Source organism: Arthrobacter sp. P1_B4, from assembly GCF_056406555.1.
Genome location: NZ_JBFTZW010000002.1, coordinates 170626 through 218707 on the forward strand (window position 1 = coordinate 170626; position 48082 = coordinate 218707).

Consider the following 48082-nt stretch of genomic DNA (forward strand, 5'->3'; position numbering starts at 1 on the left):
ATCGGCGCCCCGGTGGTCCTGGAGGACCTCTCGCACCTCGTCCTCGCATACTCGGCCCGGCCGCTGCGGACCACCGAACTGCTGGAGGACTGGGAGCGGCGGTCGCGGACCACACCGTCGCCGCCCGAGACGAGCCGCGCCGGGCCCGAGGCCTGGCTGCAGACGCCGGTTGGCGTGCGCGGGAACGTCTGGGGGCGGCTGGTGGTGCCGGTCGCCCTCGACGACGACGGCGCGGCGGCCATGGTGCTGGAACGTGCGGCCCAGACCCTGGCGATCAACCGGCTCGCCGAACGGGACCGGCGAGAGCTGAGCCACCAGGCGCAGGCGGGGCTTCTCAACGCCCTGCGTCAGCCCCGCGGGCTGGGCGAGGACGAGGCGGAGGCCCGTGCCGCGGCGCTGGGACTCAGGCGGTCGCCGTTCTACCTGCCGGTTGTGTTCCGGAGCGGCGGACCAGCCTATGGCCCCTCAGCTGGGGCAGCGGGAGGCGGCATCGATCCACTGGCCGGGCAACAGGAGGAACGTGCCCTGCTGGAGCAGCTCGCCAGGGCCCTCAAAGCCGTGTCAGGCAGCGCTTTGACCGCGAGCATCCGGTCCGGATCGGTGGGCATGATCCTGGCCATTCCTGCGAAGCAATTGGAGGATCCGACCCTCCAGCGTCTCGCCGATGCCCTCGCGGGCAGCGACATGCGGCCCGTGCCACCCTTCGGCGGAGACCGCCCCGGCAGTCCGGCGGAGGCGTCATGGAGCATCGGCGTGGGGCACCTGAGGGGTTCCTTGCTCGAAGCGGCGGCGGGCATTGACGAAGCAGCCCACGTCGCCGAAACCGCGGCGACGCTGCGGGGTGGCCGGAAGCCGTTCTACCGGGCGACGGATGTCCGGCTTCGCGGGCTGCTGGCCCTGCTCCGCAAGGATCCGCGGGTGCAGCAGTTCGCGGAGTCAGAACTGGAGGGTGTCCTGCAGACTGAGGCCCGGGACGGCGGCGGGCACCTGGAGCTGCTGGGCCGGTACCTCGAATCCGGGGGCAACAAAGCGGCGATGGCCCGCAGCGGCTTCCTGAGCCGTCCTACGCTCTATGCGCGGCTGGCCAAACTGGAGGAGCTCCTCGGCGTGGACCTCGACGACCCAGAATCCCGGACCTCGCTGCACGTCGCACTTCTCCTGCACCGGCTCCGGGGCCTGTGAGCGCGGATCCGCGCAGAATGCGAGCATTGACGAATGGCGAAGCCCTTTACCTTGACCCAGCTGCGGTATTTCGCGGTGGTGGCCGAGCTCGAAAACATGACGTCGGCCGCCGAAAGGCTGCTCGTGACCCAGTCCACCCTGTCCACGGCCATGGCCCAGCTAGAAGCAAGCTTGTCGACTCAGCTGTTTGTCCGGCTCAGGACCCGCGGCCTGCGGCTGACGCCGTCCGGCCGGCAGCTTGCCCAGGACATCAAGGTGCTGCTGGAGCATGCGGATTCGCTGTACGAGTCGGCCCGGGGGCTTGCGACAAGCCTGGTCGGAGAGCTCAAGGTGGGCGTGTTTTCGCCGCTGGCACCCTTCAGGCTTCCCGCAATCCTGCAGACCTTCGAAGTTCAGCATCCGGGGGTCGAGGTCTCCTTTCTGGAGGCCGATCTGGCGAGCCTGCAGACCGCCCTCCTCGAAGGGCAGTGCGATGTCGCGCTGATGTATGGTCTCGGCCTGGGCCGGGGCTTTACACACACGGTCCTCGAGCGGGTGCCCCCTCATGTGCTGGTCCATGCTGAACACCCTGCGGCGTCCCGGCCTGAGCGGAGCATCGCGCTGAAGGATCTGGACGGCGAACCCGCGGTGGTGCTGGATCTCCCGCACAGCCGGGACTACTACGAGCAGCTGTACGCGATCGCGGGCGTCGTTCCGAACGTCCGGCACCGCTTTGCCGGGTATGAAACGGTGCGCTCGTTTGTGGCGAAGGGGCACGGGTACGCAGTGCTGAACCAGCGGCTCCACAGCGACCTGACGTATTCCGGCGGCAGGGTGGTGGCCCTGACCCTGACGGACGACTTCCCGCCGATCGAGGTGATGCTGGTCCGCCCCGAGGGGGTGCAACCCACCCGTCGGGCACTGGCCTTTGAGGAGACCTGCATCCGTCTCTACGGTGCCGCCCGGCAGTAGCACGGGGAATTCCGCCGGCTTCTCGGCGACGATGACTGCGAAAATCCGAAAATCCGCAGTGATTGGCATCGGTAAAATCTATCGATTCGGCCAAAACAATCAATTGGACAGATGTGAACCGGATCACACACAGTTGGTCCAGTGCGGTGGTGCCGGCGGGAGTCCAATGGCAAATCCCGCGCAATGACGGCCCTTGGCCGAGTCCCGAAGCGCGACAACCATGTTGATCAAAGGAGATTCAATGGTTCCGATTCACGCCCCAGGTGTCCGACTTATGTCCGGGCCGTGCCTTGCCGGCAACACGGCGGCAACATCAGCAGATTTCATTTCCCGGGTCCGTAACACGGCAGGGAACTTCGGAAACACGGCGCCTCTAGCGTGGCTGTCATGACGATCAACGACATCACGGACCAGCCGGCGTCCGCTTCCCAGACCACAGCGTCTGCCCCGGCCCTGGACAAGGACACTTCGCGGTCCGGCCCCTTTGGCATCACCAAGATGCAGAAGCGGGTCCTCGCAGGGGGCAGCATCGGGCAGTTCATTGAATTCTACGATTTCACCCTCTACGGCCTCACCGCGGTCATCTTCTCCCAACTGTTCTTCCCCGGCAGCGACCCGGTCACGGCCATGCTTGCGACGTTCGCCACCTTCGGCGTCGCCTTCGTAGTCCGTCCCGTCGGCGGCCTGTTCTTCGGCGCGCTTGGCGACCGGATCGGCCGCCGCCGGGTCCTGACCATCACGCTCGTCGCCATCGGCGGGGCCACCGCCCTGATGGGGCTGCTGCCGACCTACGGCCAGATCGGCGCCTGGGCACCCGTTTTGCTGGTCCTCTGCCGGCTGATCCAGGGCTTCTCCGCCGGCGGCGAATCGGTGGGAGCGCCATCGTTTGTCTTCGAGCATGCCCCGGTCAGCCGCCGCGGGTTCTGGCTCAATATCACCATCGCCGCCACTGCGCTGCCCTCTGTCGTCGCCGGTTCGATGATCCTCGTCCTGAGCCAGTCAATGCCCAACGAGGCCTTCATGGCGTGGGGCTGGCGCCTGCCGTTCCTGCTCGCCCTGCCGCTCGCCCTCTTCGGCGTTTGGATCCGCAGCCGGACGGTGGAAAGCGATGCATTCAATGAGGCCAAGGCTGCCCGGACCAAGGAATTCAGCCCGGTCCGCGAAGCCTTCCGCGAAAACCGGCTCCGCATGGTCCAGGTCATCTTTGTCATGGGCCTCACCGCAATGGGCTTCTACTTCCTCTCGGCCTATTTCGTCTCGTATGTCCAGACCACGGGCCACTTGAGCCGTGAGCAGTCCCTCCTGGTCAACGCCGCCGCCCTCGCCCTCTACGCCGTCCTGCTTCCTCTCGGCGGCCGGCTCGGCGACCGCTTCGGCCGCAAACCAATGCTGATTGCCGGTTCGGCCGCGCTGGCCCTGCTTTCAGTGCCGAGTTTCATGCTGGTGACCAGCGGAAGCCTCCCTCTCGCCCTCCTGGGCCAGTCCCTCTTCGTGGTGGCGCTCTGCATTTACGGCGGAGGCTGCTACACCTTCTTCGTTGAAATCTTCACCACCCGCACCCGCTTCACGTCGGCGGCAATCAGCTACAACGGCGCCTACGCCCTCTTCGGCGGCACTGCACCGTTCATCGGGACCGCCCTCGTCGGCGGCACCGGGGTGCCTCACGCGCCCGGCTTCTACATGGGCGCGGCCGCCGCCGTCGTGCTCCTTCTGGTGCTCTTCACCAAGGTTCCCGAGACGCGCGGCCGCATGGGCTAAGCCGCCGCCCCACCATCTCAACCGCAACTTACAAAGGATTTCCCATGACCTCAGCAGCTTTCCTCGAAGACTTCCACCACGTGGCCACCATCGGCGCCACCCGCGACAACGGCGTCGACCGCCAGGCGGCGACCCCGGAGGATGCGCAGACACGCCACTGGTTCGCCGGGTGGGTGCGCGACGCCGGATGGGAACTCCGGGTGGACGGGATCGGCAACATGTTCGGACTTCTGGAGTGGACGCGGGGGGCGCCCTATGTGCTGATCGGATCCCACCTGGACAGCCAGCCGCTAGGCGGCCGGTTCGACGGCGCGTACGGCGTCGTAGCCGCCCTGCACGCGGCCGGGCGGCTGGACGCCGAGGTTGCGGAGGGCGGCGCCGCGCCGCGGTTCAACCTGGCGGTGGTGAATTGGTTCAACGAGGAAGGCGGCCGGTTCGCGCCGAGCATCATGGGAAGTTCGGTGTTTGCGGGACTCCTGCAGCGGGAACAAATGCTGGATGTGGCGGACCTGCAAGGCATCACGGTCCGTGAGGCGCTGGACGGCATCGGGTACCTCGGCACGTCTGAGGGGCCCGAGGCGGCCGGCTACGCCGAGATCCACATCGAGCAGGGCCGGGTCCTGGAACGCGAGGGCATCTCCATCGGTCTGGTCGACAGCAGCTGGTACACCCAGAAACTGGACATCGAAGTGCTGGGCGAACAGTCGCATACCGGAGCGACGGCCATGGCCGACCGGCACGACGCCCTGGTGGCAGCCTCCAAGATCATCCTTATGGTGCACGACGTCACTGCGGAGTTTGCCGAGGAGGCCCTCGTCTCATCGGTGGGGCAGCTGACCCTCGAACCGAACTCGCCCATTGTGGTGGCCCGAAGGGTCCACCTCGTCGCGGACCTCCGCTCCGGCGATCCGGACATCGTCAAGGCGGCCCGCGCCAAGCTCATCGAGGACATCGACGTGCTGGCACGCGAGCACGACATCAAAGTCAATGTGAAGGACTTCGACATCCGTCCGATCCGCCGCTTCCCCGAAGGCGGACTTGAACTCGCGGACAGGGTGGCTGCAGACCTGGGCCTTTCCGCGCGGCGGATCCAGACCATGGCCGGCCACGATTCCGTCGCCATGAACACGGTGGCGCCGACAGTCATGCTCTTCATTCCCAGCGTGGACGGCGTCTCGCACTGCGAACGGGAATTCAGCACCGACGAGGACATGGTTGACGGGGTGGACATGCTCACCGGTGTGGCCCGGGAGCTTGTTGCCGGCGCCCTCGCCGAAGCCTCCTCCCAGCCGGCAGCGGCCCTGGCATGACCGAGCTGCACTACCTCGACGCCGGCACGGCACTGGGGCTCTTCCGCTCCCGGGAGCTCTCGCCCGTGGAGCTCATGGAAGCGGTGATCGCCAGGACCGAGGCCGTCAACGGCGGAATCAACGCCCTGACGGAAACCCTGTTCGCAGAGGCGCTGTCTGCAGCACGGCAGGCCGCTGTCCGGTATGCGCGGGGCAGGGACCTCACGCCCTTGCTGGGGCTGCCGGTGGCCGCCAAGGAAAAGCACGGGCTCAGGGGACGCACCCTTTCGCAGGGGCTCGTAGCCCGCAAGGGGGAGTTGGCGCACGCGGACCATCCCGTCGTCGACCGAATCCGGCGTGCCGGCGGCATCATCCATGCCCGCACCACCACGCCCGAATACAGCTGCGCAACCGTCACCCACAGTCCCCTGTGGGGAGTCACACGCAATCCCTGGAACCGGCAGTATTCCCCGGGCGGCTCCTCCGGCGGTTCCGGGGCGGCACTGGCCGCCGGGCTGGCGCCGCTCGCCACCGCCTCCGACATTGCCGGGTCAACCCGCCTGCCGGCGTCGTTCACCGGGACCGTCGGCTACAAGGCACCCTACGGAAGGATTCCCGGCCTGGCCCCCCTCTCCGCGGACCACTACCGCGGCGACGGACCGATGGCACGGACCGTGGCGGACGCCGCCTTGCTGGCGAACGTCATGGCGGGCCGTCATCCGGGCGACCACACCTCGCTCGCCGGGAGTCCGGCGTTGTCCGGCCCGCCGGGTGCTGACGCCCGCTCGGCAGTGGCCGGCACGCGCATTGCGCTGTGCATCCGGCTGGGGAACTATCCCGTCGCTGCCGATGTTGAGGCAAATACGCGCGGCGTGGCCGCGGCCCTGCGTGATGCCGGTGCCGTGGTGGAAGAGATCGAGTTGCCCTGGACCACCGAGGACATCAGCCGGACAATGTTCACACATTTCGGCTACCTCCTCGGTCCGGCAATGGAGGACGAGACCGCAGACTCTCCCGAACTGCTGGCCCCGTACACACGGCGGTTCATGGCGGACGCGCGAAAAGCCGCCGCGGAAAACCGGTTCATCGACGGCATCCGGGCGGAAACCCGAATCCAGGCCGAGCTTGCCGCGGCGATGTCCGGCTTCGACGCCCTTCTCTGCCCGGCCTCGGCCGTGGCCGCCCTGGATGCAGACGGCATGTACCTTGACGGGATCGACGCCGGGGGCGAGCGGCTCGGGCACTACTGGCAGGGGCATATGACGGCGCCCTTCAACATCAGCAACCGCTGCCCCGTCCTTGCCGTGCCGAGCGGCATGGCCGACTGCGGCATCCCTACGGGTGTGCAGATCGTGGGCCATCCATTCGATGACGCCACAGTCTTCACCGTGGGCGCCGCCGTGGAGGCGGTGCGGCCCTGGGCCGGGCGCCGTCCGGAGCTCCTGGTGAACAGCTAGGCCCCCGGCCCCGGCCGGGCCGCCTGGCCGTGGGAAGATTGAACACGTGGCTCATATTGACGTATCCGGCATCGACTACTTCCTCTCCGACGGCACCCAGCTGCTCAACGGGGTGACGTTCAAGGTCCCGGACGGCACCAAGACGGCGCTGATCGGGCCCAACGGGACCGGCAAGACCACGCTGTTCCGCATCATTTCCGGCGACCTCGTCGCGGATGAAGGCGTGATCGGCCGCTCCGGCAACATGGGCATCATGCGCCAGTTCGTGGGCCAGGTCCGGGATGACTCCACGGTCCGCGACCTCCTGGTCTCCGCCGCCCCGCCCGCGCTGGCCACCGCCGCGCGTACCGTCGACGAGGCAGAGCTCGCCATGCTGGAGCACGACGACGAGCCCACCCAGATGGCCTATGCCCAGGCGATCGTGGATTGGGGAGACGCCGGCGGCTACGACGTCGAAACTGTCTGGGACGAGGTCTGCATGGCCGCCCTCGGCCTGCCGTTCGACCGGGCACAGCACCGCCCGGCGTCGAGCCTCTCCGGCGGTGAGCAGAAGCGGCTGGTCCTCGAGGCCCTCTTCGCCGGCCCCGACGAACTGCTGCTCCTGGACGAGCCGGACAACTACCTCGACGTCCCGGGCAAGCGCTGGCTCGAGGCCAAGCTGAACGAGTCAAAGAAGACCGTGTTCTTCATCAGCCACGACCGTGAACTGCTCAACAACGCCGCCGGCCGCATCGTCACGCTGGAACCGGGCATCAACGGCGCCGGCGCGTGGATCCACGGCGGCGGCTTCGGCTCCTACGTCGAGGCCCGGGCCGACCGGAACGCGCGCTTCGAAGAGCTGCGCAAACGCTGGGACGAGGAGCACGTCAAGCTCAAGGAACTCGTCAACATGTACAAGAACAAGGCCGCGTTCCGTTCCGACATGGCCAACCGCTATCACGCGGCGCAGACCCGGCTCGCGAAGTTCCTCGAGGCCGGCCCGCCCGAGGCCCTGCCGATCGAACAGAACGTGCAGATGCGGCTCAAGGGCGGTCGCACCGCCAAGCGGGCCGTCGTGGCGGAGAAACTGGAACTGACCGGCCTGATGAAGCCGTTCTCCACCGAGATCTGGTTCGGCGACCGGGTGGGCGTCCTCGGCTCCAACGGTTCGGGCAAGAGCCACTTCCTGCGCCTGCTCGCCACCGGCGGCACGGATCCGGAGCGGGAGCACCTGCCGGTGTCCGACGTCGAGATCGCGGAGGTGCCGCACGAGGGCACCGTGAAACTCGGCGCCAGGATCCGGCCCGGCTTCTTCGCCCAGACCCATGTCCGGCCCGACCTACTGGGCAAGACCCTGCTCGAAATCCTGCACCGGGGCGACGAGCACCGCTCGGGCATGGGCCGCGAAGCCGCCGCCGGGGCGCTGGACGGCTACGGGCTGGCGGGGCAGTCCGAGCAGAAGTACGAATCCCTCTCCGGCGGCCAGCAGGCCCGGTTCCAGATCCTGCTGCTGCAGCTCTCCGGCGCCACGCTGCTGCTGCTCGACGAGCCCACGGACAACCTGGACCTGCACTCGGCCGAGGCCCTGGAACGGGCGATCGACCACTTCGAAGGCACCGTCCTGGCGGTCACCCACGACCGCTGGTTCGCCCGCACCTTCGACCGCTTCCTGGTCTTCGGCTCCGACGGCAGGGTCTACGAGTCCGCCGAACCGGTCTGGGACGAAAAGCGCGTCGAGCGTGCCCGCTAACCCAAGCAGCGCGGGGTCACTTGGCGCCGGTCCCGAGGGGATTATGGGCGCCACGTGACCCCGCGCAGCCGTGCATTTGCGCAATAAATGATTAAATGATCACAAACCGCTAGCATTTGAGCATGAATACTGATGAGCGGCACCGCCTGATCGGCGGACTGCTGCGCGACCGGGAGCACGTGACGGTGGACGAGCTCATCGCCGCCTGCGGCGCCTCCGGTGCGACCGTCCGACGCGACCTCGACATCCTGGCCCTGCACGGCGTGCTGCGACGGGTCCACGGCGGAGCCAGGAGCCTGGTTTTCGGCGGTGAAAACCCGGAATACGGCCAACGCGAGCTGGAGGACCACACCGCCAAGGTGCGGATCGCTGCCGGGGTGGCGGCCATGCTTCCGGACCGCGGACACGTCTGGCTGGACAGCGGCACCACCGCCACGGAGATCGCCCGCCAGTTGCGCCAGCGTGAGATGACGATCATGCCGATGTCGCTGCGGGCCGTCACCGCGCTGTCCCCGGACGATGCTCCGGCCGGGCGCCGCCCCGAGCTCCTGATGCCCGGCGGCAGCCTCGTCCCCGGTGAACTTTCCTTCCGCGGTCCCATGACGGAATCCAACATCCGCTCGCTGCGCTTCGACGCCGCCGTCGTCACGCCCTGCGCCCTGAATCTCAAGGACGGGCTGTTGGCCCACGACCTCGACGACGCTGCCGTAAAGCGCGCCGGCCTGGAATCCGCGGCCCGGGTGATTGTCGCCTGTGCCGGAGCCAAATGGAACGCCAGCGCCGTAGCCCTCGTCGCCTCCCTGGACGCCGTGGACGCCATCGTGACCGACCGGCCGTTCAGCCCTGAAGAACTTGACCAACTCGCCCAACATTCGGTGGAAGCAGTGATCGTATGACCAGTACCGCAACCGTTCCGCAGCTGAAGGCTGCCACCGGGGCGACGTTCCTTGTCTTCGGGATCAATGGATTGGTCTTCGCCAGTTGGGCAGCCCGGATCCCCGCGGTGACGGAGATCCTGCACATCACCGCGGGCCAGATGGGAACCCTGTTGCTGTGCTTGGCGGTCGGTTCGCTGATCGCCCTGCCGACGGCCGGGTTCGTCGTCGGCCGGATCGGCACCGCCAACACCGTCCGCGGCGCCGGACTGGTGGCAGCGGCGGCCGGCGTCGGCGTGGCGCTGTCCCTGATGGCGGCCTCCGTCCCGGGGACGGCGATGGCCCTGTTCTTCTTCGGCATCGGCGTCGGCTTGTGGGATGTTTCGCAGAACATTGAAGGTGCCGACGTCGAACACCGGCTCGGGCGAACCATCATGCCGCAGTTCCACGCAGCCTTCAGCGGCGGCGCGTTCGTCGGCGCCCTGATCGGGGCCGGACTGTCCACCCTGGGGGTCGGGCTCCCGGAGCACCTGCTGGTCATCGCCGCCGTCGTCGCCGTACTGACCACGGTGGCCCCCCGGTATTTCCTGCCCCATCTGCCTGCCGAGGCACCCGCTCCAGGGGACGCGGAGCACGGCAAGGGCGGTTCGGCCTGGCGGGACGGCCGCACCCTGCTGATCGGCGTCGTCGTCCTCGGCGCCACCCTGACTGAAGGCGCCGGCAACGACTGGATTGCCAAGGCCTCGGTTGACGGCCTGGGCGCTGAACAATCCACGGGGGCGCTCCTGTTCGCCGCCTTCGTGCTGGCCATGACGGCCATGCGCTTCTTTGGTGGCCGCGCGATCGATGTCTACGGCCGCGTGGCCGTGCTGCGCGCCAGCATGGCAGCGGCAACGGCGGGCCTCTGCCTCTTCGTGTTCGCCGGCACCATCTGGCTGGCCGCGGCCGGTGCCGTGCTGTGGGGCGTGGGGGCCGCCCTCGCGTTCCCGATCGGGATGTCCGCCGCGGCGGACGACCCCAGGAAGGCGGCCGCCCGGGTGTCCGTCGTGTCCACGCTGGGGTACATTGCATTCCTCGCCGGGCCGCCCCTGTTGGGCTACCTGGGCGATGTGACCGGTATCAGGACCGCCCTGCTGGCGATCGGGATTCCGATTGTGGTGGCGCTGGTCCTGGCCGGAGCCGCGAAGCCGCTGCCCGCGAGGTAGCAGTATGGTGGTCCAATGCGAACCATGCTGAGGAAGGCCCCCGGCCGCCTGTCGAAACTCGACCGCAAACTGGTGGGCGCCGTCTCCAATCTGCCGGGAGGAGGCCATGACGACTTCTTCCGCCGTCTGTCCGCCGCCGCCAACAAGGGCAAACTCTGGTTCGGCGTTGCCGGAGCCATGGCCCTGGTGCCCGGCAAGACGCGCCGGGCAGCAGTGCACGGACTCATCGCGCAAGGCGCCGCCTCGGCGGTGACCAACGTCGTGTTCAAGACCCTCCTGCCCCGGGCCCGCCCCCTGCCCGAACACCTTCCGGTCTTCCGCTTCGTGAACCCGCAGCCGACGAGTTCGTCGATGCCGTCGGGACACTCCGCCTCCGCGGTGGCTTTCGCACTCGGGGTCGGCATGGTCCGCCCGGCCCTCGGTGCGGCGCTTGCCCCCCTCGCGGCCGGAGTGGCCTACTCCCGGGTCCACACCGGGGCCCACTGGCCCTCGGATGTGCTGTTCGGGTCCGCGATCGGCGCCGGCGCGGCCATGGTGACGCGGAAGTGGTGGCCCGTCCGGCCACCGTTCCCGGAAACCCGCCGCGGCGCTGCCCCGGCCGCGGAACTCCCGGACGGCCAGGGGCTCGGCATCGCGGTCAACACCCTCGGCGGGTCCTATGCTGACGAGACTGCCGACGCCCTGCAAAAAGTATTCCCTAAGGCGTATATAAAGGAAATCGGGCCCGATGAGTCCGTCGACGCGGGCATCGCCCAGGTCGCGACCCGGCCGGGCATTGCGGCCCTGGGCGTCTGGGGCGGCGACGGGACCGTGGGCGCCGCGGCGGCCGCCGCCGTCGAACGTTCCCTCCCGCTGCTGGTGCTCCCCGGCGGCACGCTGAACCATTTCGCCCGCGACGCCGGAACCCCCACCCTGGCGGACGCCGTGCAGGCGGCGTCGCGCGGCGAGGCCGCCGTCGCCGACGTCGGCCACGTGAGTGTCGAGCGCGGGCTCCCCGACAGCCCGGAGCACCTCGAGCTGATCATGCTCAACACGGCCAGCATCGGCCTCTACCCGAACCTGGTCCGCCGGCGGGAGCAGCTCCAGCCGGCACTGGGCAAACCCCTGGCCGGAGTGGTGGCCATGCTCCGGACCTTCGCGGCCGGCACCCCCACCACGCTGATCGTCAACGGGGTGCGGCACCGGCTCTGGATCCTGTACATCGGCCGCGGCCGCTATTACCCCCGCGACCACGCGCCGCTGGTTCGCCCGGTACTCGCGGACGGCGTCCTGGATCTGCGGATGATCACCGCCGATGAGCCATTCGCCCGCTTGCGGCTGCTCTGGGCCGTGCTCACGGGCACCGTGGCCACGTCCGGGATTACCCATCTGAGCGAAACGGACCGGATCACGGTGGAACCCGGGAACGGGCCCATGGTCCTCGCCGTCGACGGAGAGGTCATGCCCGGGGTGCGGCGGGTGGAATTCACGGTCCGCCCCGGCGCGCTGACCTACTATTCGCCCCTCGGCTGAACCCTGTCGCCCGACCCCGTCGTCCAAACCCCTGTCATCCTCCCGGACTACCCTGATTAGCCCCTGAATCATCCCTGAGACCGGCGAAATACGCAGCTTGCCTCGGTAGCGTGGTGTGCAGACGGGCCCGTGACTGCGGTGCCCCGGATCATCTCCCGCTACGCAAAGGAACGCTTCCATGATCGAAGCACGAGGCCTGACCAAGGTTTACGGCGACAAGACCGCCGTCGCCGGCGTCAACTTCACCGTCGAAGCCGGCCGGGTCACCGGCTTCCTGGGTCCGAACGGGGCCGGAAAATCCACCACTATGCGCATGATCATGGGGCTGGACCGGCCGACGTCGGGCTCGGTGACGGTCAACGGGTCCCCGCTGACCGGGCACGCCGCACCGCTGCGCGACGTCGGCGCCCTGCTCGATGCCAAGGCAGTCCACACGAGCCGCTCCGCCTACAACCACCTGCTGGCCATGGCGGCGACCCACAGCATCCCGAAGAAGCGGGTCCACGAAGTCATTGAGATGACCGGACTGGCCGAGGTGGCCAGGAAGAAGGTCGGCGGCTTCTCGCTCGGCATGGGCCAGCGGCTGGGCATCGCCGCCGCCCTCCTGGGCGACCCGCAGACCGTCATCCTGGACGAGCCCGTCAACGGCCTTGACCCGGAGGGCGTGGTGTGGGTCCGCAACCTGGTGAAGTACCTGGCCTCCGAGGGCCGCACGGTCTTCCTCTCCAGCCACCTCATGAGCGAGATGGCCGTCACGGCGGACCACCTGATCGTGATCGGCCGCGGGAGGATCATTGCGGACGCCCCGATCCAGGAGATCATCACCGGCAAGGGCCAGGGCCGGACGCGGGTCCGCACCGACCAGCCGGACCGGCTCATGCAGCTGCTGGCCGGGACCGGGGTCTCGGTGGAGGTCCAAGAGCGCGAACTCCTCGAAGTCACAGGCCTGGACCCGCGCCAGATCGCCACTGCGGCGCTGGAGAACCACGTCATGATCTACGAACTCACCCCGCTGCAGGCCAGCCTCGAGGAGGCCTACATGGAACTGACCAAGGATGAAGTCGAATACCACTCGCTGATCACCACGGGCGCCGTTCCCGTCGAAGCCGGAGGCAACTAAGCCATGAGCTCCACAACCGTTGAATCCACGCCCTCGCGCCGCGGCGCCGACGCACAGCGGTCCGGGAACGGCAGCAGTTCCGGTCCCGGCCCCAGCTTCCTGCGGGTCCTCAACTCCGAATTCATCAAGTTCCGCACCCTGCTCTCCACTTTGATCCTGCTTGGCTCCACAGTGGTGGTCATGGTGGGGTTCGGGGCGCTTTCGGCCTGGGGGACGGGCCAGTTCTCCGAGGCCGCGGCCCGGGACCCGGAGGTCGGCGCCAGGCTCGCGGCCCAGGGCGGCGACATCGCCGTCAGCGTGCCCACCTCCGGCATCGCGTTCGCCCAGCTGATCCTGGGCTCCCTCGGCGTGCTGCTGATGAGCTCCGAGTTCACCACGGGCATGGCCCGGTCCACGTTCGCGGCGGTGCCCAAACGCATCCCCGCCTTCGCGGCCAAGCTCGTGGTGGTGGTGGTGACCTCCTTCGTCGTCACCGCCGCATCCACCCTGGCCGCCGGATTCGTATCCGTGCCGATCCTGGACAACTACGGCCTGGGCCTGGACCTGGGCAGCCCGCAGTCGGTCAAGCTGCTCCTTGTCAACAGCGTTTACGTGGCGGCGGTCGCGGCCATCGGCATGGCGCTGGGCACGCTGATCCGCAACTCGGCGGGCGGCATCATGAGCCTGGTGGGCCTGTTCTTCGTGGCACCCATCGCCTTCCAGCTCATTCCGGGCGACTTCTTCGTGGAGGCCCGCAAGTACCTGCCCGGCAACACCGTGGATCCGCTGACCGCGGTGGAGCACCTCCCGGACACCCTCGAAGCCTGGCAGGCCGCCCTGGTGCTGGGCGCCTGGGTTGTCATCCCGGTGCTCCTGGCCGCCGTCCTGCTCAAGAGGCGGGACGTCTAGGCCGGCGCCACGGGCCCCAGAGTCTAGGCTCAGAGCATGATCGATGCGGTACCTGTCAGGGACGCGCCGGCCGGACCGGCCGACGCGTCCCTTGCTGAACTCACGGCCCGCCGCCGCGGCCGGCTCCGGCGCTACCTGCTGGCCAATCCTCGGGTCATGGACGTCCTGGTGGTGCTCTGCTATCTGGTCCTGGTCACGCCCACGGCGGTCGAATCGGTCATCCACGGCGACTGGCCGGTGGCCGTTTTGCTCGCCGCGGCCGCGCCGGTCCTGCTCTTCCGGCGGGCGTATCCGGTGCGGGTGGCGGCGGTTGTGGGGGCCCTGGAACTGGCGGTCACCTTCCTGCATCCCTGGGGGTCCAACGTCTCCGCCGGGCTCTGGTTTTCGCTGTACGCCGTCGCCGTCGTCCGCACCCGGCGGTTCGCCCTCGCCGCCCTGGCCCTGACCACCGCCCCGCTGCTGCTCCTGTACTTCCTGCTGGCCGTCGGCCCGCTGGACGGCCGGCTCCCGGACATGGCCGTCCGCACACCGGAGAATTTCCAGCTGCTGACGGGCATCGCGGCGGGCATCGGCATCGCGCTCTCGAATGTGATCGCCACGGGGATCGGGATCTCGGTGCGGCAGCGGCGCGAGCACGAGCACGAGATCGCGGCCTGGGCCGCCCGGGCCCAGCAGCTGGGCTCGGTCACGGAACGGAACCGGATCGCGCGCGAAATGCACGACGTCGTGGCGCACTCGCTGACGGTCATGATCAGCCTGTCGGACGGCGCCTCCGTCGTGGTCAAGAAGGATCCGGAGCGCGCCGCCGGCGTCCTGGCCGAACTCTCCCGGACCGGACGCACCGCGCTGGCCGACATGCGGCGCGTCCTTGGCGTGCTGCGCGAGGACGCCGCCACGGGACATGCCCCGCGCGAGCCGCTGGTGGCCGGGGGCAGCCTGGCCAAACTGCTCGAGGGCTTCCGCACCGCGGGACTGCCGCTGCACTACACGCACACCGGCCCGTCCCTGCCCGACGATGCGGCGTTTCAGCTGACCGTCTACAGAATTGTGCAGGAGTCGCTGACCAACGTGCTGCGCTACGGCCGCGCGCTCAGCCGGGTGGAGGTCAGCATTGTCCGGAACGGCTCCCGCGTCACCATTGAAGTGCTCGACGACGGCAGGGGCACCGTTGACCCGGGGGCTCCCGGGACCGGCGCGCAGGCGAAGCCTGACGCACTGGACTCCTTCGGCACCGGGCATGGAATCGCCGGGATGCGGGAGCGGGCCAGGATCTACGCTGGCACCGTGTACGCCGGGCGCGCCGGTGACCGCGGCTGGCGCGTGCACGCGGAACTGAACTGCAACGGCGAGAATGCCATGGAATCAAGGGGGAACAATGTCCGACAACACGCCGGTACGCGTCCTGCTGGTGGATGACCAGCCGCTGCTTCGGATGGGTTTCCGCCTCATCCTGGAGGGTGAAGACGATTTGTGCATCGTGGGCGAGGCGTCCAACGGCGCCGAAGCGGTCCGCCACGTCTGGGAGCTCGCGCCCGACGTCGTCCTGATGGATGTGCGGATGCCGGTGCTGGACGGGATCGAGGCCACCCGGGCGATCGCCGCCTCGGGCTCCGACGCCAAAATCATCATCCTGACCACCTTTGACCTCGATGAATACGCCTTTGCAGCACTGCGGGCAGGGGCCTCTGCGTTCCTGCTCAAGGACGTGGCGCCGGCAGAACTGGTCAGCGCGGTGCGGGTGGTGGCCAGCGGCGACGCCGTGGTGGCACCCCGTGTTACGCAGCGGCTGCTGGAGACCTATGTCCGTGGTGCCGGCGGCATGGATCCTGCAGGGACAGGCGGCGCCGCCGGCCAGCACGCCGGGGCGGACGAGGGCGGCCAGCAGGCCGGCAGCCCCGCACGCCCGGCGCGGGATCCGTTGCTGGAGGACCTGACACCCCGCGAAAACGAGATGCTCGGGGCGATGGCGGAGGGACTCTCCAACGCCGAAATCGCGCACCGGTACTTCCTGTCCGAGGCCACCGTCAAGACGCATGTGCGCCGGATCCTGACCAAGCTCCACCTCCGCGACCGCGTCCAGGCCGTGGTGTACGCATATGAGACCGGCCTCGTGGTGCCCAGCAACGCGGACTACTGACGGCCGCCCCCCGGCCGCCGCAAGGCAGGTTACCGGCAGGTAGTACCTGAAGCAGTGGTTTCAGGCACATTGCCGAATTGCCCGTGAGGCAACTTTGGTTGACTCCCTGGCCCTCGCGTTGGGTGATGGCCCGGTCTGACGCGCCGTCATTTGTGGGACTGCACAAGACGGACGGTCCGCCGCGCGGTCTAGTGTGAAACGACATTGTGGTCCGCCGCACAGCATGGATTCGATTCCGTGCCGGCAACGAGCGGGCCTGAACCCCCCACGAAGGACGGCGCTTCCATGCCCGCTGACCAGCAGCTTTCAAAATCCCTGAAACCCAGGCATCTGTCCATGATTGCCATCGCCGGCGTGATCGGCGCCGGACTGTTTGTCGGTTCGGGTGCGGCGATCCAGCAGGCCGGCCCCGGCATCCTGGTTGCCTATGCCGCGGCGGGACTCGTCGTCATCCTCGTCATGCGGATGCTGGGCGAGATGGCCGCGGCCAACCCGGAAACCGGCTCATTTTCCACCTACGCGGACAAGGCCCTGGGCCGCTGGGCCGGGTTCAGCATCGGCTGGCTCTACGCATGGTTCTGGATCATTGTCCTCGGCATCGAGGCAACGGCTGGGGCAGCGATCATGCACCGCTGGGTCCCCGGCATTGACCAGTGGGTGTGGGCGCTTGCCCTGATGGTGCTGCTGACGCTGACCAACCTCGGGTCCGTTAAGTCGTTCGGCGAATTCGAGTTCTGGTTCGCTTCCATCAAGGTCGCGGCAATCGTGCTCTTCCTGCTCTTCGGCGTCGCCGCCATCCTGGGCCTCATCCCCGGCGTTCCGGCGCCCGGCCTGGACAACCTGATCGGCAACGGCGGGTTCATGCCCAACGGCCCCGGCGCCGTCCTGGCCGGCATCCTCGTGGTGGTGTTCTCGTTCTTCGGCGCGGAAATTGCCACCATCGCCGCCGGCGAATCCGAGAACCCGGTCGATGCGGTCAAGAAGGCCGTGAAGTCCACCGTCTGGCGCATCCTCGTGTTCTACATCGGCTCCATCGCCATTGTGGTCACCCTGCTGCCCTGGAACTCCGCTTCCGTCGCCAAGAGCCCCTACGTCGCCGTCATTGAGCTGTTCGGCATCCCCGGCGCCGGAACCATCATGGACATTGTGGTCCTAACCTCGGTGCTCTCCTGCCTGAACTCCGGGCTCTACACCGCCAGCCGCATGCTGTTCTCGCTGTCCCGCCGCGGCGACGCCCCCAAGTCGTGGATGCGGATTTCCAAGCGCGGCGTGCCCGCTGCCGCGGTACTGGCCTCCACCGTGGTCGGCTTCGTCACCGTCGGACTGAACTACGTCGCCCCGGACACGGTCTTCCTGTTCCTGGTCAACACCTCCGGCGCCATCGCGCTGTTCGTGTGGCTCGTCATCGCGACCTCCCAGCTGATCCTGCGCCGCCGCATGGGCGCCGCCGCCAAGGACCTCCAGCTGAAAATGTGGCTCTTCCCGTACCTGACCTGGGTGTCGATCGTGAGCATCGTGGCCCTGCTGATCGGCATGGTGATCCTGGAATCCACACGGGAATCGCTGCTGCTCTCGCTGGCTCTCGCCGCCGTCGTCGTGGGGATCGGGGTCATCCGCTACCGCAGGAACGGTGCCAAGGCCGCTGTTCCCGCAACAGGTGCCGGCGAGGCTCCTGCCGACGCCACCCCGGTTGACGCCGAGCCTGGCGCTGAAGACGCCACGGTGGGCGCCCGCCCGGTGTCGTAGCCCCGGAAAGCCCCCGCGGCGGTCCCGAACCGCCGGACATGCCCTCCCCCTGCGCCCACCACTGGACATAGCGCCATCATGTCCACTGCCCGGCGCGAGGGGAGGGCATATCCATGCGTGCCGGGGGGACATGCCCAGTCCCCGGGCCGAGGGGAGGGCATGTGCCTGCGTGCCGGAGCACAGCCGCGTCACAGGAAGGGACTAGCCAGCCCATAGCGCTGCCGGGTTCGATGGGGTCATGACAAAAATGCCGCAGCCCCCGCACGAGCCGCACCCCAACCACGACCGCGGCCTGGAATTCGATCTCCACCCTCGTCAGCCGCCGATCGCTGGGCATGTTCCTCGGCGCGGGAACGGCGGCAGCCCTTGCGGCCTGCAGCCCGGGCGGCACCAGCGGCACCAGTGGCAGTTCGACGTCGGCCGCGGGGACCCCGGCGGCAACAGTCCCTGCGCCCTCGGCCGCGGCGACGTCGGCCTCGGCCACTCCGACGCTGACCCGGGCGATCGCCGAGTGCGGGGTCGAAATCCCGCAGGAAACCGCCGGCCCCTACCCCGGTGACGGTTCCAACGGACCCAACGTCCTCGAGGCATCCGGCGTGGTCCGTCACGACATCACATCCAGCTTCGGGACCTCCACCAGCACAGCCGAGGGCGTACCGCTGACCCTCACGCTGACCCTTCTCGACAACGCCAACGGCTGCACCCCGCTGGCCGGTGCCGCGGTGTACGCCTGGCACTGTGACCGCGAGGGCAAATACTCCATGTACGATTCCGGGCTTCAGAACGAGAACTACCTCCGCGGCGTCCAGGAGGCCGACGCGAACGGCCAGGTGACGTTCAAGACCATCTACCCCGGCGCCTACAACGGCCGCTGGCCGCATATCCACTTCGAAGTGTTCGAGTCCATGAACAATGCGACGGCGGCCGGCCAGGTCCTGGCGGTGTCACAGATCGCGCTGACCGAGGCCGCGTGCAAGCAGGTTTACGCGTCGGCCGGGTACGAATCCAGCGCGCAGAACTTCCCCCGCACCACGCTGAAGTCCGACAACGTGTTCGGCAACGACGGCGGCATCTACCAGCTGGCCACCATCAGCGGCTCGGTGGCCGCGGGCTACGCCGCCGGTCTCAACGTCACCGTCTAGGCGCGGCGTCGCCCGGCACCCCGGCCCCCGGGGCCCGTGCGTGCCGGGCTAGACTCGGAGCCATGCCCACACCGAGCACTGCCGCAGAGCACATCCAGGACCTCGGCGCGTACGTCAGCGCGTCGCCGTCGAGCTTCCACGCCGTCCACGAGGCCGCGCGCCGGCTGGACACGGCGGGCTTCACCGGTCTGGACGAACTGCAGCCCTGGCCGGAGCCCGCGGCCGCCGCCGCCGCCGGCAAGTTCTACGTGATCCGCGACGGCGCCCTCATCGCCTGGGTGGTGCCGGCAGGCGCCGGACCGACCACCGGTTTCAACATCCTTGGCGCGCACACGGACTCGCCCTCCTTCAAACTCAAGCCGAAGCCCACCACCGGCAAGTTCGGCTGGCTGCAGGCCGGCGTCGAGGTCTATGGCGGACCCCTCCTGAACTCCTGGCTGGACCGCGAACTCCAGCTCGCCGGCCGGCTCGTCATGCGCGACGGCACGCAGCACCTCACGGCCACCGGCCCGCTGCTGCGCTTCCCGCAGCTCGCCATCCACCTGGACCGGGCCGTCAATGAGGGCCTGGCCCTGGACAAGCAGCAGCACATGAATCCGGTCTTTGGCCTGGGCGACCCAGCCGGCGAGGACCTGCTCGGACTCCTCGCGGACCGCGTTGCCGATGCCGAGGTGGATCCGGCGCAGATCGGCGGGTACGACGTCGTCATCGCAGACACCCAGGCCCCGGCGGTGTTCGGCGCCAGGGGCGAATTCTTCGCCTCCGGCCGGCTCGACAACCTCTCCGCGACGCACGCCGGGCTCACGGCGCTGGTGGCGCACGCCGGCACGCCCGTGCCGGACGGTGCGCCGATTGCCGTGTTGGCCGCCTTCGACCACGAGGAAATCGGCTCGGCGTCCCGCTCCGGGGCGTGCGGACCCATCCTCGAAGATGTCCTCGTGCGGATCTCGGACGGACTCGGCGCCTCTGCAAGCCAACGGCGGCAGGCCTTCGCGGCGTCGTTCTGCGTCTCCGCGGACGCCGGCCACGCCGTGCACCCGAACTATCCCGAGCGGCACGATCCCGCCAACCGGCCGGTCCTCAACGGTGGCCCGCTGCTGAAGATCAATGCCAACCAGCGCTATGCCACCGACGCCGCCGGCGCCGCCCTCTGGGCCCGGCTGTGCACCGACGCCGGTATTCCTTACCAGGAATTCGTCTCCAACAACGTGATGCCGTGCGGGTCGACGATCGGCCCGCTGACCGCCACCCGGCTGGGAATCCGGACGGTCGACGTCGGCGTCGCCCTGCTGTCGATGCACTCGGCACGCGAGCTCTGCGGCGTCGAGGACCCGCACCGGCTGGCCGCGGTGACCCGGACGTTCTTCCGGACGGCGGCCTGACGCTTGCGGCGCCCTACGCGGCGACGCCGACTACGAGGTTGATGGTGGTTGCCAGAATGATGGTCCCAAAGAGGTACGAGAGCAGGCTGTGCTTGAGGGCCTCGGCCCGGATGCCATGGTTCTGCAGCGCGGTGTCCGATACCTGGTATGTCATGCCCAGACTTGTGGCTAAGTAGGCGAAATCTGTGTACTGCGGCGGGCTGCTCTGGTTGAAGTCGATGCCGCCCACCCGGGAGCCTGCCCTCGTGCCCGTGCCGTAGTACAGCTCCGCGTACCGCAGTGTGAACAGCGTCTGGACCAGGGTCCAGGACAGCGCCACCGAGACTACCGCGAGCAGCCCGCCGGCAATCCTGGAGAGGGTGTCAGTGTTGTTGTGCGAATCCACGATGACCGCTCCCGCCGCCGCCAGGCTGGCGGCGTTGGCGGCCAGGATAAGCAGGTCCGTCGTGCTCCGGGCCGGGTCTTCCGTTGTGGCGTGCAACCGGGTGTCCGCAGGGTCGAGGCGGCCGATAACCAGCCAGACCCAGACGACGTAGGTCAAGGCGGCGGCGCACCAGCCAATCGTGGGAGCCTGCACCCAGTGCCCTGACATTCCTGCCGCCCCGGCGGCGAGCAGCCCCAACAGCACCATGGCGGCGAAGCGGAGACGGCTGCGGCGGAGCGGCGGCGGCACGGCTGACGAGGGGTTGGTGTGCATTTTCAGATCATGGCACAGCCGATGCGCCCCCCGACTGACCGCTGGCCGTGTGGCGGTTATCCACATGCCCGCCGGCGCTCTTCCCGGCCAGGCCGCGGGGCCGTACGGTGGAGGCACGGAATCGCGGATTCCGGCCCGCATGCACTAAGCTATTGAAGTCTGTGCTGCGCCCTGCCTCCGTTCCGGCGGCCGGGCATTGCATGACACCGCAAATGAACCTCCTGTTACGGAAATGCCGTAACCGCTTAGCCCAAAGGAGGTGGGTTCACATATGCGTCCTTACGAATTGATGGTAATCATCGACCCCGAGGTCGAAGAGCGTGCCGTTGAGCCGTCGCTTCAGAAGTTCCTGAACGTCATCACCAACGATGGTGGAACCATCGAAAAGGTTGACATCTGGGGCCGTCGTCGCCTGGCTTACGAAATCCAGAAGAAGTCCGAAGGTATCTACGCCGTGGTGAACTTCACCGCCGAGCCGGCTACCGCCAAGGAACTTGACCGCCAGCTGAGTCTCAACGAGACCATCATGCGCACCAAGATCACCCGCCCCGAAGAGCAGAAAGTTGTTGCTGAGTAATTCAGCAGCCAACCTTCAATCTTTATCCCCGCAGGAACGCACAAGGAGGCAGTAGATGGCAGGCGAAACCACTATCACGGTTATCGGTAACCTCACCAATGACCCCGAACTCAGGTTCACACCGTCCGGTTCGGCCGTAGCGAATTTCACCATCGCTTCTACTCCCCGCACCTTCGACCGGCAGTCCAATGAGTGGAAGGACGGGGAAACCCTGTTCCTCCGCGCGTCGGTCTGGCGCGAAGCAGCCGAAAACGTCGCCGAGTCCCTGACAAAGGGCATGCGCGTTATCGTCTCCGGCCGCTTGAAGAGCCGTTCCTACGAAACAAAAGAAGGCGAGAAGCGCACCGTTATCGAGCTTGAGGTCGACGAAATCGGCCCGAGCCTGCGCTACGCCAACGCCAAGGTCAACCGCACCCAGCGCTCCGGCGGTCAGGGTGGTCAGGGTGGCTTCGGCGGCGGCAACAGCGGCGGTGGATTCGGTGGCGGCCAGGGTGCAAACCAGGGCGGCAACACCGGTGGGACCTGGGGCGGCAACCAGCCCGCCGCGCAGGAAGACCCGTGGGCCACGCCCGGGGTCAGCAATGCGGGCGGCGGCTGGGGCAACGGCCCGGATTCCGAACCTCCCTTCTAAACAACATCTAAGGTCCGGCAACGAAAACCGACTGGCCGCCGCAAGGCGGCCTGGTGCAAACTGCGCCGGATCACCACCATCCCGTGGATCAATATCCACGGGCTCCATCGAATAGGAGCTCCACGATGGCTAAGGCTGAACTCCGTAAGCCCAAACCAAAGTCCAACCCCTTGAAGGCCGCTGACATCACTGTCATCGACTACAAGGACGTAGCATTGCTGCGCAAGTTCATCTCCGACCGCGGAAAGATCCGCGCCCGTCGCGTCACTGGCGTCACGGTGCAGGAACAGCGCAAGATCGCCCAGGCAATCAAGAACGCCCGCGAAGTTGCTCTGCTGCCTTACTCCGGCGCTGGCCGCGGCTAAGGAAGGGATTAACTAAAATGGCAAAGCTCATTCTGACCCACGAAGTAACCRGTCTCGGTGCTGCTGGCGACGTTGTCGAGGTCAAGGACGGTTACGCACGTAACTACCTGCTGCCCCGCAACTTCGCCCTGACCTGGTCCAAGGGTGGCGAGAAGCAGGTTGAGTCCATCAAGGCTGCCCGCGTTGCCCGCGAGCACGCTTCCCTGGAAGATGCTCAGAAGCAGGCTGCTGCACTCTCCGCCAAGCCGGTCAAGCTGGTCGTCAAGGCTGGCGCAACCGGACGCCTGTTCGGCACCGTCAAGCAGGGCGACGTGGCCGACGCTGTTGAGGCCGCAGGCCTGGGCCGCATCGACAAGCGCAAGGTTGAACTGCCGGCACACATCAAGTCGACCGGTTCCTACCAGGCAAACGTCCGTCTGCACGACGACGTTTCCGCTGTGATCGAACTCGACGTAGTCGCAGGCAAGTAGCCCTCACCGGCTGCAGTCCTGAACTGCTGGAAGGCCCCCGCCTCCGGACCTCTCTGAGGACCGAAGGCGGGGGCCTTCCGCTTTAACCCGGTCCATGTTGGACGGCGTCATGGGCCGCAGGTGACCCCGCGTTGCTTTGGCGGGGCGGATCCCCTTAGTCGTGGCGCAGCGCCGTGGTGACATGCCAGTAGCCGAGCCGGACCAGTTCGGTGAGCACGGCCTCGTCGACGTCGTCGAGCTTGTTGACGTACAGGCAGCCGGTGCCGAGCTTGTGCCTGCCCAGCCGGCCGAGGAGTTCGGCGGCCTCCGGCCCATAGGTCAGGCCGTAGAGCGACAGGCTGGAGTTCCTGGGCGAGAAGCCGACCTCCGCGGCATCGCCCTCCCTGCCGCTCGCGTATTTGTAGTGGTAGCGGCCGAAGCCCACAATCGTCGGACCCCACATTTGCGCCGGTTCGCCCGTTATTTCGGACATCAGCGCCAGCAGGCGGAATCCGTCGGCGCGCCGGACCGGATGCTCGACGGCGGCCAGGAACTCCTGAACCGACGCGCCGGTTGCCTGCGTTATGTTTTCAGCCATGAGGGCAGTCTTGCAGAGCGCGGGATTCCTGTCAGGCGGGGAGGGTGGCCGGGAATAAATCCCCTTGCCCGGAGCTTCTAGAGGTAGATGCAAACGCATGTAGTCGCGTTGCTGACCAGGATTCAACTTAGGAGCACTCCGTGGAAACCCGCCGTATCACCGTTATCTCCGCCGGACTCGGCGTCCCCTCCTCAAGCCGCCTGCTCGCGGACCAGCTGGCGGCCTCGGTCGAGCGGCAGCTTGCCGCGGCCGGCTACGCCGTGGACATCGAGGTCTTGGAGTTGCGGGACCTCGCCGTGGACATCGCCAACAACTTTGTCACCGGGTATGCGGCTCCGCGGCTCGCCGAAGTAATCGCCGGCGTCGAGGCCTCTGATGGCCTGATCGCCGTCAGCCCCGTGTTCAGCGCGTCCTACAGCGGGCTTTTCAAGTCCTTCATCGACGTGCTCGATCCCAAGGCGCTCGAAGGCAAGGCCGTGCTGATCGGGGCCACCGCCGGCACGGACCGGCACCAGATGGTGCTGGACTTCGCGATGCGGCCGCTGTTCACCTACCTGCGCACCCGGATCGCCGCCACCGCGGTTTTCGCCGGGCCGCAGGACTGGGGAAACAACGACGACGGCGGCTCGCCGCTGTCGGTGCGTGTGGACAGGGCAGCGGGGGAGTTTGTCGCCCTGCTGCAGGACTCAGGGCCGCAGCAGAAGCCGGCCGCGCTGGAGTCCCTGCCGTTTGAGCAGCTGCTGGCCGGGATCGCTGCCCAGCGGTAGGTCTGCCCGGCGCCGGGCTTCCGGGCCCGCAGCGCCGTCCGAACCTTTTCGGCCGCCCGCTCGTTGTCCGGGACATGAAGTGTCCCGTGGATTCTATTGACCTGATCATGAGTGAACGCAGCGGCGTGGAGATCGACTATTGCCCCCAATGCCGCGGGGTGTGGCTGGACCGGGGAGAGCTGGACAAGATCATCGACCGTGCGGCGGAGTCGTTGGGCCCGAAAGCCGGCGTCCCCGCCGCACCAGTCCCGCCGGCAGCGGTCCCACCTGCGTTTCCACCTGCTGAGTTTTCACCTGCGGCGGCTGGCCATATTCCGCCGCCGCTGTACAACCTCGACCCGCGCCGGGACGACCGGCGTCCGGATGACCGCCGCTATGACGAGCGCCGGTACGATGACCGCCGCGACCGTCCGCGTCCCGACCAGTCGAGGTATGAGCAGCCGCGGTACGATGACCGCCGCCGTCCGAAGAAGAAGGAAGGCTGGCTGGGGGACTTGTTCGACTTCTAGCCCTGCCGGGTCGCCGGCCGTGCGGGTGGCCCCGGAGCGGGCGTGGGCCAGCGGGGTTCAGTCGCCGAGCAGTGCGATGAATTCCCGGGCCTGTTTCATGGAAATATCCGAGTGGCGGGTCAGGGCGGTCGCTGCGGCCTCGGTGTCGCCGCTCTTGGCCAGGGTGCGGATCCTCCCGTAGATCTCATCATTGAGCATGTTGCTGCTCACCTCGCGGGTGACATCGCCCTTGCTGGCGATCGCGCGGTAACGGTACGAGAACCGCTGCGGCACGTCGTCGTCGTCCGGAATGGCCGCCGGCGCCGGCTCAGGGGCGCGGAAGGGCTGGGGGTGGGCTGCCAGCGCCGCGACGGCGTCGCGGGACGCCCGGAGGCCCTCGCCTGTGGCCTCGAGGTAGACCTTGATGGCGGCCATGGCCTGCCCCTGCGCGATCAGCGCGTAGAGCTGCCGGTGCTGCTCCTCGGTGAGCCTGGCGGCCGCCGTCCGGGCCAGCTCCGCGGAGTTGGGGTCCGGCTGCGGCGCTGGTACCGGCCTGGTGCGTTCGCCGCGGCGGCTCCACGCCCGTACCGCCAGCAGTACGGCGGCGGCCACGAGCACCAGGATCAGTACGGGAATGAGCAGGGAGTCCATGTGCTAGAGCCGATCTACGTAATTCTTTGCGGTCTTCAGGTCCGAGCGGGTCGATTGCCGCAGCAGCCGGACGGCCTTCGTCTTGTGGCCGTCGTGGGCCAGTGACTGGAGCTGCAAGAGGAGCTGTGGGTTCAGGTGTCCAATGGCGGACAACGCATCCTGGTGGCCGGAGCTGTCCCGGCCCAACAGGGCGGAGCGGGCGTGGTCGGCCTGCTGCGACTGCTGCTGGGAGTTCTGGCTGGGGCGCGTGGTCGCTTCAATCCGGGCGCGGGAGGCCTCGGCAGCCCGGACCTGCGCCGCGTAGTGGGCCTGGGACTTGAGCGCCAGTTCCTGCTGGTAGCGCTCGGCCTCTGAGATGCCGTGGTTCCGCGGCTTCAACGCCGTGACCGCCGCCCAGAGCACCGTCGCGAGGATAAGGGCAGGCAACATGACTATCAGTACATCGCCCATGATTAGAGCTTATGCCAGATTGCGGTTATCCACAGCATGTTCCGCACCTTGCGTACAGTGCGCCGCTGCTGGCGTCAATTCGGCTCGGCGGGAATGAATCCGGTCACAAAATGCGCGTATCGGGCTGCAAATGTGGCCTCCTCTGCCGCATCGTATCCCCAGCCCCAAGGTGCAGGCTGTGGATGAAGCTTGGCGGAAATTGTTTTGTGTCCACAAGATAAATGCAACATTTCCGCAGGTCAAGCGCTGATTACAGGCTTAACATTTTTTCTATCCACAGCTCTACCCACAGAGTGTGCACAAGCATCAGGCACTAGTGCACAGGTTATCCACAGGGCAGCGGGGCGGCCGGGTTGGTGCCTGCCCCGGCGGCGGATAACGTAGCAGGATATCGGGCGAGGGAAGCGGAAAACCTGCGGTCGCCGGATGGTGCCCGCCAGGACACCGACTCCGGGATCCGGTGCCCTGCGGCCGCACCAGCACTGTGGATAACGGCGGTCGCTGGGCCGGCGCGAACTGTCGGAGCTGACTGGTAAGAATAGAGCGGCCGGCATGTGCCGGGTTTTGCAGCCCGCATCACAGCAGTTCGGCGCTTGGCCTTAAGGCACTGGTACGAGGGCATTGGGCATAAGGCGCAGTGCTTACGCGCCGCGGCGAACGGACATCCGCCGCGGCACACAATGAAGGACGGCAGTTTTGTCAGTTACGCATCTGGACTCAGTCGAGGGTACGCGGGGAGCCGAGGGCAGCCGCAAGCCTCCGCAGGACATCCCCGCGGAGCAGTCAGTCCTGGGCGGCATGATGCTGTCCAAGGACGCCATCGCCGACGTCGTCGAGATCCTGCGTGGCCAGGACTTCTACCGTCCGGCGCACGAAACCATCTACGAGGCCATCATCGACCTCTATGGCCGCGGCGAGCCCGCGGACGCCGTCACCGTCTCGGACGAGCTGACCAAGCGCGGCGAAATCAACAGGATCGGCGGACCCGCCTACCTGCACGAACTCATCCAGACCGTCCCCACGGCGGCCAACGCCGGTTACTACGCTGAAATCGTGGGCGAACGCGCGGTGCTGCGCCGCCTGGTCAACGCCGGCACCAAGATCGTCCAGCTCGGCTACGGACAGGACGGCGAGGTAGAAGACCTGGTCAACCAGGCCCAGGCCGAGGTCTACGCCGTCGCCGAACGCCGGACCGCCGAGGACTATGTGGTCCTCAAGGACGTCATGGAATCCACCGTGGACGAGATCGAGGCCTCCGGCCACCGCGGCGAGGGCATGGTGGGTGTCCCCACCGGCTTCTACGAGCTCGATGAACTCACCCACGGCCTGCATCCCGGCCAGATGATCGTCATCGCCGCCCGCCCGGCCGTCGGCAAGTCCACGTTCGCTCTGGACTTCGCCCGCTCGGCCGCCATCAAGAACAACCTCGCGACCGTCATGTTTTCCCTCGAAATGGGCCGCAACGAGATCGCCATGCGCCTGCTGTCCGCCGAGGCCACGATCGGCCTCCAGGACCTCCGCAAGGGCACCATCAAGGACGAGCAGTGGTCCAAGATTGCCACCACCATGGGCCGGATGAACGATGCGCCGCTGTTCATCGATGACAGCCCCAACATGTCGCTGATGGAGATCCGGGCCAAGTGCCGGCGCCTGAAGCAGCAGCATGACCTCAAACTGGTGATCCTGGACTACCTGCAGCTCATGAGCTCGGGCAAGAAAGTGGAATCCCGCCAGCAGGAAGTCTCCGAGTTCTCCCGTGCCCTGAAGCTCCTGGCCAAAGAACTCCAGGTGCCGGTGATTGCGCTGTCGCAGCTGAACCGTGGCTCCGAGCAGCGCCAGGACAAACGCCCCATGGTCTCGGACCTGCGCGAATCCGGCTCCATCGAGCAGGATGCCGACATGGTGATCCTGCTGCACCGCGAAGACGTCTATGACAAGGAGTCCCCGCGCGCCGGCGAGGCGGACATCCTGATCGCCAAGCACCGTAACGGCCCCACAAAAGACATTGTGGTGGCCTTCCAGGGCCACTACTCGCGGTTTGCCAACATGGCCGCCGACGCCGGCGGTGGCGGCGGCTTCTAGCCCCGCCCGGCCCTAGCGGTCGCCGGCCGCGAGCAGGTGGTTGGGCAGCCGGTTCCCCGGGGCCCGGCCGCGGATTTCCAGCAGTTCGCGGGCGTGGGCGTGGAGCCGGATATCTTCCGCTGACACCGGCACCCACTGCGGGATCGGGACCGAGGTGCCGGTCTCGTCGCGGGCGACCATGACCGTCAGGCAGTATGTGGTCAGGTTCAGCTCTCGCCCCTTGGGGTCTCCGGACCGGACGTGGACGGCGATGTGCATGCCCTTGGTGCCGGTGTAGACCAGCCGGGCCTCCACCTCTACGACGTGGCCGATCAGCAGCGGCCGGTAGAACCGCACACCGCCGGAGAATACGGCCACGGTGTCCTTGCCGCAGTAGCGGGAGGCGCAGACGTACGCAGCCTCGTCGATCCACTTCATGACGATGCCGCCGTGCACCTTGCCGCCCCAGTTCACGTCCGTGGGCGCGGCCATGAACCGCAGCACCACGCGCTCGGCCGTGCCGGCGTCGGTATATTCCTGTCCGCTCATGGCCTCCACGATGTCCTCGCGGACCTTGATCCGGGCCAGCGCGTGGTCCCGCTGTTCGATTTCATCCGGCGTCTCAGGGACGAACTGCGGCACCGGTATGGGCTTGCCGTCCGCGCCCACGGCGACGAAGATCACGATGCACTGGCTGCGCATGGTGGCGGGCCCGCCCTTCGGATCGCCCGAGGACACCACGGTGCGGATATGCATCGAGGACCGCCCGGTGTACACGATCGTGGCCTCGACCTCCACCATGTCGCCGCTGTTGACCGGGTCCGCGAAGTGGATGTTCCCCACGTAGGCCGTCACGCAGTAGGACTTTGCCCAGCCGACGGCGGCGGCATAGGCCGCCTTGTCCACCCACTCGAGCACGGTGCCGGCGTCGACCGAGCCGCTGTGGCCGACATCGGTGGGCGCCGCCAGGAAGCGCAGGGTCACGGAATTGGGCGCATTCTCGCTCATAATGTGAGTTTACTGATTGGCCCGGCAGGCGCCGCCGGCCGGCGACACAATGGCTGTCCGGCACGCCATAACCAGGCCATGACCCTGGAGACACACGACGGCGGGCGGCCACCAAAAGGTGACCGCCCGTCGTCGCGCGCTCCAGGCCGTGAGCTAGGCCGTGGATGCCTTAGGCCAGGACGCGGAGCTTCGAGTCGGCGCGGCCGAAGAGGGCGCGGTCGGCGGAGAACTTGCCCGCACCGACGAGGGCCACGGCTGCGGCGGCGGCCGCCAGGATCAGGACGAGTTCATAGCCGCCGGTTGCGACGAAGACGCCGGCGGAGGCGTGGACCATGAACAGGGCGCCGAGCATGTCCAGTGCGAGAAGGACCGCAAACACGCGGGTGAGCACGCCCAGGATCAGCGCGGCACCGCCGACGAGCTCGAGGGTCGCGACGACGGGAGCCACCGCCTGGGCTGCCGGAACACCCATCTGGGTGAAGGCGGCCTGGGTGCCCGCGATCGTGAATTCGTTGAACTTCTGCCAGCCGTGGGCGGCGAAAAGGAAGCCGGCGATGACGCGCAGGATAGTTCGGGCGGAGGTGGTCAGGGCGGGCTGGTTCATGGGAAATACCGTTTCGTAAGTAGGGGGCGTCGCGGCTCTCAGCCGCCGCGGCTTCGGTTGCGTTCAAGTCCCAGTCTCCCGGATATTTAGTTGAAATGTCAACTAAATGACGCGCGGGGTCGATTCAGTGGCCCGGCTAGGGTTAACGCGTGCAACCTTCCCCGCCGCTGTCCACCGCCCCGCCGCCGACTACCGGGCAGCGCCGGGAAATCCTGCGCCTGGCAGTGCCGGCCTTCGGCGCCCTGATCGCCGAGCCGCTGTTCCTGCTCGCGGATTCGGCCATTGTGGGCCATCTCGGCGTAGCCGAACTGGCCGGCGTCGGGCTGGCATCGGCGGTCCTGCACACGGCAGTCGGACTGATGGTGTTCCTCGCGTACTCCACCACCCCGGCAGTGGCGCGGGCCATCGGCAACGGCCAGCTGGCCAAAGCCCTCGCCGCCGGGCGTGACGGCATCTGGTTGGCGCTGCTGCTCGGGCTCGTCCTTGCGGTCGCCGGGTTCCTGGCCGCGGGGCCGCTCCTGGACCTGATGGGCGCCGACGGCGAGGTGCATGCCTTTGCCGTGGACTACCTGCGCGGGTCCATGCCCGGCCTCGTGGCGATGCTGCTCATCTTCGCGGGCACCGGGGTGCTGCGCGGGCTCCAGGACACCCGGACCCCGCTGATCGTCGCCGCCGCGGGTTTCACGCTGAACATCGCGCTGAACCTGGTCCTCGTCTACGGGTTGGGCTGGTCCGTGACCGGCTCGGCCGTGGGCACGAGCATCGCGCAGTTGGCCATGGCGGCCGTCTATGTGCTGATCGTCCGGCGCAATGCCCGCAACAACGGGGTGTCCCTGCGGCCGGACTGGCGTGGCATCAGGGCCCTGACCGGGGTGGGTTCCTGGCTGATGCTGCGCACGCTCAGCCTGCGGATCGCGATTCTCGCCACGGTGGTGGTGGTCACCGCCCAGGGGCCGGTCAATCTCGCCGCGCATCAGCTGGCCATGACCATCTTCACGTTCTTCGCTTTCGCCCTCGATGCCCTCGCGATCGCGGCCCAGGCCTTGATCGGCAAGGAACTCGGCGCTGCCCGGCCGGTGGCGGCACGCGCGCTGACGCGCACCATGACCCGGTGGGGGGTCGGATTCGGTGTCCTGACCGGAATCCTTCTGGCAGCCGCGGCACCGTGGGCGGGCGCCCTCTTCACGCCCGACGCCGAAGTCCGGGCGGCACTGACCCTCGCCCTGTGGGTGCTCGCCGCCGGGCAGCCGCTGGCCGGGTACGTCTTCGTCCTGGACGGCGTCCTCATCGGCGCGGGCGACGCCCGTTACCTGGCGATCGCCGGCGTCGTCAACCTCGCTGCCTACCTGCCGCTGCTGTTGGCCGTGCTGTATTCCGGCGCCGGTGCCGGCGCGGGATTGCTCTGGCTGTGGGCCGCGTTCTCGATCGGCTACATGGCGGCGCGGGCGCTGACGCTGGGCCTCCGGGCCCGGACGGACCGGTGGATGGTGCTCGGCGCGCGGTGAGTGCGGGCAGGCACCGCCGGCAGGCGTGCGAAGCGGCGGCTTCGCACTAAACTGGACGGGTGACTCTTCCCGCAGCGCCTGACGCGACCCCTGCCATCCGCGCCGCGGCCGACCTCTTCAAGCCCGTGCTTGTCAGGGCGGCCGTCGCGCTCGTGTTTGGCGCGGTCACCGTGTTCTGGGCGGCGCCGGCAGAATCGGGCATGGGCTGGGCCGGCGGCCTCTACCTGCTGGCCACCGGTGTGGTGATGATCTGGACCGTGCCCAAGACCGGATTCCCCCCGCGGGAAGGCGCTGGCAGGGTCCTCTCCGCCGGCGGGGCAGCCTTGGCCGGAGCCGGCGCGGCCGTGGCCCTGATCCCCGCCCCGCTCGTCTTCGGAACCATCGCGGCCCTGGGCCTGGGCGTGGCCGGCGCCGCGGAGCTGTTCGCGGGCATTCGTGGCCGCGGCCGGTCCGTGCTGGCCCGTGACTGGATCGCCTCCGGCGTGATCGGACTGGGCACTGCGATCGCGCTGCCGTTCTTCATCGGCCTCGGCCCGCACGCCCTCCTCGGCGTTGCCGGCGGCGGGGCCATCATCAGCGGAGTCCTGTGGATGCTGTCCGGACTGACCCTGCGCCATGATGCTCCGGGCGATTCCGCGGAGGCCGTAAACTAGTACCGACAGGTTCTACCCGGCGTAGAACAATTGCGGTAACAAGACAGCCACGCTATTTGCGCGGGCTGCAGGAGGAAAACACGTTGGCACAGCAGAAACCTGGAGCGCCCCGCAGCCTGCGGACCTCGGTCAAGGGACCGCTCATGTTCTCCGCGTTCTGGGCCGTGGTGGTTTTCTTCGGCGTCCTGATCTTCGCCTCGGGCGGCAGCGCCCGCTCGCCCCGGTTCGATCTGGCGCTCATCGGCGCCGGCATCGCCTTTATTGTGATCCTGGTGGTGGCCGCCATGCTGGCCATGAGCCACAAGGAGAATCCCGCTGACCTGGGGAAGGGTTCCGGCGTCAACCTCAGTTCCAAGCGCACGCCCTCCGGCCATGGCGGCCCGTCAGCGCAGCCCCGGCCCGAGGCCGGCCCCGGCGATTCCCGGGACGGCGGCCCGCAGGCCTAGCAACGAGGCCTAGCAGCGTGGCCTCACGGTGAGGCCCGACAGGCCGGCCGGACAGCGGAGACCGACACCGCGGGGCCCTCCGCCGGCACCTTCGGCGTCAGGACGCGGCTTTACGGGCCCGGTACGCGGCCACGTGCGCGCGGTTGGCGCAGTTTCCCGTGTCGCAGTAGCGCTTCGAACGGTTGCGGCTCAGGTCCAGCACGACGGCGTCGCAGTCGTCCGCGGCGCACACCAGCAGGCGGTCCATTTCCTTGCTGCGGATCACGTCCACGATCGCCATGGCCGCCTCCGTGCTCATCCGGTCCGCCAGCGGCGCCTCCGGGGTGGTGGCGTGCAGGTGCCAGTCCCAGGGTTCGTGCTTGACCAGCTGGGGCAGCGCCCGGGCCTCCCGGAGCAGCCGGTTCACGGTCTCCGCGGCTGCCGACTCCTCGGCCTGCCAGAGCTCGGCGAGCTCGCCGCGGAGCCGCCGCACGCTGGCCAGCTCCGCCCCGTCCCGGGTGCGGGAACCGGTGAAGCCCTCGGCCTCCAGGAAGGTATCCAGATCCCTGACCGTGGCCAAATGTTCCTCGCCGTTGGCCGCGGTGTTGATGAGGTTGACCACAGAACGCAGGGCAACTTCCGTGTCAGGGGCAAAAACCATCTTGACTCCTTACCTTGCCGGGGCGTAATGTCATGAGCATAACCCTACTTTACTCCTGACAGGAGAATGCCCGTGTCTGCCCCCCAGCGCCCCGTCGCCACGCCGGTTCGAGACCTTGCCGCCCAGCGGTCTGCCTCCGAACCGGGCGGCACCCCGCAGGGAAGCAAACTCGACGGCAAACGGGGAGGCAAGCAGGCCGCCAGGCAGAGCACCACACGGGCCGCCGCACCATCCGGGTTCATGGCATCGGGCCTGGGCGTCGCCCTGTTTTCGTCCGCGGTGTTCGGGCTCTCCGGATCATTCGCCAAGGCGCTCCTGGAAACGGGCTGGACTCCCGGGGCGGCCGTCACGGCCCGGCTTACCGGTGCGGCCCTGATTCTGGCCGTCTTCGCCATTCCTTCATTGCGCGGGCGTTGGCACCAGCTCCGGGACAACTGGCTGACAGTGCTGCTGTTCGGATTCATCGGCGTCGCCGCCTGCCAGCTGTTCTATTTCAACGCCGTATCCCGGCTCTCGGTCGGCGTCGCCCTGCTGCTGGAGTACCTGGCGCCGGTGCTGATCGTCCTCTGGCTGTGGGCCGCCAGCCGGAAACGGCCGCGGCCACTGACCATTGCCGGCACTCTCCTGTCCCTCGGCGGGCTGATCCTGGTCCTTGACCTCACCGGAGCCGTCAAGGTCGACCTCATCGGGGTGCTGTGGGGGATCGCGGCCGCGGTGTGCCTGGCCATCTATTTCTTCATCACGGCCAAGGAAAACGACACCCTGCCGCCCATCCTGCTGGCCTCCGGCGGGCTCATGGTGGGCGCCGTCGTCATGTGGCTTGCCGCGGCAACCGGGCTGCTGCCGATGGCCTTCAGCACGGCCGACACCCGCCTGGGGCCCTGGGTCACCCCGTGGTGGGTGGCGCTGGGCGGCCTCGTGGTCCTGGCGACGGTGGTGGCGTACGTGTCCGGAATTGTCGCCGCGCGGGCACTCGGGTCGAAAGTCGCGTCCTTTGTCTCGCTCACCGAGGTGCTGTTCGCCGTCATCTGGGCGTGGCTGCTGCTCGGCGAACTGCCCGGACCCATCCAGCTCCTCGGCGGGCTGCTGATCGTCGGCGGGGTGGTGCTGGTCCGGCTGGACGAGCTCCGGGCCCCGTCCGGCACCGGCGCGGCAGCGCTGGACCACGCGAACGACTGCGAGCCCGTGCCGTAGGCGGTTGTCCGTAAAGTCTCGTGGGTCCTCATCCCAGAGATCAAAAAGCCCCGCCAGGTCATGATGATCCTTCAAGTGCCAGGCTTCTTCGGGGTAGACCGGTGTGGCGTCCAGGAAGACAACGTGGCGCCCGTTGTCGAGCTGCAGCGGTGGAATGAAATCGTCCGTTCTTTCGAGCATCAGCCATGACCTGAAGGGCAGACCGCCCTTAGCATGGAGATATGTGCCGAAATATCCGGACCCTCCACAATTTTGAACCCCACGCCACCACCGCGGAGGTGGAGGCCGCCGCGTTGCAATACGTGCGCAAGATCAGCGGCAGCACCAAGCCGTCCAAGGCCAACGAGGAGGCCTTCAACCGGGCCGTGCATGAGATTGCCCATGCGACGCAGCACCTCCTCGACGCCCTGGTGACCCACGCCCCGGCAAAGGACCGCGGGGAGGAAGCGGCCAAAGCCAAAGCCAGGGCCGCCATCCGCTACGGCGCGGCCTGAGGCGGGGGCGCCCGGGCTAAGGCCGGATTACTTCCCGAAGCTGCGCAGCCGCAGCGAGTTGGCCACCACCAGCACGGAGCTGGCGGCCATGGCGGCGCCGGCGATCATCGGGTTGAGCAGGCCCAGGGCTGCCACCGGGATGCCCACGGCGTTGTAGAAGAAGGCCCAGAAGAGGTTCGTCTTGATGGTGCCGAGCGTCCGGCGGGAAAGCTCGATCGCCTGCGCCACCTGTCCGAGGTCGTTGCCCATCACCGTCAGATCGGCTGCCTCGATGGCGACGTCGGTGCCGGAGCCCATGGCGATGCCCAGGTCTGCTTGCGCCAGCGCCGCGGCGTCGTTGACGCCGTCCCCTGCCATGGCCACAGTGGCGCCGGCTGCTTGCAGCTTCTGCACGGCCTCAACCTTGCCCGCCGGGAGCACACCAGCAAAGACGTCGTCCGGGCTGATCCCGACGGCGGCCGCCACCTGGGCAGCCACAGCGGCGTTGTCGCCGGTCAGCAGGATCGGCCGGAGCCCAAGCTCCCGGAGCCGGGCAACTGCGGCCGCGGAGCCGGGCTTAACGGTGTCCCGCAGGCTGATGATTCCGGCGATTTCACCGTCCACGGCAACCCAGACGGCCGTAGCGCCGGAGTCCTCGGCAGCACCCAGCGCCTCGCGCTGAGCCGGGGCCGGAGCGATGCCGGACTCCAACAGCCAGCCGGTGCGCCCCGCGACCACGCGCCGGCCGTCGACCGTGCCATCGACGCCGCCGCCGGGTGCGGAGCGGAAGCCGGCGACGGCGGGGAGGCCGGCGCCGTCGTTGTTCACACGCCCCGCCGCCAATGCCGCAGCGGCGATGGCCCGGGCGATCGGGTGCTCGGAGGCGTTTTCCACTGCCCCCGCCAGGCGCAGCACCTCGGCTTCGCTGTGCGGCCCGAAACTTTGGACGCCGTCCACGGCAAGGCGGCCGGTGGTGACGGTCCCGGTCTTGTCCAGCAGGATCGTGTCCACCGTCCGGGTGTCCTCGAGGACTTGCGGACCCTTGATCAGGATCCCCAGCTGGGCGCCCCGCCCGGTCCCGGTCAGCAGTCCGACGGGGGTGGCCAGCCCGAGGGCGCAGGGGCAGGCAATGACCAGCACGGCGACGGCGGCGGTGAAGGCGGCCCGGACCTCGTCGGAGCTGACGGCCGGTGCGGCCGCAATCAGCCAGGCCCCGAAGGTGAGGGCGGCGATGACCAGGACGACCGGTACGAAGACGGCGCTGATGCGGTCGGCGAGCCGGGCGATGGGTGCCTTTCCGGTCTGCGCCGCGGAGACGAGCCTGCCCATCTGGGCCAGGGTGGTCTCGGACCCGACGCGGGTGGCGCGGACCAGGAGCCGGCCTGAGGTATTGATGGTGGCCCCGGTGACCTGGCTGTCCGGGCCGACTTCCACGGGCACGGATTCGCCCGTCACGAGGGAGGCGTCCACCGCAGAGGTACCGTCGATGACGACGCCGTCGGCGGCGATTTTCTCGCCGGGGCGGACCATGATCACGTCTCCGAGGGCCAGTTGGTCGGCCGGGATCTTGTGCTCGGTGCCGCCGCGCAGGACAGTAGCGTCTTTTGCCCCCAGGTCCAGGAGGGCCTTGAGGGCGTCGCCCGCCTTCCGTTTGGCGTTGGCCTCGAGGTAGCGGCCGAGCAGCAGGAACGTGGTGACCACGGATGCGACCTCGAAGTACAGGCCGCCGGAGCCCATGCCCTCCGCTGCGGGATGTTCGGTCATGCCCGGGTCGGCAAGGAGTTGCCCAACCGAGAACGAGTAGGCGGCAATCACGCCGATGGATACCAGGGTGTCCATGGTCGAGGCCAGATGCCGCGCGTTGATGGCCGCGGCGCGGTGGAACGGCCACGCCGCCCAGGCAACCACCGGCAGGGCCAGGATCGCGGCCACCCAGCCCCAGTTCGGGAACTGGAATGCCGGGATCATCGAGATTGCGAAGACCGGGACGGTGAGTACGGCCGCCACAACCAGCCGCGGGCGAAGCGAGGGTGCGGCTGTGCCGGCCGGAAATTCGGTGCCGGCCAGGAGTCCTGCGTCCTCCACCGGCGTGCCCGGGTACCTGGCGGACCGGACCGTGGCCTTGTAGCCCGCAGCCGCGACAATGGCGGTGATCTGGTCGTCGGTGATGTCCGCCGGGACGCTGACTCGGGCGGACTCGAGGGGCAGGTTGACGCTGGCCTCGACGCCGTCGAGCTTTCCGAGCCTGCGCTCGACCCGGTTGACGCAGGAAGCGCACGTCATGCCCTCGATATCGAGGTCGATGACACGGCTCCCGGCCTGGTCCAACAACTGCTCGCTGCTCACGGCGCCCTTCTTTTCCCGCTCGATTGGTTTTCTGCCGTTCCGGTGTCTGCGCCCGCCCGGCGCTGTTGTCACTCAGGCTTCGCTGGCGACCACGAGGTAGCCGGCTTCGGCGATTGCCTCGCCGATTTCGGAGGAGGACAGTGCTTCGCTGGAGGTGATCGTGACGGTGGAGATGCCGCCGGCGTTGAGGTCGACGTCGATCTTTTCGACGCCGGAGAGCGCCTCAAGTTCTTCGCTGACAGAGGACACGCAGTGGCCGCAGGTCATGCCGGAAACGTTGACGGTGGTGGAAACGGGGGCCATGGGATGCTCCTTGTCGCTGGGCCGGGTGTGGTTCCCCGGCCCGGTGGTGTGGTGGGTGGTACGGGTACTAGCGGAGCAGGCGTCCGATGGCATCGGTGGCCTCCTTGACTTTGACATCGATGGCCTCCGCCCGAAGCTCCGGATCCGGCTCGGCGGCGGCGCCGACAACGCAGTGGCCGATGTGCTCTTCGACAAGCCCGAGGCTCACAGCATGCAGGGCCTTGGTGACGGCGGCGACCTGGGTGAGGATATCGATGCAGTATTTGTCCTCGTCAACCATCCGGGCGATGCCGCGGACCTGCCCTTCGATCCGCTTGAGACGGCGAAGGTAGGCGTCCTTGTTGGACGTGTAGCCGTGTTCAGGGGGCGGGGCGTCAAGGGGAACAGTGTCCAGACGCGCCATGCCGGGGACTTCTGACTCGCTCATGCCCTCAACATATACCCCCCAGGGGTATGTTTCAAGCCCGCGGCGCGGCCGGCGCAGCATGTGGAATGTTTGCGCAAAACAAAGAGCTCCGGAGTGCGTTATTGGGGGATACGCACTCCGGAGCAGCTTTGGGGTAGGCCGTTCCTCCGGCCTACAGATCGAGCTTACTCGCCGGTAGTGGGGTAACACCAGCGCTCTGAATAAGTACTTTCGCTTTACTTTCTTCCGGCCGGAGCGAGGGCCGGAACGATCAGGATCGGACGTTCCTGATGGTGGCTGAGCCATGCCGCCACGGAGCCGTTCAGCGCGGCGGAGATGCGGTGGCCGATGCCGCGTTCGGGGGTCCCCACCACGATCATGGATGCGTTGGTGTCCGCGGCCAGCCTGCCGATCGCCCGGGCGGGATCCCCGGCCAGGGTGCGCAGCGTCCAGTCGATGCCCAGGGGAACGCAGAGTGCCTCAACAACGGAACGCAGCTCCTGGGCGGTGGCCCGGATCCGGGCGTCGTCCGCGTCCGGATGCAGGGACAGGCGGTGCGCGGACCGCGCCGGATCCCACTCCACGAGGTAGCTGGCCTCGTCCACATAGGCGCAGATCAAGGGCGCGGCGAGGGACTTCGCGAGGGATGCCGCCGTCTGCAGCACTTCCGGATACTGTCCCGGAACCACACCCACCACGAGGGGCGCCGGGCCGTGGGCGGAGTCGTCAGGCATACTTCATTCTGGCGCCGGGGTGCGGCCCTGAACAGGGGCTTACTTCCCGTCTGCCGGCCCGGGGCGGTGCGGGCGCCGTTTGCCGCAGCCTCCCTTGAACAGCCCGGGGGTGGGGCCTACGGTTGAAGAACACAGGAGGAGGTGGCCGCCGTGGAGATCTACATGTGGTGGTTGGATCTGGATTTGGCGAGCAAAGAATGGCTTCGGGAAAACCTGCGGACCATCGAACTGCCCGAGGCCGTGCAGCGGGGAATCGCGGATGCCGGCGGGCCCGGTCCGGCTGAACCGTCCGCCGCCGGCGCGGCCGTATTGACTGCCGCGGACTGGGACTTTATCGAGACGCAGTCGGAGTTCGTCGACTGAAAGATGCCACCGGCGCGGCAGCGCAGGCCGGCGGGCGCCGGGAGAAAACCGTTGCGGCCTTCCGGCGGGGATGGTTGCATGGACCCCATGGCTACTGCAGAGAGTTACGTCCTGGCGATCGGGACCAAGAAAGGCCTTTGGCTGGCGACCAGCCAGGACCGGAAGGACTGGTCGCTGTCCGGCCCGCATTTTCTGATGAGTGAGGTGCCCAGCATCGCCATCGATACCCGCGATGACAGGACCCGGATCCTGGTGGGGGTCCGCTCCGAGCACTGGGGTCCCACGGTTTTCCACTCAGATGATCTCGGCGGATCCTGGACCGAACCCGAAAACGGCGCCATCACGTTCCCCGACGGCACCGACGCCGCCCTGGAACGGATCTGGCAGATCTATCCCGACGCCGGCTCCCGCCCGGGCGTCGTGTGGGCGGGCTGCGAACCGATCTCGGTCTGGAAATCCACCGACGGCGGCGAGCACTTCGAGCTCAACCGCGGCCTCTGGGACCATCCGCACCGCAGCGAATGGGGCGCAGGCTATGGCGGCGCTGCGGCGCACTCAATCGTCGTCGACCCCACGGGCGAGAAAGTCCACGTCGCCATGAGCACCGGAGGGGTCTACCGCTCGCTCGACGGCGGCGCCTCCTGGGAGCCGCGCAACAAGGGAATTTCCGCGTACTTCATGCCGGATCCCAACCCGGAATTCGGCCAGTGCGTCCACAAGATCGCGGCCGACGCCGCCGTCGACGGCCGCCTGTACGCGCAAAACCATCACGGCGTGTACCGCAGCGACGACGACGCCGAATCGTGGGAGTCGATCGCCGAAGGGCTGCCGGCGGACTTCGGTTTTGTGATGCTGACGCATCCGCGCCGGGCCGGTACCGCCTGGGTGGTCCCGCTGAAGGCTGACGGCGAACGTATCCCTCCGGAAGGGAAGCTGGCCGTGCACCGGACCGATGACGCCGGCGCCAGCTGGAAACGGCTCGATGCCGGGCTGCCGGAAGCCGAGTACAACGCAGTGCTCCGTGATGCTGCCAGCGTCGACGGCGCGGAGCCTGCGGGCGTCTACTTCGGGACGCGCGGCGGCAGTGTCTACGCCAGCGCTGACGAGGGAGAACACTTTACCGAGGTCGCCTCGCACCTGCCGGACGTGCTGTGCGTGCGGGCAGCCGTGGTCTCCACTGCCCTGCTCCCGGCGCAGGCGTGAAGGGGTAAAAAGCGCATGAACAGCGGCGACGCCATGCCGGCAGACTCGGTGATCAGCGTGGTCCTGCCCAGCGTCCTCCAACCGCTCGCCGGCGGGCAGTCCATCCTGACTGCGCCCGCCGAGGCAGCGGTGACGGTGGAGTGGGTGCTGGATACGGTGACCGGGGGCTATCCGGCGCTGTCGCGGCGGTTGCGGGACGAGACCGGAACTGTTCGCCGTTACGTGAATATATACGTCAACGGGAATGAAATCCGGCGGCTGCAGGGTCTGGTGACTGCCGTGGCGCCGGGCCAGGAAGTCCTCATCATCCAGTCGGTGGCCGGAGGCTGACGCCTCAGGCGACCCGCCAGACGCTGCATTCGTCGGCGTTGATGGCCTTGCGCATGCCTGTGTGGCGGTCCATGATCCAGACGACGCCGATTCCGGGGGCCGTTTCCTGAACGCTGCCGCGGCGGATCACGACGTCATCGTAGTTCGGGCCCACCCGCAGGCGGGCCTCGATCTCATCGCCGCGGTGCAGCTGGTCGAGCGCGCGGACGCGGGTTACATGGGCTTTCGCTTCCTTCAACATGGCGGGGCCTCCTGGACTGGAGTCGGTGCCTGCTCTTGCCGGCACTTCCAGTCTCCTGCGCCAATGTTGCGTCCGCGTTTCGGCACGGTAAGGGGCCGGTTAGATTTCGGGGGCGCAACGGATACCGGCCCCCATCAGGGCTGCGGTGCGCCCTCAGGGGAGCTGGCGTTCGCCCGGGCGCTCGACCCGGAGCCACCGGTACCCGTAGCGGTCCAGCGGGACTTCGAAGGCGCCGTCGTCGGAGAGCGGGATGTCCTCGCCGCCGAGCAGATCCCGGAGCACGGCCCCGGCGTAGGACCGCCCCGCCGCGTCCTTCCCGTCCGGACCCCCCGGGCCGCCTTCCTCGCCCTCCGGCGGGACCACCGAGGCCGTCACAGACGCCGGCTCGGCGCCAAAATTGTGGGCGACCACCACCGTGGAGCCGTCCCACGTGCAGCGGTGCAGCAACACCGCCGGTGAGGCCTGCTTGATGAGGGCAAACCTGCCCCAGCCGAGCTCGGGACATTCCCGGTACCGCTGGATCAGCGTCGCGATGAAGTTCCACAGCGAATCGGGATCCCGTTTTGCGGCCGCGGCGTTGATGCGCGCCGGCCCGAACGGTCCGTCCACGGGCTGGGCGACGAGGTCCCCCGGCGGGGCGGTCGAGAAGCCGCCATTTTCGGTGTGGTCCCACTGCATGGGAGAGCGGACGGCCGAGCGGCCCTTCGCGCGCAGGTCTTCGCCCATCCCGATTTCTTCGCCGTAGAAGAGCACCGGGGTGCCCGGCAGCGAGAACATCAGGGAGTACACCATGCGGATCCTGGCCGGGTCGCCGCCGAGCATGGTGGGCAGCCGCCGCCGCAGTCCGCGGCCGTACATCTGCATATCGGGATCCGGGCCGAAGGCCGCGAAGACCTCCTCGCGTTCGGCATCGCTGAGCTTGTCCAGGGTGAGTTCATCGTGGTTCCGGACGAACATGGCCCATTGGTTGTCGGGATTGATCTTCGGACGGCTGCCGAGCGTCCGGGCCAGCGGCCGGGCGTCCTGTCGGGCCAGTGACAGGTACATGTTCTGCATGGAGAGGAAATCAAACTGCATGTTCAGCTCGTTGCCGGCCGGGCCGTCGAAGTACTTCAGCTGCTCTTTGTATGGAAGGTTGACCTCGCCCAGCAACACCGCACTGCCATGGCGGCGGTTGAGGAAGCTGCGCAGGGCGCTCAGGTACTGGTGCGGGTCGATTTTCGCGGCTTCATCCTTGGGCTCGCCGATCAGCTCCAGGAAGAAGGGCACCGCGTCCAGCCGGAACCCGTCCAGGCCTAGCTGAAGCCAGAATCCCATCGACTTCGCAATCTCGTCCCGCACCTTGGCATTCATCACGTTCAGGTCCGGCTGGTGTTTGGCGAACATGTGCAGATACCACTCACCGGTGGCCTTGTCCTGGGTCCAGATGGACGTTTCCTCGCCGGGAAACACCACCTGGTCCGAGGTGTCCGGCGGCGTGTCCTTCCGCCAGACGTAGTAGTCGCGGTAGGGGTTGTCCACGGACTTGCGCGCCTGGACGAACCACGGGTGCCGGTCGGAGGTGTGGTTGATGACAAAGTCCGCGATCACCCGGATGCCGCGGTCGTGGGCGGTGCGGATGAATTCCACCAGGTCCCCCAGGCTTCCGAGCCGGGGATCCACGCCGTACATGTCGGTGACGTCGTAGCCGTCGTCGCGGTCCGGGGAAGGGTAGAAGGGCATGAGCCAGATGCACGTGATGCCGAGCGCGGCAAGATAGTCCACCCGCTGGATCAGTCCGCCGAAATCTCCGGTGCCGTCGCCGTCGCCGTCGAAGAACGTCTCCGGATCCAGGCAGTAAATCACCGCGTTCTTCCACCAGAGGTCCGAGGTCTCGGCGATTCTCACAGCGCACCGTCCGTTCCGAACGGAGCCGGTCCCGCCGCCGGGCGGAGCTGGGGGAGGACGTGCTCGGCGAAGGCCTCGATAAACGGCGTCTGCTCCTGGCCGACAAAGTGCAGGTACAGCTCATCGAACCCGAGGTCCAGATAGGAGGCCAGCCATTGGGCGTGCCGCCCGGCATCGGCGGAGACGTTGACGGCCGCCCGCACCTGGTCCTCCTGGACACCGGCGCTGACACCGTCGAAATGGGCCGCCGTGGGCAGGTCCCAGGGAATCGGCGGAGCAAAGACGTTGGTGCGCCACTGGTCCTCGGCGATCGCGACGGCCTCTGCCTCTGTCGGCGCCCAGGACAGGTGGACCTGGAGGGCTGCCGGCCCGCGGCCACCGGCGTTCCGGTACGCCGCCACCATGTCCTTCAGCTTTCCCGCCGGCTGGTTGACGGTGACGAGTCCGTCGGCCCAGTCCGCTGCACGGCGCGCTGTTTCCACGCTCACCGCCGGGGCAATGATCGGCGGTTTGGTCTCCGGAACATCCCAGATCCGGGCTTGCTCCACCGTGACGAGGCCGTGGTGCGTGACCACGTCGCCGGCGTGGAGCCGGCGGATGATGTCTACGCATTCCTCCAGCCGGCGCTGACGCGTTTCCTTCGGCGGCCAGGCCTGGCCGGTGATGTGCTCGTTCATATACTCGCCGCTGCCCGGGGCCATCCAGAAGCGGCCGGGAAACATGTCCGCCAGGGTGGCGGAGGCGTGCGCGATGATCGCGGGGTGGTACCGCTGCCCGGGCGCCGTCACCACCCCGAAGCGCAGACCGGTGGTAGCCAGCGCGGCCCCGAGCCAGGACCAGGCGAACCCGGAGTGGCCCTGCCGGGCGGACCACGGCTCAATATGGTCCGAACACATGGCGGCATCGAAGCCTGCCTGCTCGGCCAGTTGAACGTCCTGCAGGAGGCGGCGGGGGCTGATCTGTTCATGCGAGGCGTGGAACCCGATGGTAGCCATCACCCATGTTTACCGCCGGGGCCGGGCCGTGTCGAGGAGCCCCCAGTTGAGGAGCCCCTAGCGAGAAGCCACGGCGTGGGGGTGGCGGTGCCGGGTCCGCGGCGCAAGAATGGGCGCTATGCACCTGCCGTTGATGCCTCCCATTGCGCCCATGCTGGCCAAAGCACTCCCCGCGCTGCCGTCGCCGGACGCCGGAACGGGCTGGCTCTTTGAGCCGAAATGGGACGGTTTCCGCTCCATCATCTTCCGTGACGGCGACGAGGTGGAGATCGGCAGCCGGAACGGCAAGCCGATGACGCGCTATTTCCCCGAGCTTGTCGAGGCGCTGAAGTCGGAGCTGCCGGAACGCTGCGTGGTGGACGGCGAGATCATCCTGGTGGCGGCCTCCGGGGACCGGCTGGACTTCGACGCGCTCCAGCAGCGCATCCATCCGGCCGCCAGCCGGGTGAAGCTGCTCGCGGAACAGACCCCGGCGCGCTTCGTGGCGTTCGACCTGCTGGCCCTCGGCGACGAGGATCTCACGGGCAAACCCTTCTCCGAGCGCCGCCGGCAGCTGGAGCGCGCACTGGCAGCCAGCGCGGCGCCGGTCCACCTCACAGCCGCGACCTCCGACCGGGACACGGCGCAGCGCTGGTTCCGGCAGTTCGAGGGCGCCGGACTGGACGGGATTGTGGCCAAGACGCTGGAGGGCAGCTACCAGCCGGACAAGCGCGCGATGGTCAAGGTCAAGCACGAACGGACGGCGGACTGCGTGCTGGCCGGATATCGCGTGCACACCTCCGGTCCGGACCGGATCGGCTCACTGCTCCTGGGGCTCTACGACGACGCCGGGGTGCTGGCGAACGTCGGCGTGGTGGGAGCCTTCCCGATGGCCCGGCGCGCGGAGCTGTTTGCCGAGCTGCAGGAGCTGGTCACCGGTTTTGACGACCACCCCTGGGCCTGGGCCCGGCAGGAGGAGGGGGCGCGCACTCCGCGGAAGGCCGAGGGAAGCCGGTGGAGCGGCGGCAAGGACCTGTCCTTCACCCCGCTGCGGCCCGAGCGCGTGGTGGAAGTGAAGTATGACCATATGGAGGGCGAAAGGTTCCGGCACACAGCCCAGTTCCTGCGCTGGCGTCCGGACCGTGATCCGCGCTCCTGCACCTATGACCAGCTGGAGGAACCGGTGAAGTTCGATCTCGCCGCGGTACTGGGCGCCGCCCGCTAACCGGGTAGCCCGCTCACCCGCTCAACGCATTAACGACGGCGGCCCGCCCCCCGAAGGCGGTTTCTAGGGGTCGTTGCAACACCTGCTGGTTAGGTGGTCAGTAGTAAATCACGTAGACGCTCGGCTGGAGTATTCCAGCCGAGCGTCTTGCGTGGGCGTCCGTTGAGTTCCTGCGCGACGTGCTCAAGGTCTTCGGGTCCGTAGACGGACAGATCGGTGCCTTTGGGGAAGTACTGGCGCAGCAGCCCGTTGGTGTTTTCGTTGGAGCCGCGTTGCCAGGGGCTTCCCGGATCGCAGAAGTAGAGATCGCTGACTGGTTGTAGGCGCCGGTGATGAGGTCCCCTTCCCAATGGCCCGGCACGGCGCGGTCCTCGATTTCGGGGGGGCGCTCGGAAATCATGACCATCGGATCCACGAACCTGGAGGTGCGTTGCTCGCCGGTGCGGTGGGGTTTGCGGCGGGTCCGGCCAGTGCGCAGCGCGGTCTGTATCTCGCGCTTGAGTCCCCCTCTTGCCTGGACGTAGAGGGCTTGATAAATCGTCTCTGGACTCACGCGCATCTCCGGGTTGTCGGGGAACTCTTCGACCAGGGTGTGGCTGATCTGCTCCGGAGACCAGCGTATGAGCAGTTTGTCCTTCACGTAGTCGCGCAGGTCCGACTCCCCAGCGAGCTTGGCGCTCTTGGGCCGTGCGCGCCGGGCGGCGGCCATCCGTTGCGCCCCGTGCGGCAGGTAACCCAGCCGGGGATCGGTGTTGCGGTCCAGCTCGCGGCTGATCGTTGAGGGCGATCGTCCCAGGGCGTAGGCGATCGCCCTGGTTGCAGTACCGGCAGCTTTCAGATCCCGGATCGTCTCCCGCTCCTGCACGCTCAGGAACCGCGGATCGATGGTCTTCTCCAGCGCGGCCACCGGGATCGACGGGACCAGGGCCGGTCCCGTCGTGCCCGCGGGAGGGGTCATAGTGGTCACACCACGTTTGTAGTCGACCACCCGGCCATCCGGGTAAATGCGTCGGTCGCCGGACTTACGGATCCCGCGGTCCCACTCTTCGGCGCTCCGGAGATGTATGCCGACCACCGCGGCAGCCTTCCGCCGGTTCAACCCGGTCTTGCGCAGCCGGAAGTACTCATCCCGCCCGGGGTGAGGGCCCGCCCCCGGTTTCCCATAGCTTTTCAACCCGGCTTTACGCACCCAACCGGCGCACGTGTCGGGATTCAAACCGAGTTCCCTGGCAGCCTGCCGCGTGCTCTTTAGCCGGTCGAACACGACGAAGAACTCGTCCTTCTCCTCACGCGTGTACTTTCTCTGGCCCGCCTGCCGATTTCGCGGCTTCCCTTGAGTCAGTCCCGCTTTGCGCGCCCATTGATAGCACGTCATCTGATTGAATCCGAGCTCCGCCGCGGCCGCGCTCACACTCCCCAGCCGGTCCACCACCGACAAGAACTGGTCCTTCTGCTCCGGCGTGTACTTCCGCCGCCGGGCTGTTTCCTCCGTTAAAAACGACACGGTCGTTGCAACTCCCAAAGTGTTGGGTGTTGCAACGACCGTTAGAACCCGCCATCATGGCTTAGCGGCCGTTCGTGGCACTTCGTTGGATGGTCCGGGCCTGCCCCAGGGGTCAGAGTCCCGGCGGGCTCCCGGCCCTAGCGCTTTTCGCAGGCGATGCCGTCGTTGTCACGGTCGAGGTCGTACTGGCGGAAACCGCCGTCGTTGAGGTTGTACAGGGTGTTGTCGACGCGGAACGTGGTGACAGGCTTTCCGCTGGTCTTGTCGCGGGCGCCCTTCTTGCCGACGCCGTGCGGGTAGACCTTGTTCAGCTCCGTGCAGTTCTTGTACGACTTCGGCGCCGGCGCGGCGGTTGCCGGCACGGCCGTGGCGCTCAGGACGACGGCGGTACCCGCCAAGGACGCGATAAGCAATTTTTTCAGGCGCACGTTTAAGAGCACTCCCCCAGGTAGAAGCCCTCAGCCGCGGATCGGCGAGGGGCAGGAAAATGCTAACCCACGAATTCGCTGTTTCCGGTCAGGCTCAAGCGCCGTGATCCGAGCCCTGGTCCAGCTTGTCGAGGTCCTGGGCCACCATCGCCTCGCTGCGCTGCCACAGCGCCTTCGCCAGGCCCGCATCGTAGGCCTGCTTGTTGGCCTTCGAGAGCGTCCGTTTGGCGTAGTAGGCGCCGGAGATCCAGTCGTGGCCCGGGGTGGCGTTGGCGAGCCACACAAGGGTGTCCGCGCCCTGGTCAGGGGTCAGCATGAAGCGCTTGAGGAAGGACTTGTAGGCCAGGCGCATGGGGCTTGTGGAGTCGGCAGCGAAGTTGGTGGCCACGCCGCCGGGGTGGAACGCCGCCGTCGAGATCCCCTCGGTGTTGTAGCGGTTGTGGAGTTCGGCGGTGAAGAGGATGTTGGCGAGTTTGGCGTTGCCGTAGGCGCGGTTGGTGGAGTAGCTCTTGGCCGCGTCGAGGTCGTCGATGTCGAACTTGGCGAAGAGCGAATTCGCGACGCTTGAGGTGTTGATGACGGTGGCCTGGCTGGCGGTCAGCACCTCGATCAGCTCGGTGGTGAGCAGGAACGGAGCCAGGTGGTTGACCTGGAAGGTTTTCTCGTGGCCGTCCACGGTGAGCTCACGGGGCCCCATGATGCCGCCGGCGTTGTTAGCCAGAACGTCGATCCGCGGGTACTTTTCCTTCAGCTGCGTGGCCAGGGTCCGCACCTGGGCAAGGTCGGCGAAGTCGCTGACAAAGAAATCGGCGCCGATTTCGTTCGCAATCGCCTCGCTCTTTTGCGCGGAACGCCCGACGACGACCACACGTTCCCCCTGCCGGGCGAAGGTCCGCGCAGCGGACGCGCCGATGCCGTCGCTGGCTCCGGTGATGACGATAGTGCGCTCGGGCATTGAGGTGTCCTTAGAACGAAGCGGTGGGCTGGTCTTTGGGAATCCAGCCCCGTCGAATTCTAACGAGCCTAACTAGGAGTTCGTTCCGGAAGGCCTGCGTGCCGGCTCCGGGTTTGCTGGGAGTCCCGCGACGCTCCCTCAGGTTTCGCGGCATATCCTGCGACGCTCCCGCAGGTGTTGCGGGGTCCGGCGGGATGCTCCCGCAGGTGTTGCGGGGTGTGGCGGGATGCTCCCTCACGTTTGGCGGGGTGTGGCGGGATGCTCCCGCAGGTGTTGCGGGGTCCGGCGCCGGGCCGGATTTTGTGGAGGGGGTTTAAATGCGGGAGGACCCCCACCTGGTGGTGGGGGTCCTCGACCGTTAATGGTGTTCCGGCGGTGACCTACTCTCCCACACCCTCCCGGGTGCAGTACCATCGGCGCTGTGGGTCTTAGCTTCCGGGTTCGGGATGGGACCGGGCGTTTCCCCCACGCTATGACCGCCGTAACCCTTGCTCCGCCACGCACCCGCTGGGCGGGGGTGGGGAAAACTGTGGTTACAACATCTGTGGTGTTG

Annotated in this window: 47 protein-coding genes, 1 rRNA gene and 3 pseudogenes (1 of these 51 cut by a window edge); 32 read left to right on the forward strand and 19 right to left on the reverse strand. The window is 67.8% G+C overall.

Translation table 11 applies throughout. From position 1 onward, the window contains the following. From AC1D1W_RS02030 to AC1D1W_RS02105, 16 genes and pseudogenes are all read left to right on the forward strand, one after another. Nucleotides 1-1182 carry the 3' portion of a PucR family transcriptional regulator gene (locus AC1D1W_RS02030; protein ID WP_476942795.1) on the forward strand. The gene continues 498 nt to the left of window position 1, outside the view, so the window shows 1182 of its 1680 coding nt (coding positions 499-1680); its start codon lies beyond the left edge, outside the window; the stop codon is at nucleotides 1180-1182. A gap of 33 nt (nucleotides 1183-1215) precedes the next feature. Next, entirely contained in the window at nucleotides 1216-2133 is a 918-nt protein-coding gene (locus tag AC1D1W_RS02035) for a LysR family transcriptional regulator (protein WP_243178134.1), read from the forward strand. 387 nt (nucleotides 2134-2520) lie between these two features. Next, the gene (locus AC1D1W_RS02040) at nucleotides 2521-3891 is read left to right on the forward strand and encodes an MFS transporter (protein WP_476942796.1); all 1371 of its coding nucleotides are present in this window, start codon (nucleotides 2521-2523) and stop codon (nucleotides 3889-3891) included. 44 nt (nucleotides 3892-3935) lie between these two features. Further along, nucleotides 3936-5201 (forward strand): M20 family metallo-hydrolase, encoded by a 1266-nt coding sequence (locus AC1D1W_RS02045; RefSeq protein ID WP_476942797.1) that lies wholly within the window; start codon nucleotides 3936-3938, stop codon nucleotides 5199-5201. Further along, complete coding sequence (locus AC1D1W_RS02050) at nucleotides 5198-6637, forward strand: amidase (RefSeq protein WP_476942798.1); 1440 nt, start codon at nucleotides 5198-5200, stop codon at nucleotides 6635-6637. The genes AC1D1W_RS02045 and AC1D1W_RS02050 overlap by 4 nt, the downstream gene beginning before the upstream one ends. Before the next feature lie 46 nt (nucleotides 6638-6683). Next, nucleotides 6684-8366: an ABC-F family ATP-binding cassette domain-containing protein gene (locus tag AC1D1W_RS02055; RefSeq protein ID WP_476942799.1), complete on the forward strand. Its 1683-nt coding sequence runs from the start codon at nucleotides 6684-6686 to the stop codon at nucleotides 8364-8366. Nucleotides 8367-8488: 122 nt separating this feature from the next. Beyond that, nucleotides 8489-9262 carry a DeoR/GlpR family DNA-binding transcription regulator gene (locus tag AC1D1W_RS02060; RefSeq protein ID WP_028277647.1) on the forward strand — a complete coding sequence of 258 codons (774 nt, stop codon included), beginning with the start codon at nucleotides 8489-8491 and terminating at the stop codon, nucleotides 9260-9262. Beyond that, a complete protein-coding gene (locus AC1D1W_RS02065; protein WP_476942800.1) occupies nucleotides 9259-10446 on the forward strand; it encodes an MFS transporter in 1188 nt (395 codons plus the stop codon). Before AC1D1W_RS02060 ends, AC1D1W_RS02065 begins: the two co-directional genes overlap by 4 nt. Nucleotides 10447-10461: 15 nt before the next feature. Then, entirely contained in the window at nucleotides 10462-11958 is a 1497-nt protein-coding gene (locus tag AC1D1W_RS02070) for a phosphatase PAP2 family protein (RefSeq protein WP_476942801.1), read from the forward strand. 178 nt (nucleotides 11959-12136) lie between these two features. Further along, nucleotides 12137-13078 (forward strand): ABC transporter ATP-binding protein, encoded by a 942-nt coding sequence (locus AC1D1W_RS02075; protein ID WP_223914891.1) that lies wholly within the window; start codon nucleotides 12137-12139, stop codon nucleotides 13076-13078. Between the two features lie 3 nt (nucleotides 13079-13081). Then, nucleotides 13082-13966, forward strand: coding sequence for an ABC transporter permease (locus AC1D1W_RS02080; protein WP_476942802.1), 885 nt, complete (start codon nucleotides 13082-13084; stop codon nucleotides 13964-13966). Nucleotides 13967-14002: 36 nt separating this feature from the next. Next, nucleotides 14003-15382 (forward strand): sensor histidine kinase, encoded by a 1380-nt coding sequence (locus tag AC1D1W_RS02085; RefSeq protein WP_476942803.1) that lies wholly within the window; start codon nucleotides 14003-14005, stop codon nucleotides 15380-15382. Next, nucleotides 15342-16103, forward strand: coding sequence for a response regulator (locus AC1D1W_RS02090; RefSeq protein ID WP_243178125.1), 762 nt, complete (start codon nucleotides 15342-15344; stop codon nucleotides 16101-16103). Before AC1D1W_RS02085 ends, AC1D1W_RS02090 begins: the two co-directional genes overlap by 41 nt. Before the next feature lie 285 nt (nucleotides 16104-16388). After that, nucleotides 16389-17849: an amino acid permease gene (locus AC1D1W_RS02095; protein ID WP_243178124.1), complete on the forward strand. Its 1461-nt coding sequence runs from the start codon at nucleotides 16389-16391 to the stop codon at nucleotides 17847-17849. 247 nt (nucleotides 17850-18096) lie between these two features. Then, nucleotides 18097-18991 (forward strand): annotated as a pseudogene (locus tag AC1D1W_RS02100) (dioxygenase family protein). A 62-nt stretch (nucleotides 18992-19053) separates the two neighbouring features. After that, nucleotides 19054-20373, forward strand: coding sequence for a M18 family aminopeptidase (locus tag AC1D1W_RS02105; RefSeq protein WP_476942804.1), 1320 nt, complete (start codon nucleotides 19054-19056; stop codon nucleotides 20371-20373). Between the two features lie 13 nt (nucleotides 20374-20386). Here the strand turns inward: AC1D1W_RS02105 and AC1D1W_RS02110 are convergent, their stop codons facing one another. Then, complete coding sequence (locus AC1D1W_RS02110) at nucleotides 20387-21070, reverse strand: DUF1345 domain-containing protein (RefSeq protein ID WP_243178121.1); 684 nt, start codon at nucleotides 21068-21070, stop codon at nucleotides 20387-20389. A 271-nt stretch (nucleotides 21071-21341) separates the two neighbouring features. Between AC1D1W_RS02110 and rpsF the strand changes: the two genes are divergently transcribed. The 4 genes from rpsF (at nucleotide 21342) to rplI (ending at nucleotide 23113) form a co-directional block, all read left to right on the forward strand. Continuing rightward, entirely contained in the window at nucleotides 21342-21647 is a 306-nt protein-coding gene (gene rpsF, locus AC1D1W_RS02115; protein WP_026266755.1) for a 30S ribosomal protein S6, read from the forward strand. Nucleotides 21648-21702: 55 nt separating this feature from the next. Beyond that, complete coding sequence (locus tag AC1D1W_RS02120; protein ID WP_018775330.1) at nucleotides 21703-22278, forward strand: single-stranded DNA-binding protein; 576 nt, start codon at nucleotides 21703-21705, stop codon at nucleotides 22276-22278. Between the two features lie 125 nt (nucleotides 22279-22403). Then, nucleotides 22404-22643 carry a 30S ribosomal protein S18 gene (rpsR, locus tag AC1D1W_RS02125; protein ID WP_003800144.1) on the forward strand — a complete coding sequence of 80 codons (240 nt, stop codon included), beginning with the start codon at nucleotides 22404-22406 and terminating at the stop codon, nucleotides 22641-22643. 17 nt (nucleotides 22644-22660) lie between these two features. Next, nucleotides 22661-23113 carry a 50S ribosomal protein L9 gene (gene rplI / locus AC1D1W_RS02130; protein WP_476942805.1) on the forward strand — a complete coding sequence of 151 codons (453 nt, stop codon included), beginning with the start codon at nucleotides 22661-22663 and terminating at the stop codon, nucleotides 23111-23113. 154 nt (nucleotides 23114-23267) lie between these two features. Here rplI and AC1D1W_RS02135 read toward each other — a convergent pair whose 3' ends face one another. Continuing rightward, nucleotides 23268-23690: a DUF1801 domain-containing protein gene (locus AC1D1W_RS02135; RefSeq protein WP_243178119.1), complete on the reverse strand. Its 423-nt coding sequence runs from the start codon at nucleotides 23688-23690 to the stop codon at nucleotides 23268-23270. A gap of 140 nt (nucleotides 23691-23830) precedes the next feature. Here AC1D1W_RS02135 and AC1D1W_RS02140 point away from each other — a divergent pair, with 140 nt between their 5' ends. Both AC1D1W_RS02140 and AC1D1W_RS02145 read left to right on the forward strand, forming a co-directional pair. After that, on the forward strand, nucleotides 23831-24457 hold the full coding sequence (locus tag AC1D1W_RS02140; RefSeq protein WP_243178118.1) for an FMN reductase: 627 nt from the start codon (nucleotides 23831-23833) through the stop codon (nucleotides 24455-24457). Between the two features lie 74 nt (nucleotides 24458-24531). Then, a complete protein-coding gene (locus AC1D1W_RS02145) occupies nucleotides 24532-24966 on the forward strand; it encodes a TFIIB-type zinc ribbon-containing protein (protein WP_243178117.1) in 435 nt (144 codons plus the stop codon). Between the two features lie 57 nt (nucleotides 24967-25023). On the opposite strand, the gene AC1D1W_RS02150 is transcribed toward AC1D1W_RS02145, so the two are convergent. Both AC1D1W_RS02150 and AC1D1W_RS02155 read right to left on the reverse strand, forming a co-directional pair. After that, nucleotides 25024-25596 carry a hypothetical protein gene (locus AC1D1W_RS02150; RefSeq protein WP_243178116.1) on the reverse strand — a complete coding sequence of 191 codons (573 nt, stop codon included), beginning with the start codon at nucleotides 25594-25596 and terminating at the stop codon, nucleotides 25024-25026. A gap of 3 nt (nucleotides 25597-25599) precedes the next feature. Next, a complete protein-coding gene (locus tag AC1D1W_RS02155) occupies nucleotides 25600-26046 on the reverse strand; it encodes a hypothetical protein (RefSeq protein WP_028277634.1) in 447 nt (148 codons plus the stop codon). A 696-nt stretch (nucleotides 26047-26742) separates the two neighbouring features. On the opposite strand from AC1D1W_RS02155, the gene dnaB reads away from it, so the two are divergent. After that, nucleotides 26743-28128, forward strand: coding sequence for a replicative DNA helicase (gene dnaB, locus AC1D1W_RS02160; protein WP_018775337.1), 1386 nt, complete (start codon nucleotides 26743-26745; stop codon nucleotides 28126-28128). A gap of 12 nt (nucleotides 28129-28140) precedes the next feature. Here the strand turns inward: dnaB and AC1D1W_RS02165 are convergent, their stop codons facing one another. Then, on the reverse strand, nucleotides 28141-29115 hold the full coding sequence (locus tag AC1D1W_RS02165) for an acyl-CoA thioesterase (RefSeq protein WP_243178115.1): 975 nt from the start codon (nucleotides 29113-29115) through the stop codon (nucleotides 28141-28143). A 169-nt stretch (nucleotides 29116-29284) separates the two neighbouring features. Then, nucleotides 29285-29719 (reverse strand): DoxX family protein, encoded by a 435-nt coding sequence (locus tag AC1D1W_RS02170; protein ID WP_476942806.1) that lies wholly within the window; start codon nucleotides 29717-29719, stop codon nucleotides 29285-29287. 149 nt (nucleotides 29720-29868) lie between these two features. On the opposite strand from AC1D1W_RS02170, the gene AC1D1W_RS02175 reads away from it, so the two are divergent. The 3 genes from AC1D1W_RS02175 (at nucleotide 29869) to AC1D1W_RS02185 (ending at nucleotide 32323) form a co-directional block, all read left to right on the forward strand. Beyond that, nucleotides 29869-31224: an MATE family efflux transporter gene (locus tag AC1D1W_RS02175; RefSeq protein ID WP_476942807.1), complete on the forward strand. Its 1356-nt coding sequence runs from the start codon at nucleotides 29869-29871 to the stop codon at nucleotides 31222-31224. Between the two features lie 59 nt (nucleotides 31225-31283). Continuing rightward, nucleotides 31284-31877, forward strand: a complete 594-nt coding sequence (locus AC1D1W_RS02180) for a hypothetical protein (protein WP_476942808.1) — start codon at nucleotides 31284-31286, stop codon at nucleotides 31875-31877. A gap of 83 nt (nucleotides 31878-31960) precedes the next feature. Next, nucleotides 31961-32323: a hypothetical protein gene (locus AC1D1W_RS02185; protein WP_043436409.1), complete on the forward strand. Its 363-nt coding sequence runs from the start codon at nucleotides 31961-31963 to the stop codon at nucleotides 32321-32323. Nucleotides 32324-32420: 97 nt separating this feature from the next. On the opposite strand, the gene AC1D1W_RS02190 is transcribed toward AC1D1W_RS02185, so the two are convergent. Beyond that, nucleotides 32421-32963 carry a CGNR zinc finger domain-containing protein gene (locus tag AC1D1W_RS02190; protein WP_028277628.1) on the reverse strand — a complete coding sequence of 181 codons (543 nt, stop codon included), beginning with the start codon at nucleotides 32961-32963 and terminating at the stop codon, nucleotides 32421-32423. A gap of 240 nt (nucleotides 32964-33203) precedes the next feature. Between AC1D1W_RS02190 and AC1D1W_RS02195 the strand changes: the two genes are divergently transcribed. After that, nucleotides 33204-34157, forward strand: coding sequence for an EamA family transporter (locus AC1D1W_RS02195; RefSeq protein WP_043436408.1), 954 nt, complete (start codon nucleotides 33204-33206; stop codon nucleotides 34155-34157). A gap of 221 nt (nucleotides 34158-34378) precedes the next feature. After that, a complete protein-coding gene (locus AC1D1W_RS02200; RefSeq protein WP_459385925.1) occupies nucleotides 34379-34651 on the forward strand; it encodes a DUF2277 domain-containing protein in 273 nt (90 codons plus the stop codon). A gap of 27 nt (nucleotides 34652-34678) precedes the next feature. Here the strand turns inward: AC1D1W_RS02200 and AC1D1W_RS02205 are convergent, their stop codons facing one another. From AC1D1W_RS02205 to AC1D1W_RS02220, 4 genes are all read right to left on the reverse strand, one after another. Then, complete coding sequence (locus AC1D1W_RS02205; protein ID WP_476942809.1) at nucleotides 34679-36976, reverse strand: heavy metal translocating P-type ATPase; 2298 nt, start codon at nucleotides 36974-36976, stop codon at nucleotides 34679-34681. Between the two features lie 72 nt (nucleotides 36977-37048). Then, complete coding sequence (locus tag AC1D1W_RS02210) at nucleotides 37049-37279, reverse strand: heavy-metal-associated domain-containing protein (protein ID WP_243178110.1); 231 nt, start codon at nucleotides 37277-37279, stop codon at nucleotides 37049-37051. A 67-nt stretch (nucleotides 37280-37346) separates the two neighbouring features. Next, the gene (locus tag AC1D1W_RS02215) at nucleotides 37347-37682 is read right to left on the reverse strand and encodes a metal-sensitive transcriptional regulator (protein ID WP_243178399.1); all 336 of its coding nucleotides are present in this window, start codon (nucleotides 37680-37682) and stop codon (nucleotides 37347-37349) included. 239 nt (nucleotides 37683-37921) lie between these two features. After that, nucleotides 37922-38419 (reverse strand): universal stress protein, encoded by a 498-nt coding sequence (locus AC1D1W_RS02220; RefSeq protein WP_476942810.1) that lies wholly within the window; start codon nucleotides 38417-38419, stop codon nucleotides 37922-37924. 150 nt (nucleotides 38420-38569) lie between these two features. Here AC1D1W_RS02220 and AC1D1W_RS02225 point away from each other — a divergent pair, with 150 nt between their 5' ends. From AC1D1W_RS02225 to AC1D1W_RS02235, 3 genes are all read left to right on the forward strand, one after another. Then, nucleotides 38570-38782 (forward strand): hypothetical protein, encoded by a 213-nt coding sequence (locus AC1D1W_RS02225; protein ID WP_028277621.1) that lies wholly within the window; start codon nucleotides 38570-38572, stop codon nucleotides 38780-38782. Nucleotides 38783-38860: 78 nt separating this feature from the next. After that, nucleotides 38861-39985, forward strand: a complete 1125-nt coding sequence (locus AC1D1W_RS02230; protein ID WP_243178108.1) for a WD40/YVTN/BNR-like repeat-containing protein — start codon at nucleotides 38861-38863, stop codon at nucleotides 39983-39985. A 15-nt stretch (nucleotides 39986-40000) separates the two neighbouring features. Continuing rightward, a complete protein-coding gene (locus tag AC1D1W_RS02235) occupies nucleotides 40001-40315 on the forward strand; it encodes a MoaD/ThiS family protein (protein WP_476942811.1) in 315 nt (104 codons plus the stop codon). 4 nt (nucleotides 40316-40319) lie between these two features. Here AC1D1W_RS02235 and AC1D1W_RS02240 read toward each other — a convergent pair whose 3' ends face one another. From AC1D1W_RS02240 to AC1D1W_RS02250, 3 genes are all read right to left on the reverse strand, one after another. After that, the gene (locus tag AC1D1W_RS02240; protein WP_018775353.1) at nucleotides 40320-40556 is read right to left on the reverse strand and encodes a hypothetical protein; all 237 of its coding nucleotides are present in this window, start codon (nucleotides 40554-40556) and stop codon (nucleotides 40320-40322) included. Nucleotides 40557-40709: 153 nt separating this feature from the next. Next, complete coding sequence (locus tag AC1D1W_RS02245) at nucleotides 40710-42443, reverse strand: alpha-amylase family protein (protein WP_243178106.1); 1734 nt, start codon at nucleotides 42441-42443, stop codon at nucleotides 40710-40712. Beyond that, nucleotides 42440-43438: a TIGR03885 family FMN-dependent LLM class oxidoreductase gene (locus tag AC1D1W_RS02250; protein WP_243178105.1), complete on the reverse strand. Its 999-nt coding sequence runs from the start codon at nucleotides 43436-43438 to the stop codon at nucleotides 42440-42442. Before AC1D1W_RS02250 ends, AC1D1W_RS02245 begins: the two co-directional genes overlap by 4 nt. Before the next feature lie 118 nt (nucleotides 43439-43556). Here AC1D1W_RS02250 and AC1D1W_RS02255 point away from each other — a divergent pair, with 118 nt between their 5' ends. Continuing rightward, nucleotides 43557-44642, forward strand: coding sequence for an ATP-dependent DNA ligase (locus AC1D1W_RS02255; protein WP_223914914.1), 1086 nt, complete (start codon nucleotides 43557-43559; stop codon nucleotides 44640-44642). An 89-nt stretch (nucleotides 44643-44731) separates the two neighbouring features. Here the strand turns inward: AC1D1W_RS02255 and AC1D1W_RS02260 are convergent. The 5 genes and pseudogenes from AC1D1W_RS02260 to rrf all read right to left on the reverse strand — a co-directional run bounded on the left by AC1D1W_RS02260 (nucleotide 44732) and on the right by rrf (nucleotide 48013). Then, nucleotides 44732-45741 (reverse strand): annotated as a pseudogene (locus AC1D1W_RS02260) (IS30 family transposase). Between the two features lie 252 nt (nucleotides 45742-45993). Continuing rightward, nucleotides 45994-46146, reverse strand: a pseudogene (locus AC1D1W_RS02265) (transposase); the annotation flags it as partial. 137 nt (nucleotides 46147-46283) lie between these two features. Continuing rightward, entirely contained in the window at nucleotides 46284-46574 is a 291-nt protein-coding gene (locus tag AC1D1W_RS02270) for an excalibur calcium-binding domain-containing protein (protein ID WP_476942812.1), read from the reverse strand. Nucleotides 46575-46668: 94 nt separating this feature from the next. Further along, entirely contained in the window at nucleotides 46669-47529 is an 861-nt protein-coding gene (locus AC1D1W_RS02275) for an SDR family NAD(P)-dependent oxidoreductase (RefSeq protein WP_476942813.1), read from the reverse strand. 367 nt (nucleotides 47530-47896) lie between these two features. Continuing rightward, nucleotides 47897-48013 (reverse strand): 5S ribosomal RNA (gene rrf / locus AC1D1W_RS02280). Nucleotides 48014-48082 lie beyond the last annotated feature (69 nt).

Bases quoted from the DNA above. Each gene is read 5' to 3' on its own strand.
- AC1D1W_RS02170 (WP_476942806.1), bottom strand. From the start codon at position 29,719: ATGAACCAGCCCGCCCTGACCACCTCCGCCCGAACTATCCTGCGCGTC.
- AC1D1W_RS02105 (WP_476942804.1), top strand. From the start codon at position 19,054: ATGCCCACACCGAGCACTGCCGCAGAGCACATCCAGGACCTCGGCGCG.
- AC1D1W_RS02120 (WP_018775330.1), top strand. From the start codon at position 21,703: ATGGCAGGCGAAACCACTATCACGGTTATCGGTAACCTCACCAATGAC.
- AC1D1W_RS02145 (WP_243178117.1), top strand. From the start codon at position 24,532: ATGAAGTGTCCCGTGGATTCTATTGACCTGATCATGAGTGAACGCAGC.
- AC1D1W_RS02135 (WP_243178119.1), bottom strand. From the start codon at position 23,690: ATGGCTGAAAACATAACGCAGGCAACCGGCGCGTCGGTTCAGGAGTTC.
- AC1D1W_RS02240 (WP_018775353.1), bottom strand. From the start codon at position 40,556: ATGTTGAAGGAAGCGAAAGCCCATGTAACCCGCGTCCGCGCGCTCGAC.
- AC1D1W_RS02085 (WP_476942803.1), top strand. From the start codon at position 14,003: ATGATCGATGCGGTACCTGTCAGGGACGCGCCGGCCGGACCGGCCGAC.
- AC1D1W_RS02275 (WP_476942813.1), bottom strand. From the start codon at position 47,529: ATGCCCGAGCGCACTATCGTCATCACCGGAGCCAGCGACGGCATCGGC.
- AC1D1W_RS02195 (WP_043436408.1), top strand. From the start codon at position 33,204: ATGGCATCGGGCCTGGGCGTCGCCCTGTTTTCGTCCGCGGTGTTCGGG.
- AC1D1W_RS02090 (WP_243178125.1), top strand. From the start codon at position 15,342: ATGTCCGACAACACGCCGGTACGCGTCCTGCTGGTGGATGACCAGCCG.
- AC1D1W_RS02190 (WP_028277628.1), bottom strand. From the start codon at position 32,963: ATGGTTTTTGCCCCTGACACGGAAGTTGCCCTGCGTTCTGTGGTCAAC.
- AC1D1W_RS02255 (WP_223914914.1), top strand. From the start codon at position 43,557: ATGCACCTGCCGTTGATGCCTCCCATTGCGCCCATGCTGGCCAAAGCA.
- AC1D1W_RS02095 (WP_243178124.1), top strand. From the start codon at position 16,389: ATGCCCGCTGACCAGCAGCTTTCAAAATCCCTGAAACCCAGGCATCTG.
- AC1D1W_RS02040 (WP_476942796.1), top strand. From the start codon at position 2,521: ATGACGATCAACGACATCACGGACCAGCCGGCGTCCGCTTCCCAGACC.
- AC1D1W_RS02065 (WP_476942800.1), top strand. From the start codon at position 9,259: ATGACCAGTACCGCAACCGTTCCGCAGCTGAAGGCTGCCACCGGGGCG.
- AC1D1W_RS02210 (WP_243178110.1), bottom strand. From the start codon at position 37,279: ATGGCCCCCGTTTCCACCACCGTCAACGTTTCCGGCATGACCTGCGGC.
- AC1D1W_RS02050 (WP_476942798.1), top strand. From the start codon at position 5,198: ATGACCGAGCTGCACTACCTCGACGCCGGCACGGCACTGGGGCTCTTC.
- AC1D1W_RS02060 (WP_028277647.1), top strand. From the start codon at position 8,489: ATGAATACTGATGAGCGGCACCGCCTGATCGGCGGACTGCTGCGCGAC.
- AC1D1W_RS02070 (WP_476942801.1), top strand. From the start codon at position 10,462: ATGCGAACCATGCTGAGGAAGGCCCCCGGCCGCCTGTCGAAACTCGAC.
- AC1D1W_RS02200 (WP_459385925.1), top strand. From the start codon at position 34,379: ATGTGCCGAAATATCCGGACCCTCCACAATTTTGAACCCCACGCCACC.
- AC1D1W_RS02155 (WP_028277634.1), bottom strand. From the start codon at position 26,046: ATGGGCGATGTACTGATAGTCATGTTGCCTGCCCTTATCCTCGCGACG.
- AC1D1W_RS02165 (WP_243178115.1), bottom strand. From the start codon at position 29,115: ATGAGCGAGAATGCGCCCAATTCCGTGACCCTGCGCTTCCTGGCGGCG.
- AC1D1W_RS02215 (WP_243178399.1), bottom strand. From the start codon at position 37,682: ATGGCGCGTCTGGACACTGTTCCCCTTGACGCCCCGCCCCCTGAACAC.
- AC1D1W_RS02045 (WP_476942797.1), top strand. From the start codon at position 3,936: ATGACCTCAGCAGCTTTCCTCGAAGACTTCCACCACGTGGCCACCATC.
- AC1D1W_RS02080 (WP_476942802.1), top strand. From the start codon at position 13,082: ATGAGCTCCACAACCGTTGAATCCACGCCCTCGCGCCGCGGCGCCGAC.
- AC1D1W_RS02110 (WP_243178121.1), bottom strand. From the start codon at position 21,070: ATGCACACCAACCCCTCGTCAGCCGTGCCGCCGCCGCTCCGCCGCAGC.
- AC1D1W_RS02035 (WP_243178134.1), top strand. From the start codon at position 1,216: ATGGCGAAGCCCTTTACCTTGACCCAGCTGCGGTATTTCGCGGTGGTG.
- rpsF (WP_026266755.1), top strand. From the start codon at position 21,342: ATGCGTCCTTACGAATTGATGGTAATCATCGACCCCGAGGTCGAAGAG.
- AC1D1W_RS02235 (WP_476942811.1), top strand. From the start codon at position 40,001: ATGAACAGCGGCGACGCCATGCCGGCAGACTCGGTGATCAGCGTGGTC.
- AC1D1W_RS02230 (WP_243178108.1), top strand. From the start codon at position 38,861: ATGGACCCCATGGCTACTGCAGAGAGTTACGTCCTGGCGATCGGGACC.
- AC1D1W_RS02150 (WP_243178116.1), bottom strand. From the start codon at position 25,596: ATGGACTCCCTGCTCATTCCCGTACTGATCCTGGTGCTCGTGGCCGCC.
- AC1D1W_RS02250 (WP_243178105.1), bottom strand. From the start codon at position 43,438: ATGGCTACCATCGGGTTCCACGCCTCGCATGAACAGATCAGCCCCCGC.
- AC1D1W_RS02075 (WP_223914891.1), top strand. From the start codon at position 12,137: ATGATCGAAGCACGAGGCCTGACCAAGGTTTACGGCGACAAGACCGCC.
- rpsR (WP_003800144.1), top strand. From the start codon at position 22,404: ATGGCTAAGGCTGAACTCCGTAAGCCCAAACCAAAGTCCAACCCCTTG.
- AC1D1W_RS02220 (WP_476942810.1), bottom strand. From the start codon at position 38,419: ATGCCTGACGACTCCGCCCACGGCCCGGCGCCCCTCGTGGTGGGTGTG.